The organism is Actinoplanes utahensis (genome assembly GCF_016862455.1).
GTDB classification, from domain to species: domain Bacteria; phylum Actinomycetota; class Actinomycetes; order Mycobacteriales; family Micromonosporaceae; genus Actinoplanes; species Actinoplanes utahensis.
Window position 1 is genome coordinate 1 of the sequence record NZ_BOMZ01000086.1, and the last position, 55,778, is coordinate 55,778.

At 71.2% G+C, this 55,778-nt stretch carries 55 protein-coding genes (1 of these 55 running past the window's edge); 25 read left to right on the top strand and 30 right to left on the bottom strand.

Translation table 11 applies throughout. From position 1 onward, the window contains the following. Positions 1-397: 397 nt before the first annotated feature. Positions 398-2,245, bottom strand: coding sequence for a capsular polysaccharide synthesis protein (locus Aut01nite_RS30005; protein WP_152628667.1), 1,848 nt, complete (start codon positions 2,243-2,245; stop codon positions 398-400). Between the two features lie 86 nt (positions 2,246-2,331). Continuing rightward, a complete protein-coding gene (locus tag Aut01nite_RS30010) occupies positions 2,332-3,936 on the bottom strand; it encodes a serine/threonine-protein kinase (RefSeq protein ID WP_052163651.1) in 1,605 nt (534 codons plus the stop codon). A gap of 110 nt (positions 3,937-4,046) precedes the next feature. Between Aut01nite_RS30010 and Aut01nite_RS30015 the strand changes: the two genes are divergently transcribed. The 3 genes from Aut01nite_RS30015 to Aut01nite_RS30025 all read left to right on the top strand — a co-directional run bounded on the left by Aut01nite_RS30015 (position 4,047) and on the right by Aut01nite_RS30025 (position 6,771). Next, positions 4,047-4,505 carry a hypothetical protein gene (locus Aut01nite_RS30015; RefSeq protein ID WP_043524701.1) on the top strand — a complete coding sequence of 153 codons (459 nt, stop codon included), beginning with the start codon at positions 4,047-4,049 and terminating at the stop codon, positions 4,503-4,505. A 40-nt stretch (positions 4,506-4,545) separates the two neighbouring features. Continuing rightward, positions 4,546-5,142: a TetR/AcrR family transcriptional regulator gene (locus tag Aut01nite_RS30020; RefSeq protein WP_052163650.1), complete on the top strand. Its 597-nt coding sequence runs from the start codon at positions 4,546-4,548 to the stop codon at positions 5,140-5,142. 72 nt (positions 5,143-5,214) lie between these two features. Beyond that, positions 5,215-6,771, top strand: a complete 1,557-nt coding sequence (locus Aut01nite_RS30025) for an MDR family MFS transporter (RefSeq protein ID WP_043524700.1) — start codon at positions 5,215-5,217, stop codon at positions 6,769-6,771. A gap of 76 nt (positions 6,772-6,847) precedes the next feature. On the opposite strand, the gene Aut01nite_RS30030 is transcribed toward Aut01nite_RS30025, so the two are convergent. After that, complete coding sequence (locus Aut01nite_RS30030) at positions 6,848-7,204, bottom strand: STAS domain-containing protein (RefSeq protein WP_052163649.1); 357 nt, start codon at positions 7,202-7,204, stop codon at positions 6,848-6,850. A 292-nt stretch (positions 7,205-7,496) separates the two neighbouring features. Between Aut01nite_RS30030 and Aut01nite_RS30035 the strand changes: the two genes are divergently transcribed. Beyond that, positions 7,497-8,456, top strand: coding sequence for a helix-turn-helix transcriptional regulator (locus tag Aut01nite_RS30035; RefSeq protein ID WP_043524699.1), 960 nt, complete (start codon positions 7,497-7,499; stop codon positions 8,454-8,456). A 28-nt stretch (positions 8,457-8,484) separates the two neighbouring features. Here the strand turns inward: Aut01nite_RS30035 and Aut01nite_RS30040 are convergent, their stop codons facing one another. Together Aut01nite_RS30040 and Aut01nite_RS30045 are read right to left on the bottom strand one after the other, a co-directional pair. Further along, complete coding sequence (locus tag Aut01nite_RS30040; protein WP_043524698.1) at positions 8,485-8,823, bottom strand: hypothetical protein; 339 nt, start codon at positions 8,821-8,823, stop codon at positions 8,485-8,487. 334 nt (positions 8,824-9,157) lie between these two features. Continuing rightward, positions 9,158-10,045 carry a Gfo/Idh/MocA family protein gene (locus tag Aut01nite_RS30045; RefSeq protein WP_173476670.1) on the bottom strand — a complete coding sequence of 296 codons (888 nt, stop codon included), beginning with the start codon at positions 10,043-10,045 and terminating at the stop codon, positions 9,158-9,160. Between the two features lie 77 nt (positions 10,046-10,122). Here Aut01nite_RS30045 and Aut01nite_RS30050 point away from each other — a divergent pair, with 77 nt between their 5' ends. After that, entirely contained in the window at positions 10,123-10,488 is a 366-nt protein-coding gene (locus tag Aut01nite_RS30050; RefSeq protein WP_043524696.1) for a hypothetical protein, read from the top strand. Then, positions 10,481-10,903 carry a hypothetical protein gene (locus Aut01nite_RS30055; protein ID WP_236642672.1) on the top strand — a complete coding sequence of 141 codons (423 nt, stop codon included), beginning with the start codon at positions 10,481-10,483 and terminating at the stop codon, positions 10,901-10,903. The genes Aut01nite_RS30050 and Aut01nite_RS30055 overlap by 8 nt, the downstream gene beginning before the upstream one ends. Before the next feature lie 136 nt (positions 10,904-11,039). On the opposite strand, the gene Aut01nite_RS30060 is transcribed toward Aut01nite_RS30055, so the two are convergent. The 7 genes from Aut01nite_RS30060 to Aut01nite_RS30090 form a co-directional block, all read right to left on the bottom strand. Then, on the bottom strand, positions 11,040-12,503 hold the full coding sequence (locus tag Aut01nite_RS30060; RefSeq protein WP_043524695.1) for a glutathionylspermidine synthase family protein: 1,464 nt from the start codon (positions 12,501-12,503) through the stop codon (positions 11,040-11,042). Positions 12,504-12,506: 3 nt separating this feature from the next. Next, complete coding sequence (locus tag Aut01nite_RS30065) at positions 12,507-12,902, bottom strand: hypothetical protein (protein WP_043524694.1); 396 nt, start codon at positions 12,900-12,902, stop codon at positions 12,507-12,509. A gap of 47 nt (positions 12,903-12,949) precedes the next feature. After that, complete coding sequence (gene fabG, locus Aut01nite_RS30070; RefSeq protein WP_043524693.1) at positions 12,950-13,711, bottom strand: 3-oxoacyl-ACP reductase FabG; 762 nt, start codon at positions 13,709-13,711, stop codon at positions 12,950-12,952. Between the two features lie 52 nt (positions 13,712-13,763). Next, a complete protein-coding gene (locus tag Aut01nite_RS30075; RefSeq protein WP_043524692.1) occupies positions 13,764-15,410 on the bottom strand; it encodes an alpha-amylase family protein in 1,647 nt (548 codons plus the stop codon). A gap of 6 nt (positions 15,411-15,416) precedes the next feature. Next, entirely contained in the window at positions 15,417-16,472 is a 1,056-nt protein-coding gene (locus Aut01nite_RS30080; protein WP_043524691.1) for a hypothetical protein, read from the bottom strand. Further along, entirely contained in the window at positions 16,469-17,494 is a 1,026-nt protein-coding gene (locus Aut01nite_RS30085; RefSeq protein WP_152628666.1) for a hypothetical protein, read from the bottom strand. The genes Aut01nite_RS30080 and Aut01nite_RS30085 overlap by 4 nt, the downstream gene beginning before the upstream one ends. A 74-nt stretch (positions 17,495-17,568) precedes the next feature. After that, entirely contained in the window at positions 17,569-17,916 is a 348-nt protein-coding gene (locus Aut01nite_RS30090; protein ID WP_083998893.1) for a PadR family transcriptional regulator, read from the bottom strand. A 131-nt stretch (positions 17,917-18,047) separates the two neighbouring features. On the opposite strand from Aut01nite_RS30090, the gene Aut01nite_RS30095 reads away from it, so the two are divergent. The 3 genes from Aut01nite_RS30095 (at position 18,048) to Aut01nite_RS30105 (ending at position 21,425) form a co-directional block, all read left to right on the top strand. Next, positions 18,048-18,698: a DedA family protein gene (locus Aut01nite_RS30095; RefSeq protein ID WP_043524687.1), complete on the top strand. Its 651-nt coding sequence runs from the start codon at positions 18,048-18,050 to the stop codon at positions 18,696-18,698. Positions 18,699-18,824: 126 nt separating this feature from the next. Continuing rightward, positions 18,825-19,982: a carboxylate-amine ligase gene (locus tag Aut01nite_RS30100; protein WP_043524686.1), complete on the top strand. Its 1,158-nt coding sequence runs from the start codon at positions 18,825-18,827 to the stop codon at positions 19,980-19,982. A 159-nt stretch (positions 19,983-20,141) separates the two neighbouring features. Then, positions 20,142-21,425, top strand: coding sequence for a polysaccharide deacetylase family protein (locus Aut01nite_RS30105; protein WP_063958760.1), 1,284 nt, complete (start codon positions 20,142-20,144; stop codon positions 21,423-21,425). Here the strand turns inward: Aut01nite_RS30105 and Aut01nite_RS30110 are convergent. Beyond that, a complete protein-coding gene (locus Aut01nite_RS30110) occupies positions 21,400-22,236 on the bottom strand; it encodes an Fpg/Nei family DNA glycosylase (RefSeq protein ID WP_043524684.1) in 837 nt (278 codons plus the stop codon). The two genes, Aut01nite_RS30105 and Aut01nite_RS30110, sit on opposite strands and share 26 nt — an antisense overlap. Before the next feature lie 91 nt (positions 22,237-22,327). Here Aut01nite_RS30110 and Aut01nite_RS30115 point away from each other — a divergent pair, with 91 nt between their 5' ends. The 4 genes from Aut01nite_RS30115 to rocD all read left to right on the top strand — a co-directional run bounded on the left by Aut01nite_RS30115 (position 22,328) and on the right by rocD (position 25,856). Beyond that, positions 22,328-22,933, top strand: a complete 606-nt coding sequence (locus tag Aut01nite_RS30115; RefSeq protein ID WP_043524682.1) for an ATP-dependent Clp protease proteolytic subunit — start codon at positions 22,328-22,330, stop codon at positions 22,931-22,933. 85 nt (positions 22,934-23,018) lie between these two features. Further along, positions 23,019-23,522, top strand: a complete 504-nt coding sequence (locus tag Aut01nite_RS30120; protein ID WP_152628665.1) for a hypothetical protein — start codon at positions 23,019-23,021, stop codon at positions 23,520-23,522. 266 nt (positions 23,523-23,788) lie between these two features. After that, positions 23,789-24,586 carry a dimethylargininase gene (gene ddaH, locus Aut01nite_RS30125; RefSeq protein ID WP_043524791.1) on the top strand — a complete coding sequence of 266 codons (798 nt, stop codon included), beginning with the start codon at positions 23,789-23,791 and terminating at the stop codon, positions 24,584-24,586. Positions 24,587-24,641: 55 nt separating this feature from the next. Beyond that, positions 24,642-25,856, top strand: a complete 1,215-nt coding sequence (gene rocD / locus Aut01nite_RS30130; RefSeq protein ID WP_043524681.1) for an ornithine--oxo-acid transaminase — start codon at positions 24,642-24,644, stop codon at positions 25,854-25,856. A gap of 66 nt (positions 25,857-25,922) precedes the next feature. Here rocD and Aut01nite_RS30135 read toward each other — a convergent pair whose 3' ends face one another. The 3 genes from Aut01nite_RS30135 to Aut01nite_RS30145 form a co-directional block, all read right to left on the bottom strand. Further along, a complete protein-coding gene (locus Aut01nite_RS30135) occupies positions 25,923-27,071 on the bottom strand; it encodes an FHA domain-containing protein (RefSeq protein WP_043524680.1) in 1,149 nt (382 codons plus the stop codon). A 152-nt stretch (positions 27,072-27,223) separates the two neighbouring features. Then, entirely contained in the window at positions 27,224-28,261 is a 1,038-nt protein-coding gene (locus Aut01nite_RS30140; protein ID WP_043524679.1) for a 1-acyl-sn-glycerol-3-phosphate acyltransferase, read from the bottom strand. Further along, positions 28,261-29,115 carry a patatin-like phospholipase family protein gene (locus Aut01nite_RS30145; protein WP_043524677.1) on the bottom strand — a complete coding sequence of 285 codons (855 nt, stop codon included), beginning with the start codon at positions 29,113-29,115 and terminating at the stop codon, positions 28,261-28,263. The genes Aut01nite_RS30140 and Aut01nite_RS30145 overlap by 1 nt, the downstream gene beginning before the upstream one ends. A 76-nt stretch (positions 29,116-29,191) precedes the next feature. Here Aut01nite_RS30145 and Aut01nite_RS30150 point away from each other — a divergent pair, with 76 nt between their 5' ends. Together Aut01nite_RS30150 and trxA are read left to right on the top strand one after the other, a co-directional pair. Continuing rightward, a complete protein-coding gene (locus Aut01nite_RS30150) occupies positions 29,192-29,554 on the top strand; it encodes a MerR family transcriptional regulator (RefSeq protein WP_043524676.1) in 363 nt (120 codons plus the stop codon). Continuing rightward, a complete protein-coding gene (trxA, locus tag Aut01nite_RS30155; RefSeq protein ID WP_043524675.1) occupies positions 29,536-29,883 on the top strand; it encodes a thioredoxin in 348 nt (115 codons plus the stop codon). The genes Aut01nite_RS30150 and trxA overlap by 19 nt, the downstream gene beginning before the upstream one ends. A 59-nt stretch (positions 29,884-29,942) precedes the next feature. Here the strand turns inward: trxA and Aut01nite_RS30160 are convergent, their stop codons facing one another. From Aut01nite_RS30160 to Aut01nite_RS30190, 7 genes are all read right to left on the bottom strand, one after another. Further along, the gene (locus Aut01nite_RS30160; protein ID WP_043524790.1) at positions 29,943-30,158 is read right to left on the bottom strand and encodes a hypothetical protein; all 216 of its coding nucleotides are present in this window, start codon (positions 30,156-30,158) and stop codon (positions 29,943-29,945) included. Between the two features lie 43 nt (positions 30,159-30,201). Further along, positions 30,202-33,393, bottom strand: a complete 3,192-nt coding sequence (locus Aut01nite_RS30165; protein ID WP_052163647.1) for a cyclic nucleotide-binding protein — start codon at positions 33,391-33,393, stop codon at positions 30,202-30,204. A 222-nt stretch (positions 33,394-33,615) separates the two neighbouring features. Then, positions 33,616-35,121 (bottom strand): trypsin-like peptidase domain-containing protein, encoded by a 1,506-nt coding sequence (locus Aut01nite_RS30170; RefSeq protein ID WP_043524674.1) that lies wholly within the window; start codon positions 35,119-35,121, stop codon positions 33,616-33,618. A gap of 39 nt (positions 35,122-35,160) precedes the next feature. Further along, positions 35,161-36,729, bottom strand: a complete 1,569-nt coding sequence (locus tag Aut01nite_RS30175) for a sensor histidine kinase (RefSeq protein ID WP_043524673.1) — start codon at positions 36,727-36,729, stop codon at positions 35,161-35,163. 25 nt (positions 36,730-36,754) lie between these two features. Beyond that, positions 36,755-37,468: a response regulator transcription factor gene (locus tag Aut01nite_RS30180; RefSeq protein ID WP_043524672.1), complete on the bottom strand. Its 714-nt coding sequence runs from the start codon at positions 37,466-37,468 to the stop codon at positions 36,755-36,757. 74 nt (positions 37,469-37,542) lie between these two features. Then, entirely contained in the window at positions 37,543-38,232 is a 690-nt protein-coding gene (locus tag Aut01nite_RS30185; protein ID WP_236642671.1) for a lysophospholipid acyltransferase family protein, read from the bottom strand. 77 nt (positions 38,233-38,309) lie between these two features. Beyond that, positions 38,310-39,071, bottom strand: a complete 762-nt coding sequence (locus tag Aut01nite_RS30190; protein WP_043524670.1) for a GNAT family N-acetyltransferase — start codon at positions 39,069-39,071, stop codon at positions 38,310-38,312. A gap of 93 nt (positions 39,072-39,164) precedes the next feature. On the opposite strand from Aut01nite_RS30190, the gene Aut01nite_RS30195 reads away from it, so the two are divergent. The 5 genes from Aut01nite_RS30195 (at position 39,165) to Aut01nite_RS30215 (ending at position 45,865) form a co-directional block, all read left to right on the top strand. After that, the gene (locus tag Aut01nite_RS30195) at positions 39,165-39,830 is read left to right on the top strand and encodes a hotdog family protein (RefSeq protein ID WP_043524669.1); all 666 of its coding nucleotides are present in this window, start codon (positions 39,165-39,167) and stop codon (positions 39,828-39,830) included. Positions 39,831-39,870: 40 nt separating this feature from the next. Then, a complete protein-coding gene (locus Aut01nite_RS30200) occupies positions 39,871-40,791 on the top strand; it encodes an ABC transporter ATP-binding protein (protein WP_043524667.1) in 921 nt (306 codons plus the stop codon). Continuing rightward, positions 40,788-41,594, top strand: coding sequence for an ABC transporter permease (locus tag Aut01nite_RS30205; protein ID WP_043524666.1), 807 nt, complete (start codon positions 40,788-40,790; stop codon positions 41,592-41,594). Before Aut01nite_RS30200 ends, Aut01nite_RS30205 begins: the two co-directional genes overlap by 4 nt. Positions 41,595-41,878: 284 nt before the next feature. Then, complete coding sequence (locus tag Aut01nite_RS30210) at positions 41,879-45,622, top strand: multifunctional oxoglutarate decarboxylase/oxoglutarate dehydrogenase thiamine pyrophosphate-binding subunit/dihydrolipoyllysine-residue succinyltransferase subunit (RefSeq protein ID WP_412768208.1); 3,744 nt, start codon at positions 41,879-41,881, stop codon at positions 45,620-45,622. A 66-nt stretch (positions 45,623-45,688) separates the two neighbouring features. Next, positions 45,689-45,865, top strand: coding sequence for a DUF6104 family protein (locus tag Aut01nite_RS30215; RefSeq protein WP_173476669.1), 177 nt, complete (start codon positions 45,689-45,691; stop codon positions 45,863-45,865). A 5-nt stretch (positions 45,866-45,870) separates the two neighbouring features. On the opposite strand, the gene Aut01nite_RS30220 is transcribed toward Aut01nite_RS30215, so the two are convergent. Next, positions 45,871-46,296, bottom strand: a complete 426-nt coding sequence (locus Aut01nite_RS30220) for a hypothetical protein (RefSeq protein ID WP_152628664.1) — start codon at positions 46,294-46,296, stop codon at positions 45,871-45,873. Between the two features lie 154 nt (positions 46,297-46,450). Between Aut01nite_RS30220 and pta the strand changes: the two genes are divergently transcribed. Beyond that, a complete protein-coding gene (gene pta / locus Aut01nite_RS30225) occupies positions 46,451-48,523 on the top strand; it encodes a phosphate acetyltransferase (protein ID WP_043524663.1) in 2,073 nt (690 codons plus the stop codon). Positions 48,524-48,614: 91 nt separating this feature from the next. Next, the gene (locus Aut01nite_RS30230) at positions 48,615-49,724 is read left to right on the top strand and encodes an acetate/propionate family kinase (RefSeq protein ID WP_043524662.1); all 1,110 of its coding nucleotides are present in this window, start codon (positions 48,615-48,617) and stop codon (positions 49,722-49,724) included. 40 nt (positions 49,725-49,764) lie between these two features. Here Aut01nite_RS30230 and Aut01nite_RS30235 read toward each other — a convergent pair whose 3' ends face one another. Next, a complete protein-coding gene (locus tag Aut01nite_RS30235; protein ID WP_173476668.1) occupies positions 49,765-49,932 on the bottom strand; it encodes a hypothetical protein in 168 nt (55 codons plus the stop codon). Between the two features lie 126 nt (positions 49,933-50,058). Here Aut01nite_RS30235 and Aut01nite_RS30240 point away from each other — a divergent pair, with 126 nt between their 5' ends. After that, positions 50,059-50,922 (top strand): alpha/beta hydrolase family protein, encoded by an 864-nt coding sequence (locus Aut01nite_RS30240; protein WP_043524787.1) that lies wholly within the window; start codon positions 50,059-50,061, stop codon positions 50,920-50,922. Positions 50,923-50,945: 23 nt separating this feature from the next. Here Aut01nite_RS30240 and Aut01nite_RS30245 read toward each other — a convergent pair whose 3' ends face one another. The 3 genes from Aut01nite_RS30245 to Aut01nite_RS30255 form a co-directional block, all read right to left on the bottom strand. After that, positions 50,946-51,884, bottom strand: a complete 939-nt coding sequence (locus tag Aut01nite_RS30245; RefSeq protein WP_043524661.1) for a zinc-binding dehydrogenase — start codon at positions 51,882-51,884, stop codon at positions 50,946-50,948. A gap of 72 nt (positions 51,885-51,956) precedes the next feature. Further along, positions 51,957-53,204, bottom strand: a complete 1,248-nt coding sequence (locus tag Aut01nite_RS30250; RefSeq protein WP_043524786.1) for an NAD(P)-dependent malic enzyme — start codon at positions 53,202-53,204, stop codon at positions 51,957-51,959. A 143-nt stretch (positions 53,205-53,347) separates the two neighbouring features. Next, the gene (locus Aut01nite_RS30255; RefSeq protein ID WP_268871701.1) at positions 53,348-53,659 is read right to left on the bottom strand and encodes a S26 family signal peptidase; all 312 of its coding nucleotides are present in this window, start codon (positions 53,657-53,659) and stop codon (positions 53,348-53,350) included. An 85-nt stretch (positions 53,660-53,744) separates the two neighbouring features. On the opposite strand from Aut01nite_RS30255, the gene sodN reads away from it, so the two are divergent. Both sodN and Aut01nite_RS30265 read left to right on the top strand, forming a co-directional pair. Beyond that, on the top strand, positions 53,745-54,149 hold the full coding sequence (gene sodN, locus Aut01nite_RS30260) for a superoxide dismutase, Ni (RefSeq protein ID WP_043524658.1): 405 nt from the start codon (positions 53,745-53,747) through the stop codon (positions 54,147-54,149). Positions 54,150-54,303: 154 nt separating this feature from the next. Beyond that, on the top strand, positions 54,304-54,702 hold the full coding sequence (locus Aut01nite_RS30265; protein ID WP_043524657.1) for an ATP-binding protein: 399 nt from the start codon (positions 54,304-54,306) through the stop codon (positions 54,700-54,702). A 45-nt stretch (positions 54,703-54,747) separates the two neighbouring features. Here Aut01nite_RS30265 and Aut01nite_RS30270 read toward each other — a convergent pair whose 3' ends face one another. Both Aut01nite_RS30270 and Aut01nite_RS30275 read right to left on the bottom strand, forming a co-directional pair. Beyond that, positions 54,748-55,440: a FadR/GntR family transcriptional regulator gene (locus Aut01nite_RS30270; RefSeq protein WP_043524656.1), complete on the bottom strand. Its 693-nt coding sequence runs from the start codon at positions 55,438-55,440 to the stop codon at positions 54,748-54,750. A 145-nt stretch (positions 55,441-55,585) separates the two neighbouring features. Continuing rightward, a protein-coding gene (locus Aut01nite_RS30275; RefSeq protein WP_043524655.1) for a hypothetical protein crosses the window boundary here: on the bottom strand, positions 55,586-55,778 show its 3' portion. Its footprint extends 182 nt past the window's final position; the window shows 193 of its 375 coding nt (coding positions 183-375); its start codon lies off the right edge, out of view — the gene reads right to left on this strand; it ends in the stop codon at positions 55,586-55,588.

A 55,778-nucleotide genomic window follows, 5' to 3' on the forward strand; every position in this document is an offset into this window, starting at 1 on the left:
CCACCGTGACACCGCCGGCCCACCGTCACCCCGCACGAGCCCACCGTGACACCGCCGGCCCACCGTCACCCCGCACAGGCCCACCGTGACACCGCACGGGCTCACCGCGACGCCGCCGGTTCACCGTCACCCGCACGGGCCCACCGTGACGCCGCCGGCCCACCGTCACCCCGCACGAGCCCACCGCGACACCGCCGGCCCACCGTGACAGTGGCGTCGCTGGCGCGCTGTGGCGCCTGCACCGTTCGCCGATGCTGCTGATCTGGGTGTCGGCGGATTCTGCGGTGGGCCGGGCATGGTGGTGTGGCGAATCATGCGCCCGGCGTCAGGAATTGCGGCTATGGGTTTTCTTGCCTGCTCGTAACGCATTCTGTGCGCACGATACGCCATATGGAAGTCACGCAACGTAAAGATGATCGCCGCGAATGATGCGGGACAGGTAGGACTCGCTGCTCATCGGCTCGGTGGGAATCCGCAGCTTGTGCACGAACGCGCCCTCCATGATCGTCTGGAACATCTCCGGCTCGTACGGACGCAGCATCACCGACTGCAACGCGTGCGGCGGCGTCGCGTTGAGCCGCAGCCCGTCGTCCCACTCCGCGCGGAACCGGTCGTCCAGCCGGTGCAGCATCTCGAAGATGTGGTGGTGCAGGAGCGGGTCGAGCCCTTCGCCGCGCTTCTCCCACCACAGGAACGACGCGGCTCGCCACAGGTGCATGACGTAGCTGTCCCGGCGGCTCGCCAGGAACCAGTTCGACAGGTACGGCCCGGTGTAGTTGAAGGCGAACATGCTGCTCTTCGCCAGCGCCCGGTCGACGTGCGGCCGCAACGGCTCGGAGACCAGGCAGGTCGCGTCCACCCAGATCCCGCCGAACTTCTCCAGCAGCGCCATCCGCAGCAGGCCGGAGAAGTGGATGTGGTCGCCGTCCAGCGCGGCGGCCAGGTCCTCGGGCACGTCGACGTAGGCGCCGATGTCGGCCCGGCTGAGCGCGTGCACCGGCCCGTTGCTCCGGCGCAGCGCGGCGAGACAGGCCCGCACCACCGGCGGCGCGGCCTCGAAACCCTGCGCCCAGTAGACGAAGATCGGCTGGTCGAAGGTGCTGTCCACGGGCCGGGCCAGCCGCTGGGCGGCCTGGGTGCGGATCTGGGCCAGGTGCTCGGCGAGGAAGACGCCGACCTCCCGCCGGGCGCCGAAGGACGTGACGTCCGAGTCGAGCAGGGCGGGACCGTCGAACGGCAGCTTGGTGTCGTACGCCAGGGCCGCGGCCGAGGCCCGGCGACTGTCGTCACGGCGTTTGAGCTTGTCGTAGGCGTGCGCCAGGGCGTACCCACGAACGTAGGCCTCCGGCCGTTTCGCCACCGCGCCGCGCAGCAGCTGCTCGGCCGCCGCCCAGCGCTGCTCCTCCAGGGCGATCCGGCCGAGCTCGTACGCGGCCTCGCCGTCCGGATCACCGGCCTTGACCACCCGGCGCAGCGCCGCGACCGCGGCCGCTCGATCGCCTTCGGCCAGCGCGATCCGTGCGATGGCCGGCGGATCGTCGCCGGCCGCCGCGCGCAGGGCCGCGGCTTCCTCCGCGGAGAGCGGGGACGGCATCACCGACGGGGACAGTCGCAGCGTGCGGCGTGACGGCGAGGCGTCCGGCTCACCGGTCCACTCGTAGACGTACGAGCCGTCGGGCGGTGTCGAGCCGTCGAAGTAGCCGACCGGCTCCCGGGTGGCGGTGACCGCCGGCTCGTACCAGATCACCGGGCCGTCGCCGGCCACCAGCCCGATCCGGCACTCCCGCACCCCGGCCGGAACCGTGAAGGTCACGCTGATCCGGTGATGCCCGTGCTCGTCGCGGGCCGGCGCCGACCGCACCGGCCCGCTGAACTCCGCGCCGTCCACGGTCCAGTCGGCCACCAGGCGGGGGACGGCCGGGCCCAGCGGCTCGGCCAGGAACAGCGACACGCTCGCCGAGTAGACCGCATCGGGCTCCGGGGTGAACCCGGCCACGAACCAGGTCTCCGCACCGCTCACCCGGACTCCGGTCACTCCCGGGCGGCCGGGCACGTCGACCTGCTCGGCCACCAGCGACTCGGGCAGCCGCATCGCGGAGGGCTCACCACGAAAGCCGGGGTCCGGCACCAGGTTCACCACCGACGGCGGGACCGGAGCGGGCGCGGGCTGCTGCGGCGGGGTACGGCGCATCGCCTCCCGGAACCGGCCGAACATGCTCTGGTCAGTGGATGCGGTCGCCGTCATCGATGTCCCTTCGCAGCGTGCCGCCGCAGTTTAGTCGGACATCGGGCGCTCCCCTGCGGCGAGCGGACTCCGCGGTACGGACGCCCTCACAGCGGCAGGACCACGGCGGACGGCCGGCCGCCCACACACGTCACGTTCATCCGGTGCCTCGTCAGGTCACCGGCGAACACCACCACCGCGGCCAGTCCCGGGCCCGGATCGGCGCGCTCCACGGTGAACCCGTCCGCCGGCTCCCAGGACAGCAGCTCAGCGCCCGCGGGCACGCACCGCGCCAGCACCGAGCCGCCCGCCGACTCCAGGCGGGTACCGACGGGCGCCGGAGGGTCGGACGGCCCGGGCTCACTCACGCTCGGTTCGGGAGCGGCCGCTGACGACGACGGTGGCGACGAGACCGGGACGAGGGGTGGGCCGGATCCGGCAGCAGCGGCGCTCGCGCTGGTCGCCGCTAGGCTTTCCGGACGGTCGGTGGTCCGGGAGGGCCGGGTCTGCACCGGTCCCCCGGAGGCGGTTCTGGTCACCTTCGGTGACGACGCGGGCGGTGCGGCCACTCCGGCGGCGCCGGGCGGGTCGTTCTCTCCCCCGCTCAGGGCCAGGACCAGCGGCACCGCGGCGATCGCGGCGATCGTGGCGGCCACGGCCGGCAGCCGCGCCTTCTTCCACCGATCCCTCGGTACGCCCCTCGCGCCCGCCGCCGCACCACCCGGCGCGGTCGCTCCCCCGGCCGCGGCGCGCGGCGGCGTCACCGGCTCGGTCTCGTGGACGCCGGTCGGTTCCTCCCAGGCGTCCAGCGGGCCGTCGGGACGGTCGTTTCCCCGTACCCCCAAGCTCTTGGTGGTGTTGGCGGCCTCGGCCGCGTCGCCCAGCAGACCCGCCAACTCCGCCGCGTCCGGCCGCCTGGCCGGGTCCTTCGACAGGCACCGGGTGACCAGCCCGGCGATCTCCGCGGGCACGCCGGGCAGTTCGGGGAGCGGCAGCGGCTCCTGGTAGACGTGCGCCTTGAGCATCTGGGTGGTGGTCTCCACGGTCCACGGCGCGGTGCCGGCGAGGAGGCGGTAGAGCAGCACGCCGAGCGCGTAGACGTCGGAGGCCGGCTCGATCGTGCCGCCGGTGAGCCGCTCCGGAGCGAGGTAGGCGGGCGTGCCGAGCAGCGCGTCCTCGGGCGAGGCGGGCCCGGCGACGGCCGCGATGCCGAAGTCCACCACCTTGGCCCCGGAGTGCGTGATCATGATGTTGGCCAGCTTGATGTCCCGGTGCACGAGCCCGTCGGCGTGCGCCACCGACAGCGCGGTGGCCACCTCACCGCAGATCCGGAAGACCGTGCGCGGCGGGATCCGGCCGCGGGACACCCGTTGTTGCAGCGTCGGGCCGTTGATCAGTTCCATCACCACGTACGGGACCTCGCCGGACTCGCCGAAGTCGTAGATCTGCGCGATGTTCGGATGCGAGAGAGTGGCCGCCGCCCGCGCCTCGTGCAGGATCCGCCGGGCGAACCGCGGATCGCCGGCGTAGCGGCCGGCCAGCACCTTCACCGCCACCGGGCGATCCAGCACCTCGTCCAGGGCGTGCCAGACAACGGCCATGCCACCGCGGCCCAGTTCGCTGATCAGCCGATAACGCCCGCCGAGTCTGCTGTCCACCTCCACCCGAGGCAGTCTGCCGAACCACCCCCGGATCACATAGTCGAGCGCCATTCGCCTTACGGCGCCCGGCAGCGCCCTGATCTGGTGATATCGGTCCCAGCGGGCGACCGGCGCCGATCCGATCCACCCGCACGGGTGACGCCGGTCGTAGGGTCGCGTCCATGACCGAGAACTGGCGGCATCTCCCCGCACCGGCCCGTCCCATCGCCGCCGCGGCGACCGCCGCCGTCGAGGCGGTCCGGGCCGCCGACCGCGAGGCTCTCGACGAGGCGGCGGCCGACCTGGCAGCGCTCGACCCGGCCCAGACCGGTCTCGTCCTCGGCACGGCCGTCCGGCTGCTGCTGGAGGACGGGCATCCCGACGGTCTCGCCGCCGAGGATGTGCGGGCCGCCCTGGCGAGCGCGGTCCGCTCGTGGCCGGAAGCGGATCCACAGGTGGTGCTCTGGCTGCTGGCCGGGTCGCTGGGGGTGCTGGAGGAGGACGGGACGCCGGGCCCGAAACCGGGCGCGCTGGCCCGGAACGCCGCGGTGCTCCTCGCCGACCTGCTGGCCGGCCGGCCGATCGGGCCCTGGTGGACGGCGGCGCTCGCCGAGATCGAGCGTGTTCAACTCAACGATTAATATTTTGCAGAAACTGCAAGTTTGGCTCTAAGGTCGCCGGGTGGACACATCACCCGGCGACCCTTCCGCCGGCACCCCTTCGCCCGGCCGCCGGGAGATCAAGCGCAGGCAGACCCGCGTCGCCCTGATCACCGCCGCGCTGCGGCTCGCCGACGAGCGCGGCGCCGACCGGGTGACGGTGGACGAGATCAGCGCGGCGGCCGAGGTGTCGCCGCGCACCTTCTTCAACTACTTCACCACCAAGGAGGACGCCCTCGTCGGCGACCCCTTGGAGGGCTGCGCCCCGCCGTCGATCGGGGACGGCCCCCTGCTGGACGCGATGCTGGAATCGCTCGCGCCGGCCCTCGACCAGATCCAGCAGGACCGCGATCTGTGGCTGCTGCGGATGCGGGTGATCGCCGCCAACCCGCAACTGCTGCCGCTGCTGATCGCCGCGGCGGCCTCCGCCGAGCAGCGCCTCGCCGGCGCGCTCGCGCAGCGCGGCGATCTCCCCACGGATCACGCGTTCCCGCAGGTCGTCGCGTCGGTGGCGAACGCCGCCGTCCGGGTCGCGGTGATGCGCTGGGCGAAGGACGGCGACACCCGCCCGCTCCTTCACCACGTCCGCGAGGCCTTCGCCATCCTCGCCTCGATCTAGACGGCCCGGCCCGCGGTCGCCACCACCGCCTCGATCCCCATCCACCACCCTCGCCTCGATGGAAAGAAGCCGATGACAGCAGTACAGCCCGAAACCACCGCCGAGAACTCCGGCCGGATGTCGCACCGGGAGGTGGTGCAGGCGCTCTCCGGCCTGATGCTCGGCATGTTCGTCAGCATCCTGGCCTCCACCATCGTCTCCAACGCCCTGCCGCGGATCATCGCCGATCTGAACGGCAGCCAGTCGGTCTACACCTGGATCGTCACCGCCGAGCTGCTCGCCATGACGGCCACCGTCCCGCTCTGGGGCAAGATGGCCGACCTCTACAGCAAGAAGCTGCTGATCCAGCTCTCCCTCGGCCTCTTCGTGGCCGGCTCGCTGGTCGCCGGCCTCACCCCGAACGTCGAGGTGCTACTGGTCAGCCGGGTGCTGCAGGGCATCGGCGCGGGCGGCATGAGCGCGCTCGCGATCATCGTGATGGCCGCGATGATCCCGCCGCGCGAGATGGGCCGCTACTCCGGCATGTTCGGCGCGGTCTTCGGCGTCGCCACCATCGCCGGCCCGCTGATCGGTGGCGTCCTGGTGGACACCTCCTGGCTGGGCTGGCGCTGGTGCTTCCTGATCGGCGTGCCGTTCTCGCTGATCGCGATCGCCCTGCTACAGAAGACCCTGCACCTGCCGGAGGCCCGCAAGGCCGAGGTCAGCATCGACTGGCTGGGCGCCCTGCTGATCACCGCCGGTGTCAGCACCCTGCTCATCTGGTCCACGCTGGCCGGTGACAAGTTCGACTGGGGCTCCTGGCAGACCGCCGCGATGGTCGCGGGCGGCCTGGCGCTCCTCGCCCTCGCGGTGCTCGTCGAGTCCCGGGCCAAGGAGCCGATCATCCCGCTCGGCATCTTCCGGCACCGCACGGTCACCCTGACGATCGTCGCCAGCGTGCTGGTCGGTGTGGCGATGTTCGGCGGCACGGTGTTCCTGTCGCAGTACTTCCAGGTGTCGCTCGGCAAGTCGCCGACCGTCGCCGGCCTGATGGGCCTGCCGATGGTCTTCGGCCTGCTGGTCTCCTCCACCGTGGCCGGCGGCCTGATCACCAAGTTCGGCAAGTGGAAGATCTACCTGGTCGTCGGCTCGATCGTGATGACCGTCGGCATGCTGCTGCTCAGCACCATCGACGCGCACACCAGCGTGCCGGTCATCTCCGTCTACATGGCCGTCCTCGGCGTCGGCGTCGGCCTGCTCATGCAGAACCTGGTGCTGGCCGCGCAGAACGACGTGCCCGCGGCCGAACTCGGCGCCACCACCTCGGCGCTGACGTTCTTCCGCAGCATGGGCGGCTCGATCGGGGTCAGCGCGCTCGGCGCGGTGCTGACCCACCGGGTCACCTCGCTCTTCAGCGAGAAGTTCGGCGCCACGGCCGCCGGTGGCGGCGAGGTGCCCGACCTGCAGACTCTGCCGCCCGAGGTGAAGGCCGTGGTCGCGGAGATCTACGGTACGGCCACCGCCGACCTGTTCCTGGTCGGCGCCCCGATCGCGTTCCTCGCGGTGATCGCGGTCGTCTTCGTCAAGGAGAAGCCCCTCTCCACCCTGTCCGGTGACGAGCGGCTGAAGCAGGAATCCGCCCTGCACTGACCCGTCAGAGGGAGGGCCGGACCGGTCGTTATCGGTCGGCCGGTCCTCCTCGGACGGGTGAAAAAGTCGGTCCCGGTCAGGACGGGCGCAGGCCGACCGAGGTGCGCGGGTTCGGCGGCTCGGCGCACCCGAGCAGGCCGACCAGGCCGGAGACCCAGAGCTGCCGGTAGACCGTGGCGCTGGGGTGGCTCACCACCAGCTTCACCCCGCTCGCGGCGGCGGTGTGGAAGCAGGCGACCAGAATGCCGATCCCGATGCTGTCGATGAGCATCACACGTTGCAGGTCCAGACAGATCCGAGTCGGCGTCATCGTGGTGAGGACGTCGTTGACCGCGTCCCTCATGACGTGAGCGTTGTCCAGATCGATCTCTCCGCTGGGAGCGATCTCGACAGTGCCGTCGGCCAGCTGGCGGGTCGTGATCGGCAGATACACAGCTGCCCTCTTCCTGGCGTCCAGCCGGGGCTGACGCCGACTTACCGCGGGACACGGTTGCGCCGGCCCGAGATGAGGGTCGTGCGCGTGCGGCGCTCGCTGGGGGACACCGACTTCCGAACCCGCGCTCCTACAACAATCCGCTGGTCTGCAAGTTACGCCACGTAGGCGCGGAACGCCAGAGTAGTTCATATGGCCGGAATGTGCTGGAACGGTCAGCGCGTGGCGGCCACGTTGACGGTCCATCGAGTCGGACCGAATACTCACCGTATGCGTTGGAGCGCCGGGCGGCATGACTGACGGCTCCCCGCGCGTCGCCGCGGCGCCGGGCATCGTCTCCTGCGACGGGATCGACCTCCTGAATCGTTTCTACCGCCCGCTGTCGGGGAACGGAAACCGCCAGCCCGCCACCGAGATGATCCAACTCGGACCTTTGACGGTCGGTCACCTCACGTTCGCCCGCAGCGGGACTCTGGACGTCGCCGAAGTCGACGCCTATCACGTGACGCTGCCGACAGCCGGGCTCGTCCGGGCCCGTTACGCCGGGCAGGAACTGACCGCCACCCCCGCCACCGCGCTGGCGTTCCGGCCCGGCGACCGGATCCAGTTGCGGCACGAACCGAACACCACCGAGTACGACGTACGGATCGAGAGCTGGGCCCTCGAAGCGGAACTCACCGCGCTCCTCGGCCACGCCATCGACGGGACCATCGACCTGCCACCCGCCTTCGACCTCACCGCCGGGCCCGCGCACAGCTGGAGCCGGCTCATCCAACTGCTCGGCAACGAACTCGACCACCCGTCCAGCCTGATTCGCGAGCCGCTCATCGCCGAACAGCTGTGCGGCAGCGTCCTCAGCGGGCTGCTGCTCAGCGTCCCGCACCGGTACCACGAGGAACTCGTCGCCCCGGCCGCCGTCGGACCGCCCCGGGCCATCCGGCGGGTCCTGGCGGCGATCAGCGACGAACCCGAGCACGCGTTCACCGTGAGCGAGATGGCGGCCATCGCCGGGATGAGCATCCGGTCGCTGCAGTCCGGGTTCCGGCGGCACGTCGGGGATGCGCCGATGGCCTACCTGCAGCAGGTCCGGCTCACCCGGGCCCACGAACAACTCCGGCACAGCGAACCGGCGGAGGCCACGGTCGCGACCGTGGCGCACCGGTGGGGGTTCACCCACCTGGGGCGGTTCGCGTCCGCTTACCGCAAACGCTTCGGCGAGTCACCGTCGGAGACTCTCCGGACCCTCAGCTGAGCGGGCGGGCAGATCACCTGATCGAGGGTCACTCGCCCGGGTCACAGCGGCGCGGTTGCGGCACACCACCGGTGTGGCGGGACGCGCCGGGCGTACCGAAAAGGTGTCCCCGGGACGGCGCCCAGTCGCGCCAGGCGGACAACCGCGGCGGCACCGTGGCCATCTCCCCGTCACCCGGCCGGCACTGCCGCCGGAGATAGGCGACCACGCGCTCAGCGGCCGCCCCGCCGTTCTCCGCCATGCTCAGCAGCAACCGGCGATCGTCGTCCAAGCCGTCCCGGCCGGCCTCCCTGAGCAGGGCGGCAAGCCCGGCCAGGGCCCGCGCTACCTCGGAGGCGTCCCGCTCGGCATCCCACAGGCCCGTCACTCCCGCGCTCCCCCGCGCGAGGCCGGCATCCCATCTGACATGGCTGTGCGGTCGGTCATGCAATGCATCCCCTCACCCGACACGCGCTCGGCGGCGGCCGGAACCGCCACCACCGGGCGATCCGGCCCCCGGTGCACGTGACAAGCCGAAAATGTATTCGGCTCGCTACTATGCGTCCATCCGTAACGCGCAGGTTCTGTCCAGTTAGCGCTCAGTTCGGCGAGGCGCGCTCGCCGAGCGATCACCGGGTGTGGATGATCGTCAAACGGATGCGGGCGAGATCCTCGTATTTTCCTCGTCGGCGTGTCCGGCGCCGCCGGACACGTTCGGGGCGTCAGAGGCGGATCGTGGCGCGGTCGTCGAGGGAACGCTCCGCGGCGGCCAGGATCGCGGTCACGCCCGCGCCGAAGCGGACGTCACAGGCGGGCGCCGGGCCACCGGAGGCGGCCGCGATCAGCTGGTCGAGGGCACGGCTGAACGCCTCCGGCGGGGCCCACTCACCCCGCGGAACCACCCGCACGCCCGCCTCCCCGCTGAAGGCGGCCTCCTCCCGGGCGGCGGCCGGCGGCGCGTCGACCGCCAGCGTGAGCCGGCTCACCGCCCCGCTCTCGTGCTTGAGCAGCAGGAATGTGAGGTCCCGGTCGCCGGCCACGGCGGTCACCTCGGCGACCGGGCCGAGGACCGGAAGGACCAGGGCCAGCGCGTGCGGGCCGACGTCCCACAGCCCGCCCCGCTCCCGGCGCCACGGCGAGGCGCCGAACGGATTCCCCGGCTGGAAGATCGAACCGAGATGGTCGACGCGGGCCTCGCTCCAGCCGCCGGTGGCCACCGCCTCGGTGATGAAAGCGTCCATCCCGGGCGTGAACCGGCGGGTGAAGAACACCACCGACGCGACATCCGCGGCGGCCGCCACCAGGGCTTCGGCGTCTTCGGTACGAGTCGCGACCGGCTTGTCCAGCAGCAGGTGCCGGCCCGCCCGGGCGGCGCGAACCGCGAGTGGCGCCTGCACGTCCGGCGGCAGGGCGACCGCCACCGCGTCCACGTCACCGATCAGGGCATCGACATCGGAGTACGCCGGCACACCGTGCCGCCCGGCGAGCTCCGCCGCCTTCTCCGGGTCGCGTCCCCAGACCCCGGCGAACTCCACACCGGGATGTGCGGCAAGCGCCGACGCGTGCGGATGACGGGCCCACGGCCCCGTACCGAAAAGTCCGAAGCGCACCGGATAGCCCACCTTCATCGTCGATGATCGCCAGGCCGGAAGTTACCAGGCCGAAGGCACCTCAGTAACCTGGCCGGGTGAACCGTCCCCTGTCCTCGGCGACGATCATCGCCGCGCTGCTGCTCGCGGCCTGGTATCTGGTGCGGGCGGCGCTCGACCGTGCCCCGAACCGGGCCGACCTGATCGCCGTCGCCGCCCTCGGCGCCCTCGTCACCGTCCTGGCCCTGGTCGCCGTGGCCGGCCTCTTCGACGGCAGCCGCCCCTCCGACACGGCCACCTTCGCCGGGTACCTGTTCACGACGGTCGCCTTCGCCCCCGCCGCCGCCTGGCTCGCCCGCATGGAACCGACCCGCTGGGGCAGCCTCATCCTCGGCGTCGGCTGCCTCGTCCTGCCCGTCCTCGTGCTGCGCCTGCAGCAGATCGCGTCGGTGACCGGTGCCTGACAACGAACGTACCGACATCGCCACCCGGCCCCGCGACGCCGCCCTCGGCTCCGGGCTCGGCCGGGTCCTGCTGCTGGTCTACGGCACGTTCGCCCTCTCGGCGAGCGCCCGCGCCCTGGTGCAGATCACCACCCACTTCAGCGAGGCGCCGCTGGCCTACCTGCTCTCCGCCTTCGCCGGCCTGGTCTACATCGCCGCGACCGTGGGCCTGGCCCGCGGCGGCCCGCGGGGCCGGATGATCGCCCTGGTCAGCTGCACCATCGAGCTGGTCGGCGTCCTGGTGATCGGCACCCTGAGCATCGTGGACGGCGTCGCCTTCCCGGACGCCACGGTCTGGTCCGACTTCGGCGCGGGGTACGGCTACGTCCCGCTGGTGCTGCCCTTCATCGGCCTCTGGTGGATCTGGAAGCGCTGAGCTGAGCTGAGCCAACCGGCTCCGCTTCGCTCCGCGGCAAAATGCCTGATAACCGGTGTCGAGGCAACCGGCGGCATTTCGCGGGACTCCCGCGGCCAGAGGACACACGGGAAACCACGGGCCACAGGCGAGGGGGTCAGGCTCCGCTCTCGATGACGTGCGGGATGAAGTTGCAGGTGTCCGTGGTCACCAGGCCGGCGGTGCCGATGCCCTCCCGGATGCCCATGCCGGCCGGCTCGCCGTCGATCAGCCAGGAGCCGATCACCGGGTGGACGGTGCCCTCCAGACTCTCGAAGGACGGCAGTTCGCACAGCTCCTGGACGACGTAGCGGCCGTCCGAGCCGTACTCGGAGGAGACCGCCGTGACCGGGACGCCGTCCCGGACCAGGGTGACCGAGCCGCCCTCCCGGCCCCAGACGGGCTTCTTCGCGTACGACTTCAGCGACGCCGCCGCGGAGGACTCGGCGAAGTAGGACGGGAGAAGGTACCTCGACCGCTCCGGATCGTCGCCGAACAGCTTCCACAGGACCGGGAGCAGCGCCTTGTTGCCGAGCAGCGCGGCCTTGTAGGGCGGCTCCATCCACACCGTGCCACGTTTCTCGGGGTCGGCCATGTTGCGGAAGAACGCCTTGCCGCCCTCCTCGTGCCAGAACCACTCCCACGGGTACAGCATGAAGATGATGTCGATCGGCTCGGCCCGGTGCTCCTGCCCGGGGCCGGGGACGAACAGCACCCGATCACCGGCGACGTCCCAGCCGATCTGGCTCATCGCGATGAGCTCCACCGGGTAACCGGCTTCCTCCGCGGTCGCCATCAGGTACGCGACGTTCATCCGGTCCTCGCCGGAACGCTCGCTCGTCTCGTACGCGAAATAGATCTTGGGTTTCTCCGGCAGCCAGGGCCGGGCCTCCCGCAACTTGTCGATGTTGCGCCGCCAGGCGCCGGGGTCGCCCGGCTCGCCGGGCTCACCCTCCCACCCGGTCAGGGCCTCGTGGATGGAGTTCCACTGGCGCCAGGGGTGCTGGGTGACACCGGTCTGGTCCATCCAGTGCCACTGGATGACCGCGGCCTCGACCAGCGACGTCGGCGTCTGCGCGTTGAACTCCAGCAGCTTGGGCACGCTGCCGGCGCCGTTGTACCAGAAGTCGAAACGGCCGTAGACGGTCGGCGAGTAGTCCGGCGTCTGCATCGGCAGGCGACCGTCCGGGTCCTTGTCGCGGTGCGTCCACGTCTCCGCGTCACCGTCGAACCAGGTCCGGATGATCTGCTCGTGGGTGTACTCGGGGATCCCTATCCGGGCCAGGAAACACGACTCGGCGTTGCACACCGAGTTGAAGAAGCCCTGCCTGCGGCCCTCGGCGGTGTGCCGCGGGCACTGCGCGACCATCCAGTCGCCGGCTTCCAGGCACATCGCGTAGAGGGTCGAGGTGGCCGTCTCCAGCTCCTCGATCTCGGCGGCGGTGAAGTCGTAGTACGACCCCTCCTGCCAGTACGAGTACTCCGAGCCGTCGGGCAGGACGTCGTCGTTGTACGTCAGCCCGAGGCTGAAGTTGGTGAGCCGCCATCCGTCGCGAATCGGCCCGTTCGAGATCCGCCGCACTGCTCAGCCTCCCGAGGAAGAGCCGCTGCCGCCCTTGCCGACGACGCTGGTCTTGACCGTGCCGTTGGAGATCTTGCCCGAGGAGGGCAGACCGAAACGGGACCGGGAGGCCGCATCGTTGTACGCGAACCGGCTGCCACCGGCCGGCAGCCTCGAGCCGACCGGGTAACCCGACCGATAGCTCGAGGAATGCCAGATGAAGAAACCGCCGCCGCCACCGCCGCTGCGGCCACCGTCGTCGTCGCAGTAGTCCTCGTCGACGATCACGCCGTTCTCGTCGGCGCAGTAGAAACCCTCGTCGACGTACTCATCGTTGTCGCACGCCGCAGTACCACCCGCGGCCAGCAGGAGGAAGGTGCTGGTCAACGACACGGCCCGGGAACTGATGCGTCGATTCATGATTTCTTTGTAACTCTTCTCAGCAAGTTGCCAGTAACCATGAGTCCTCAGTCCTGCGGTCCGCCGGCCACGTACACCACCTGGCCGGAGACGAACCCGGCCCCCTCACTCACCAGGAACGACACCGTGTTCGCCACGTCCTCGGGCCGGCCGGCACGGGCCACCGGGATCTGGCTGACGGTCGCCTTCTCGAAGTCGGCGAAGTCGACGCCGATCCGGGCCGCGGTGGCCCTCGTCATATCGGTCACGATGAAACCGGGCGCGACCGCGTTCGCCGTGATGCCGAACTTGCCGAGCTCGATCGCCAGGGTCTTGGTGAAGCCCTGCAGACCGGCCTTGGCGGCGGCGTAGTTGGCCTGCCCTCGGTTACCGAGAGCGGACGTGCTGGAGAGGCTGACGATCCGGCCGAAGCCCGCGTCCACCATGTGCTTCTGGACGGCCTTGCTGAACAGGAAGGCGCCCCGCAGGTGCACGGCCATCACCGTGTCCCAGTCGTCCTCGCTCATCTTGAAGAGCAGGTTGTCGCGCAGCACACCGGCGTTGTTGACCAGCACGGTCGGCGCGCCGAGCTCGGCCACCACCCGCTCCACGGCGGCCGTCACCTGATCCTTGTCGGCCACGTCCGCGCCGATGGCGATCGCCTTGCCGCCGGCTGCCACGATGGCGTCCACGGTCTCGGCGCCGGACTTCTCGTCGAGGTCGACGACGGCGACGGCCAGGCCGTCGGCGGCGAGCTTGCGGGCGATCGCCGCGCCGATGCCGCGGGCGGCTCCGGTGACGACAGCGACACGAGGTACGGACTGCGACATTGCGGCCTCCAGCAGTGATCGCGGCTCTACTGGAGGCCGATGCTAGACCGGGTCAGGCGGTTCTGCGCATCCGGATCCACCGGTATCCGTATCCGCCGACCTTGATCTTGTCGAGTTCGCCCGGCTCCGGGTACTCCTGGTCGGCCAGCACATCGTTCGGGAAGTCCGCTTCGGCGGCGAGACTGCTCAGATCGACGATGGCGTCCTCGGTGCCCAGATTGTGCACGAACAGCATGGTTCCGGTGTCGGCGTCGGCCCGGTGCACCAGGACACCGGGAGGCACGGTCACGTCCACGTGGTCGCAGGTGCCCCCGCCGATCTCGGGAGCTTCCCGGAGGGTACGGGTCATCCGCTCGAACCATGACAACAGCGACGACGAATCGTGCCGCTGCAAGGTCACGTTGACCTTCTCGAACCCGAACTCGCCGCCCGAGATCACCGGCCGGACCAGGTCCTTCGGATCGGCCGTCGAGAACCCGCCGTTGGGCTGCAGAGACCACTGCATCGGGGTACGGATGGCGTTGCGGCCGTCCAGTGCGAGATCGTCACCCATGCCGATCTCCTCGCCGTACCGCAGCACCGGCGTCCCGCGCAGGCTGAACTGCAGCGAGTAGGCCAATTCGACCCGGCGCCGATCGTTGCCCAGCATCGGCGCCAGCCTCCGGCGGATGCCCCTGCCGTACAACTGCATGCTCTCGTCCGGACCGAACTGCTCGAACACCTCACGGCGCTGGTCGGCGGTGAGCCGGGACAGGTCGATCTCGTCGTGGTTGCGCAGGAAGGTGGCCCACTGCCCGCCGTCCGGCAGCTTCGGCGAGTCCCGCAGCGCGTCGATGATCGACTCGGGGTCCTGCCGGGCCAGCGCGAGCACCAGCTTGGCGTTGAGCATGAAGTCGAACAGCATGTGGATGCGGTTGCTGGAGCCGCCGTCGTCACCGAAGAACGGGATCAGGTTCTCCGGCTCCACATTGGCCTCGGCGAGCAGGACCGCGTCGCCGCGCCGCCACTGCACGTGCTGCCGCAGGTCGGAGAGGAACGCGAAGTCCATCGGCGACTTCGGGTTGCCCGGCTCGGTCTCCTCGATGATGAACGGCACCGCGTCCATCCGGAACCCGGCCACCCCGAGCTGCAGCCAGAACGCGCAGATCTTCTTGACCTCCTCGCGGACCTGCGGGTTCTTGAAGTTCAGATCCGGCTGGAAGTCGTAGAACCGGTGGTAGTACCAGAGTTTCGCCTTACGGTCGTAGGTCCACGTCTCCGCCTGCTCGCCCGGGAAGACCATGCCCTGGTTGCGGTCCGCCGGAGCGCTTTCGCTCCAGACATACCAGTCCCGGTACGGCGAATCAGGCGACGACCGGGCCGACTGGAACCACGGGTGCTGGTCGGACGTGTGGTTGACCACCAGGTCGATGATGACCTTGATGCCCCGGTTGGCCGCCTGGTGCAGCAGTTCGGCGAAGTCGCCGAGGCTCCCGAACCGCGGGTCCACATTGTAGAAGTCGGACACGTCGTAACCGTCGTCCCGGCCCGGGGACGGGTGGATCGGGTTGAGCCACAGACACGTGATCCCGAGCCGGGCGAGATAGTCGAGCCGCCCGATCAGACCGCGGATGTCTCCGCAGCCGTCACCGTCGGAATCGGCGAAGGAGTCGATGTCGAGGCAGTAGACGACGGCCTTGGAGTACCACCGGTCACTCATGACCGCTTACCTATCCTCAGCGCCCTCACTCGAAACCGCGTTCACCCCACCCCGGCCCCGGCCGCCGCCGCTCCCAGCCAGCGGCGGCCCGCCTCCCAGCCAGCGGCGGCCCGCCTCCCAGCGCCGGGTGATCTCCGCCGTCACGGCGAAGGTGGCCACCGGGATCAGGACCAGCGCCGCCCACTGCCCCGGCCCGAGCAGCCGCTCCGCGCCCGGGTTACGCATGTTGAACTCGACGAGATCACCGAACCCGGTGATGATCAGCGGGAGGGTGACCAGCACCGGAGTGGACCAGACCACGAGTCGGCGCCGCACCGCCGGAGCCTGCCGGGCCACCCCGACGACGACCAGCACGGCCGACGCACCGGTCAACAGGAGGATCGAACCTACCGACGCGGCCGTCCATGGCTGAAACGAGATCATCCACGGCCAATACCTCAGGAAGGACCCCTGGGCGATCAGCGCCAGACCGGCCAGGACGACCGGAAGCCAGCCACGGATCCGTCCCGGCGAGGCCCACATCCGCCCCGGCGCCGGGCCCGCCAGCGGAACCGCGATGAGCACCAGCACCGCCGCGACGATCACCCAGTAGACGTTGAGCAGCATCGCCGGAGTGTCGAGGTAGAGCCGGGCCGGCGCGATGATCTCTCCGGCCAGCCCGGCGACCGCGCCGAGGAGACCGACGGAACGCCTGCCGGCGACCGCCCCGCCGAGCGCCACCGCCCACCCGGCGAGCCGGAGGAACTCCACCGGGTCGGCCGGGAACACCCGCGCCGAGAAACCCTCGGCCCAGGCCGTCACCATGCCGAACCGGCGGGCCGTCAGCGCGAACAGCAGGATCGCCCCGAAGAACCAGACGACCCGGGCCGCCTCACGCCAGGCGCCGCCCGGAGCGGCCAGCGCCCGCAGGTGGGCCGTCAGCGCCGCCCGAACCAGGTCGAACACCTGAGCCGGTCCGGTCCGGGCCTCGGCGAGCAGGACCGTGATCATCTCCTCCTCGTACTCCCGGCGGAAGGCACGGGGGTAGAGGGCGAGCAGCTGACGACATCGTGCCTCGGTCACTCCGTGGCCCCCAGTCGCCGGAGGCTCCGCGAGGCGGTCCAGCGCTCCCACACGAGCAGCCCGGTGACACCGGCGGCGAGCACCATGACGGGCAGCAGCGCCGTCAGGACGATCTGGCCCAGAATCGACATGTCGAACCCGGAGTGGATCCCGACGGTCACCGACCCCGCCACCTCGACGACGGCGGCCAGGATGATGTAGAGAACGGCGGACAGGACGACGATCCGGCCGCGCACTCCCCGGCCCGTGACCCACACTCCGGCGGCCACGACCAGCCCCGGCAGCCAGAAGCCCATCATCTCCGTCAGCATCGGATGGGGTAGATAGGGCGAGGTGATGAGCGGCTCGGGAGCGATCGCATTCCAGTCGAAGGCGCGGGTCAGGGCCGCGAGGACCGTGGCGGCGGCGAGCAGCATCAGGCCGCGGGCGCCCAGCACCGCGCGAGCGGTCCGGCCGGAGGCGGCAGCGGACAGACCGGTCACGATGGCCGCGAGCACGATGCCCTGGGCCGCGAACAACGCGGGTCCCGGCAACAGCCCGGACCAGAATCCGGCCACCCCCGCCTGAACCAGCACCCCGACGGCGGCGAGCACCATCGTCATCCGCCGCAGGCCCAGCACCGCCGCGGTCACGACCAGCAGCCAGATCACCGCACGGGCCGTCGGGTCGGCCAGCATCAGGCCGTCCACACCGTAGGCGCTCATCCGGTCGCCCCGCGCCCACACCACCAGGCCGGAGGTCAACGTGGTGACGGCGGCGCCGGCCAGGGCGATCGCGGCGAGCAGGGCGGTCACCGCGGCGGCGTCGCGCCACCCCATACCCCTCTGGGTGAGGGAGGCGCGACCCAGACGGGCCGTGAGGCCCGCGCGGACCAGATCGAGCACATCGGCCAGGGCCGGCAACCGGCGACCGGGCTCCGCACCGGACATCAGCACGCCGAGCATCTCCTCCTCGTAGGCAGCCCGATGACCGGCCGGATAGACCCGCAGCAACCTGCGGTAACGCCTCTCGAGAACGGTCATGCCGACACCCCCGCCGCTCTCCGGCGCCGCCACAGCCCTCCGGACGGCACCTATCGATCCGCTCGTCAGCTCGGTCATGCGGGCGCGCCTCCGATCTCGGGCCGGCGGGCGCGCAGGCGGCGCTCGGCGATCGCGGCCTGGGTGCGCAGGCGGTCGGTCTCGGCGGCCAGGCTCCGCTCGCCGGCGCCGGTGAGCCGGTAATAGCGGCGCAGGCGGGACTGCACGACCTCCTCCCGGTCGACCTCGATCAGGCCCTCGACGCGGAGCCGGTCGAGAGCGGCATAGAGGGTGCCGGCCCGGAGGCGCACCCGCCCGCCGGTCATGGCGGAAACGTCCTCGATCACGGCATAACCGTGTCGTGGCTCCTCGGCCAGGGCGGTGAGCACGAGGAACGTCGGCTCCCGCATCGGAGTGTCGCTCATGGAGGAAAGCATATACCGATGACAGGTATATACGGGAGTCGGTTCATGTGGCGGTTCTCGGGTAACTCTCAGCAACCGGCTGCACTGTTGTAGGGGATCGGGCTGGACTCACCACTCATGGAGGCGCGCACATGGCGGACGGCGGACTCGAGAACCTCGGCGGACTGACCGGTTGGGTCGCTTCGGTGATCGATTCGCTCGGGGAGATCGGCGTCGGCCTGCTGGTCGCCCTGGAGAACCTGATCCCCCCGATCCCGAGCGAGATCGTGCTGTCGATGGCCGGCTACCTCGCCAGCGAGGGCCGGGTCAACGTGGTGCTGGTCTGGTTCACCGCGACGCTCGGCGCGCTGGGCGGAGCGGTGGCGCTCTACTGGCTGGGCCGAGGGCTCGGCGAGGAGCGGCTCAAGCACTGGCTGGACCGGATTCCGCTGGTCGATTCGGACGACCTGAACCAGGCGGACCGGTGGTTCGAGCGGCACGAGCGAGCGGCGGTGCTGTTCGGGCGCTGCGCTCCGGTCGTACGCAGTCTGGTCTCGATCCCGGCGGGCGCCAACCGGATGCCGATGGGCCAGTTCATGCTCTTCACCGCGATCGGCAGCGGCGTGTGGAACGCCCTGTTCGTCGGCGCCGGTTACGCGCTCGGTTCCCGCTGGGAGGACGTCGAGAAGTACGCCCAGTGGTTCGACTACGCGATCTGGGCGTTCTTCGCGATCGCCATCGGCTCGTGGGTCGTGAAGAAGGTGCGCAAGCGGCGCGCTCGCGCCGCCGCCCGCGCCCGCTGACTCAGAACTCGGCTCGCCGCCGGCCGGAGCGGCGAAGCCGGTGCGGCGGGTCTTGACCCGAGGGCCTGTAGATATGGAATTCCGTCGATCGTTTCCGGGGAGATCGCGCCGGGTATCCCGACGCCCATGGAGACCGCGACTTCCGGTACCGAGATCTCCTCGGAGCTCGCCGCCGAGGCCGAAGAGCACGATCTGCTCACCCTCGGCGTCGAGGAGGAGTACCTACTCGTCGACGCGACCGAACCCCGCGCCGCCGAACTCGTCGAGGAGGTCTTCGCCGAGCTGCCGGGGAACCTGCGGGACGTGGTGCAGCACGAGTACTACCGCACCCAGATCGAGGTGGCCAGCCCTCCGCACCTGGAGCTCGGCGCGCTCACCGAGGCCCTGCGCGGTCTGCGCTCCGGTGTCGCGGCAGCGGCCGAGCGGGCCGGCGCCCGGCTCGTCGCGGTCGGCACCGGACCGGCCGCCGGGCACAACGCGCGGATCGTCGACAACGAGCGCTACCACCGGATGCGCGAGCGATTCGGCGACCTCTCCCCCGGCCAGGGCATGTGCGGCACCCACGTGCACGTCAGCATCCCCGACCCGGAGACCGGCGTGCAGGTGCTCAACCACCTGCGCCCGTGGCTGCCGGTGCTCCAGGCGGCCACCGCCAACTCCCCGCTGTTCGCCGGGCACGACACCGGGTACGCCAGCTGGCGCTCGGTGATGTGGGAGCGCTGGCCCACCGTCGGCCCGACGCCCTACCTGCGGTCCCACGAGCACTATCTGACGCTGGTCGAGGACCTGGTCGCCAGTGGCGCGATGCTGGACGACGGGATGCTCTACTGGTACGCCCGCCTCTCCGCGCACTACCCCACCGTGGAGATCCGGATGGGCGACGTGATGCCCACCGCCGACGACGCCGTGCTGCTCGCCGCGCTGACCCGGGCCCTGGTCGCCACCCTGCTGCGCGAGGTCCGGGCCGGGACGCCCGCCCCGGACGTGGCGCACCCGCTGCTGATGGCGGCGCACTGGCGGGCCGCGCACGACGGCCTGGAAGGGCTCAACATCGACATGGCCACCCGGCAGCCGCGGCCGGCCTGGCGGCTGCTGCGCCAGCTGTTCGACTACGTCCGGCCGGAGCTGGAGCGACACGGCGACCTGGCCACCGTCACCCGCCTGCTGGGGCGACTGCGGGAGCATGGCAGCGGCGCGGCACGCCAGCGGGCTCTGCTGGCCCGTGGCGGCTCGGTCGCCGAGGTGGTCGACTGGCTGGCGAACACGACCCGGGGAGACCGTTAGGGATAGGATCCTCACAGATTGCGCTCAGCTTCGTCACCTCAGGTGACCAGCTAAGACGCCGCAGGGTGACGATGCGATGACCGATTCGGTATCGCGCTCGATCATCTTGCACGGTAGGCATGACGGATGCCGCCGCACACCCCGCTTTCACCTGCGTCGATGTCACGTGCGGACAGCCGGCCGACCGGTCGGCACCGGGCCCCCGACGAGGCGGCCCCCCAGGTTCCCGCACAGCGTGTGGCGTCCGGGATCAAGGGGTTGCGCACCGCGATCGTCGAGGCCTCCGGCGCGGTCGTTCCGGCCCCACGGTCGGCGCGGCACCGCGCGGGGTCGTACCGATCGGATGGCGCCGCCCGCAAGCGGAGCGGCGCCCACCGCGCCCCCGCGGCGAACCAGCCGGTGGAGACCCTGCTGCGTGCCGCCCGAAGCCGCCCGCAGGTGCTGCTCGGCGCCCTGGTCGCCGCCGGCCTGCTGCTCACCGCCGTGCCGATCCCGCAGGACAGCGGCGAGTCCACCAGCGTGATGACCGCCGCCGCCGAGGCGGTCGGTGTGATCGACAAGCCGGTGGAGAAGAAACCGGCCGAGTCGAAACCCGAGCCGGAGGCGGTGCAGGCACTCCCGGCGGCCAGGCCCAGCCCGGCGGCCACGCCGGCCCCGGCACGGTCCACACCGGACGCCCGGCGGACCGAGAGCAAGCCGGAGAAGGTCACCGTGCCGGCCGGCGACGGGCCGTTCAACTCGCTGCGCACCACCGGTTCACGGGTGGTGATGCTGAGCTTCGACGACGGGCCGGACCCGCAGGAGACCCCGAAAATTCTGGACCTGCTCGAGAAGCACCAGGTGAAAGCGGTGTTCTGCCTGGTCGGCACGCAGGCACGGCGGCACCCGGACCTGGTTCGCAGGATCGCCGAGGCCGGGCACGTGCTCTGCAACCACACCTGGAGCCACGATCTCAAGATCGGCACCAAGAAGCCCGACCAGATCCGGGCCGATCTGGGGCGGACCAACGCGGCGATCCGGGCGGCGGCACCGGGTGTCGCCATCCCGTACTTCCGGGCGCCCGGCGGCAACTTCACCGACCGCCTGGTCACCACGGCGTACGGCGACGGCATGACCTCCCTCTACTGGGAGGTGGACCCGCGTGACTGGGAGCACCCCGAGGGGGAGACCTCCGAGCAGCACGTGAAGCGGATCGTCGCCCAGGTGAAGAAGGAGACCCGGCCGGGCGCGATCGTGCTGTCGCACGACTTCAACCAGCCGGACACCACGACGGCGTACACGGAACTGCTCCCGTGGCTGGTGAGCAACTTCGAGATCGGCGTCCCCGGCGCCGAGCCCGCTCCCGCGACCCCGTCGCCCAGCACCCCCGCCCCGGAGACCCCGGAGACCCCGGAGGCCCCGGAGGCGACGCCCTCGCTCAGCCCGAGCGTCTCCGCGACATGACGACCGGCGGCTGGCAGGCCGGGCACCAGTAGGTGTTCCGGCCGGCCATCCCGCCCATCGAGATCGGGGTCTCGCAGACCAGGCACGGCTGGCCGGAACGGCGGTAGACGTACACCTCGCCGCCGTGCCGGTCGACTCGCGGCGCCCGCCGCATCGCCTCCGGGGTGTGCCGGGTGTGCACGGTGTCGATCCGGCCCCGCAGCACACCCTCCTTCATCAGCGCCCGCAGATCGTCCCAGATCGCCGTCCAGGCGGCCTCGTCCAGCGCGGCGCCCGGCGTCTGCGGGGACAGGCCGGCGCGGAACAGCACCTCGTTGGCGTAGATGAGGCCGCAGCCGGCCACGATGGACTGATCCATCAGCAGGGCGAGCAGCGGTTTCGTGCTGCTGCGGATCCGGGCCCCGGCGGCGGCCGGATCGGAGTCGTCGCGCAGCGGATCGGCGCCGAGCCGGGCGCGCAGCAGGTCCACCGCGGGCGGCTCGAGGATCTCGCAGGCGGTCGGACCGCGCAGCTCCAGCCAGTGCCGGCCCCCGGTCAGCGCCATCCGGACCTGGCCCAGCGGCGCCGGGGCGGGCAGCTCGCCGTCGGCGAACTTGCCGTAGAGGCCCAGGTGCACATGCAGCACCCGGTCGCCCTCGTAGTGGTGGAGCAGGTGCTTGCCGACCGCTTCGGTGTCGAGCAGCCGCCGCCCGTCGATCAGCGCGGCGCCCGCGGCGAACCGCCCCTGCGGGCTGCTCGCGCCGACCGGGTGCCCGGCGAAGAGCTCTCGATGACGGGCGGCGAGGCGGTGAATGGTATGTCCCTCCGGCACGCACCAAAGGTAGCCGGGCATTATGCCCTCAGCGGATTCGCCCTGAGGCGAATCGCTGGGATCCGGGCCACGGCTGGGAGAGAGTGAGTTCATGAGCATTGAGACGACAATGCGCGGTGGCGGCGCATCCTTCGACGACCAGGTGTTCGAGCGCCTCCTCCGGGAACGGATCATCTTTCTCGGCAGTGAGGTCAACGACGAGGTGACCAACCGCATCTGCGCCCAGATGCTCCTGCTCGCCTCCGAGGACGCGGAGCGTGACATCGCGCTCTACATCAACTCGCCTGGTGGCTCGATCAGCGCCGGCATGGCCGTCTACGACACCATGCAGTACATCAAGAACGACGTGGCCACCATCGCGATGGGCATGGCCGCCTCGATGGGGCAGTTCCTGCTCTGCGCCGGCACCCCCGGCAAGCGTTACGCGCTGCCTCACGCCCGCGTGATGATGCACCAGCTCTCCGGCGGCATCGGCGGCACCGCGGCCGACATCGCCATCCAGGCCGAGAGCATGCTGCACATCAAGCAGGTGATGAACGAGCGGATCGCCTTCCACAGCGGGCACACCCCGGAGGAGATCGAGCGCGACTCGGACCGCGACCGCTGGTTCACCGCGCAGCAGGCCAAGGACTACGGCCTGGTCGACCACGTGATCGCCAAGGCGGCCGACGTGCACACCGGCACCGCGCTGGTCTGACCCACCGCTTCGCCCGCGCCGCCCGTGTCGAATCCGGGCGGTGCGGGTAAGCAATCACGTCAGAACCCGCCAAGGAGGTACTGACGTGAGGATCCCTACGTTCCCTCGCCAGTCCACGGCCGATAACGCGGACACCGAGCGCACGCCGGTGATCCCCCGCCGGGACGACGGCGCATCCACGACCACGACTCTTCCGCCCGTCTCGGAAACGGATCGCGCGAAGTCCATCTCGGAGCCGGTCCCGGTCCCGGCGGCGCCCGCGCCACGGGCGCGGGCCAGCTTCATCGCCACGCTCGGCCTGATCCTCGCGGTCGCCGGCGCGTTGCTGGTGCTCTCCGGACCCCTTCTGGGGTACGGCGTCGGCGTCGCCGCCCTCGCCCTGGTCCTCTCCTTCGCCGGCATCTTCGCCACCCGCAAGCGCCACGTGGCCGGCAAGACCGACGCCGTGATCGGCCTGCTGCTGTCGATCGGCGCCCTGGTCGTCGGCGTGCTGGCGCTGGCCGGGCAGCTCTGGTGGCTGGGCACCGACACCAACTCGGTGAGCGATTTCCGGACTTGGCTGGATGGTCAGTTTGAAACCCGCTTCTGACGGGTAAGTGACAGATACCGGCGCTGGTGGTTCACCGGCGGCCCCTCCCCTCGGAACCGGGACGGCGTCACACCCGTCCCGCCCCGAAACCCTCCGGCGGTTCGCCGGAGACTGCTCAGGCCCTGGCAACGGGTGGCGGTTCGCCCCCGGCGCTAGGGCCTTTGCAATGTTTCGCCACCGGCACCCGCGATCACGCAACGATCAGCCGGATCACGCATGGTTGATCCGGGGTGTCCGTCGGTGCCGGGCGCATACCGTTTCTCTTCATGAGCCTCAAGCGCCGCTACCTGATGTGCCGGCCCACCCATTTCGCCGTCACGTACCGGATCAATCCGTGGATGGACCCGACGGCGCCGTACGACAACGCCCTGGCCGTCAGCCAGTGGGAGAACCTGCGGCAGACGTTCCTCGGACTCGGCCACACCGTCGAGCTGATCGACCCGCTGCCCGGCCTGCCCGACATGGTCTTCGCCGCGAACGGCGCCACCGTGGTCGGCGGCCGGGTGCTGGGCGTGCAGTTCCGGGACGCCGAGCGGGCCGACGAGGCCCCGGCGTACGCGGCCTGGTTCCGCGAGCACGGCTTCGAGGTGCACGAGCCCAAGCACACCAACGAGGGTGAGGGCGACATCCTGCTCGCCGGGGACGTGCTGCTGGCCGGCACCGGGTTCCGGACCGCGCACGCCTCGCACGCCGAGACCCAGGAGGTCCTGCAGCGGCCGGTCGTCACGCTGCAGCTGGTCGACCCGGCGTACTACCACCTGGACACCGCGCTCTGCGTACTGGACGAGCGGAACATCGCGTACCTGCCGCAGGCCTTCTCGCCGGGCTCGCAGGCCGTGCTCCGGCAGCTCTTCCCCGATGCGATCATCGCCACGCCGGAGGACGCGGCCGTGCTGGGCCTCAACGCGGTCAGCGACGGCGAGACCGTGGTGCTCGCCGAGCAGGCCACCCACCTGGCCGGCGCGCTGCGCGCGGCCGGTTACCGGACCGTCGGGGTCGACCTCTCCGAGCTGCGCAAGGCAGGCGGCGGCCCGAAGTGCTGCACGCTTGAGGTCCGCCAATGATGGGGTGCACCGAGAGCAGCGAGGCCCGGGAAAGCATGGCAGGGAGGAACTTCTCGTGACGACTGTGGAATTCCGTACGGGTGAGGCCCTCGCCGACGCGGAACGGTGGACCGCCCACAACTACCACCCGCTGCCGGTGGTCGTCGCCGAGGCCGACGGCGCCTGGGTGACCGACGTCGACGGCCGCCGCTACCTCGACTTCCTCGCCGGGTACTCCGCCCTCAACTTCGGGCACCGGCACCCCGATCTGATCGCCGCCGCGCACGCCCAGCTCGACCGGCTCACCCTGACCAGCCGGGCCTTCGTGCACGACCGGTTCGCCGAGTTCTGCCGCGGGCTCGCCGAGCTGTGCGGCAAGGATCTGGTCCTGCCGATGAACACCGGCGCCGAGGCGGTGGAGACCGCGATCAAGGTGGCCCGCAAGTGGGGCTACCGGGTCAAGGGTGTGGCCGACGAGCGGGCCGAGATCATCGTGGCGTCCGGGAACTTCCACGGGCGTACCACCACGATCGTCAGCTTCTCCACCGACCCGGAGGCCCGGGCCGACTTCGGGCCGTACACCCCCGGCTTCGTCGTGGTGCCGTACGGGGACGTGGCCGCGGTCCGGGACGCGATCACGCCGAACACGGTGGCCGTGCTGATGGAGCCGATCCAGGGCGAGGCCGGTGTGCTGGTGCCGCCGGCCGGGTTCTTCGCCGGCGTCCGTGAGCTGTGCACCGAGCACAACGTGCTGATGATCGCCGACGAGATCCAGTCCGGCCTGGGGCGTACCGGGAAGACCTTCGCCATCGAGCACGACGACGTCGTCCCGGACATGTACGTGCTCGGCAAGGCCCTCGGTGGCGGCATCGTGCCGGTCTCCGCGGTCGCCGCCGACCGGAACGTGCTCGGCGTGCTGCGGCCCGGTGAGCACGGCTCCACCTTCGGCGGCAACCCGCTGGCCTGCGCGGTCGGCGCGGAAGTGGTCAGGCTGCTGGCCGGCGGCGAGTTCCAGGAACGGTCGGCCCGGCTCGGCGCCCGGCTGCACGACGGCCTGAACGCGCTGATCGGCAAGGGCGTGGTGGCGGTCCGCGGGCGCGGCCTGTGGGCCGGCGTGGACATCGACCCGGCGCTGATGACGGGGCGGCAGGCGTGCGAACGTCTCGCCGAGCGCGGCGTGCTCGCCAAGGACACGCACGGCTCCACCATCCGGCTCGCGCCGCCACTGGTGGTCACCGAGGAGGACATCGATCTCGCGCTGACGCACCTGGCGGCCGTCGTCCAGGGATGACCGGGAGACCAGCGCCGCCGCCGTGGACCCTCGCCGGGTCGGCGGCGGCGCCTCTCGTTCTCCCGGTTACCGGCCCACCGGCCGGAACGCCATGGTCGGGGCCTCGCCCATCACCGACTCCGGCTGCACCACACCGCCGCTCGCCCACAGCTTGGAGCGGCCCACGTACACCCCGGCGTAGAGCTCGACGACGTCGTCCGGGCCCAGCAGCAGGCTCTGCTCCCGGCGCAGCGGGATCCGGGCGTCGTCGTCCATCGAGCCGCCGGGGCGGACCCCGGAGCCGTTCATGCTGATGTCGGTCACGGTGATCTCGCCGCCGCGCAGCGACAGCTGGACGTGCCCGCGGCTGATCCACTTGCGGGCCTCGTCGGTGAGCCACTGGCCCAGCATGACGCCGGAACCGCCCTCCGGCGCCCGGCCGATCACCACCGCCTGGTCCTCGGACACCGCGAACCGCTGACGGATCACGCCGTCGATGCGGACCGAGAAGACCTCGGTGGCCGGGCGGGCCCCGGCGTCCCGGAGCCGATCGCCGTGCCGGGGGCAGGTCGGCACGCCCGCCCGCAACGCCGGCGGCGGCTGCGACACCGGGCTGGTGTAGACGCGCATGTCGGCGAACGGGCTGTCCGAGTCGCCACCGCTGCCGTAGGCGTTGCAGTTCGGCGCGGGGCAGCTCCACACCCGGGCGAGCAGCCGCTCACCCAGCGGCGACCGCGGCGCCGGCGGGGTCACCTCGCCCCGGCCGACCCGGGCCACCAGCGTCGGCCCGGCCTGGCTGGACACCAGGGCGAGCAGCCGGCCCGGCTCGGTCACCCAGGGACGGCTGGCCCGGAAACGGTCCTCCCGGTCCCGGGTGAGCACCGGCAGGCCGAGCATCTCGGCCACCTCCAGGGCCCGGTCGTCGAGCTGCGGGACGACCTCGACCTTGCCGTCGTCGGCCCAACGGCGCACCACCATGCGCTCGTTGGAGGTCAGGTCGGTGTCGGAGAGCAGGGCCCGGGGCGTGATCGCGTAGACCGGCACGTTCTCCTCGGACATGTGCCTGCCGAGCGCGTCGACCAGGAGGCCCAGACGGACCAGGCTGGCCGGGCGGCCCCCGTCGAGGTCGGCGTAACGGACGACCTCCGACAGATCCACCACGGCCCGGGCGAGTGCCGGATCAGTGGTGAGCCGGGTCTCGATGGCGTCGAGGACCTTGCTGACCTCGAATCTCACGAGTCCTCCCCCTGTGCGTACGCGAACTGACGCTCTGACCCATCATGCCCGCCCCTTGATCCCGCGGAAAAATCGGGCCGGACCCGAACCCTGATCATGTGCGGATTCCGGGCGGGTACGACGGCCGGACTCCACACCCGGGAACGCACCGATCACCGGCGCAGACGGGGCGACCACAGCGGGCGGGGCGCGGGCTGGTTCTCCTCGACCCACGCGTCGATGCGGGCCCACCACTCGTAGAGCCAGGCCACCCGTTCCTCCTCGCCGGCGGGCACCTCTTCCGGCGGCACGCTCCAGAACCGCATCACCAGCCGCTTGTCCATCGGCAGCTCACGCCACACGTCGGCGACGCTCAGCATCCGGTCCAGCCCGGTGTGCGCCACGAAGATCACCCCGGCGTCGGGGGCGGCCTCGATCGCGGCGAGCAGTCCGCCCGGCTTCGGCGGCAGCAGATGACGCAGGTTCTCCGCCTTGACCGCCATGTCGTGCAGGCCGCGGGCCCGCAACCGGGCGATCGCGTTGACCTTGCGGCGCGGGGTGAAGTTGCCGCCCTCCGGGAAGATCACGAAGGCGTCGTTGTCGTCCAGGCCGGTGGCCAGGTCGCCGATCTGCTCCTCGAGCGTCGCCGTCCCGGTGCGCCCGGGCGAGATGAAGCGGTTGGGCAGGCGGTTGAGCAGCACGTCCACCGCCGGATCCCACTGCAGGGCCGCTTTCAGCACGATCCGCGGCTCCCGCGCGAACCAGTTGACCAGCGCGTGGATCAGGGTGAACGAGTCGCCCGGCCCGGCATGCCGGCTCACCACGATCTCCGGCCGGCCCGGCTGGGCGGTGTCCGGGTCGGTGCCCACCACGTCGATCTCCAGGTGCAGCGACCACCGCGCGAACCAGAAGAGCAGGCCGAGGAACCGCCCGGTGAGCACGTAGTGCGCCCGCTGGAAGACCGGGCCACGGATCCGCCAGCCGCAGCCCGAGGCCAGCCAGAGCACACCGAGGGCGATCAGCGCCGCCGCGTCCCACACCAGGTAGACGATCAGCAGGAAGACCAGGCGTGGCACCCGCAGCCGGCCCGGGACCAGCGGGGAGAAGGCGAGCCCGAGCAGCAGCCAGAACGGCAGGGTGGTGAGCAGGGTGACGGCGAGCACCACGACGGCCGGCGCGATCACCACCCGGCGGACCCAGACCGGCGGCATCAGTGCCCGCCCGGCTCCGGCAGCGGGTGCACGTTGGCCGTCAGGTAACGCCGGGAGGCGGTGTAGGCCCGGCTGATCCGGCGGCCCACGGCGGCCATGTCCCGGTACGCCCACGGCGAGTCGTCACGGCGCTCGCCACCGCCGCTGGGAAGGACATGCACCCGTACATCGTCCGGCAGGGACGCAAGCTCCCGGGCGAACCGGTGCCGACGGGCGATCTCGAAAGCCACCTGAGCCACCTCCCACGGCCGTTTCGGCACGCTGAGCTGACGCTCCACCCGGCCCACCTGAAGCACGAAGATCATCTTCGCGCCGAGCCGGACCGCTTCGCCGATCGGGATCGAATTGACGATGCCACCGTCCACATAGTGCTCACCGGCGATCTCCATCGGCGGCAGCAGGCCCGGCACCGCCGACGACGCCAGCACCGCGTCGACGAGCGGCCCACTGTCGAACCAGTGCTCGGCGGCCCGCTCGATGCTCGCCGCGCAGCAGTGGAACGGCACCTTGAGCCCGGCGAACGTGGCCGCCTCCCCCAGCTCGCTCTCCAGCAGCCGGCGCAGCGGGCGCGGCGAGTGCAGATGGGTGCGGGCCGCGAACCGGCGCATCTGGCGGCCGATCGAATCGCCGTACACCGCCGCCGCCTCCGGCGAGGTCCAGAGCCGGAGCAGCCGGTCGGTGACCGCCTCGCACGGGTCGGAGGCGACAAGCGCGCCGTTGACCGCGCCGATCGACGTGCCGACCACGACGTCCGGGCGGAACCCGGCCCGGAACAGCGCCCGCAGCATGCCCACCTCAACCGCGCCGAGGACTCCCCCGCCACCGAGCACGAACGCCACCGGACCCTCGATCATGCACCCATCCTCGCATGCAGTCCCGCTGCTCACGGCCTTGCCTTGACGCCGACGTCAGGGCCTAACGTCTCTTCCCATGCTGATCGGAGAGCTGGCAGAGCGGGCCGGCACCAGCCCCCGGACGCTGCGCTATTACGAGGAGCACGGGCTGATCCACCCGAGCCGGGACGCCAACGGCTACCGGCAGTACGACGACGGTGAGCTGCGGGTGGTGCACGAGATCCGCACCCTGCTCGCCGACGGCTTCGGGGTGGACGACATCAAGCCCTTCGTCGCCTGCCTGCGGGCCGGCAACAGCGCCGGCCACGTGTGCCCGGACTCGGCCATGGTGCTACGCCGGCGCCTGGCCGAAGTGGACGGATACCTCGCCCGGCTGACCGAGGTCCAGCAGCGGTTGCGGGACCAGTTGAAGGAGATCAAATGCCAGATGACGCCCTGATCACCGTCACCGACGCCACCTTCGCCGAGACCGTGCTGGCCTCGGACGTGCCGGTGCTCGTCGACTTCTGGGCGCAGTGGTGCCCGCCGTGCAGGCCGCTGGCCGGCGTCCTGGCCGAACTGGCCGGAGAGTTCCACGGGCGGCTGCTGGTCGCCTCGCTGGACGTGGACGCGAACCCGTCGACGACCATCACCTACCGGGTGCACTCGATGCCCACGCTGCTGTTCTTCCGCGACGGCACGGTCACCTCGACGATCGTCGGCGCCCGGCCGAAGTCGATGCTCCGCCAGGCGATGACGAACGCCCTGACGCCGTACGCCAACGTCTGAAGCCCTTCCCGTGCGGATCTCGGCCGCGTAGCGCGCCCGAATACACACGCCGGACTTCGCTAGTCGAGTTCCGGCATCGCGACCGGCTGGGGCCGGGGATGGCAGGCGCCGCACTGCGCCGCGTCCTCGACCACCAGCGCCTCGGCCCGGTCGCGCCGCTCCGACCGGATCACCTCCAGCAGGTACGGCCCGAACCGCGCATGCTCGGCGCACACCCCACGGCCACAGAACCGGCACGTCGCACGTGCCCCTTCGGCACAGAACCAGCACAGCATGGGCGGCCTCTCCTCACTCGTCTCCGGTGGGGCCGCCCGGCCGTCAACTGCCGGACGGCACCGCCGGCGTCTCCGTCTCCCCTTCGGTGGGATCCGGGGTCGGCGGGTCCGTGGTCGGCTTCGTCGTGGGCGGGTCCGTGGTCGGCTTCGTCGGCGGCGGGTCCGTGGTCGGCTTCGTCGTCGGCGGCGGGTCCGTGGTCGGGTTCGTCGTCGGCGTGGTGGCCGGCGGCTTCGTCGTCGGCGCCTTCGTGGTCGGCCGCGTCGTCGCCTGGCCCGTCGGGTCCGGGGTCGGTTCGTCGGTCACGTCGATCGCCTGATCGTCGCTGTCCTCCTCCGGCGCGGTCGTGCTCACCGACGGCTCCGGCGTGGTCGTGACCGCGGACTCCTCCGGCACCGCCTCCTCGGTCGGGTCCTCGGTCGGCTCGACCTCGGTCGGCGGCGCGATCGCCACACCGTCACCGCAGTTCAGCGGCTCCTTGTTCGCCGGGTTACCGGCGCCGCCGACGTGCACCGAACCGGACGAGACCGTGACCTTGCCGGGATCGACCGCGTACCAGGCCCGGCCGGCGCTGACGACGTCGCCGCTAGCCCGCTGCACGGTCAGAGACAACGGCCGGTACGCCCCGCTCGGGCTGCTCGTGTCGGCCAGCACCCGCCCGTTCTCCAGGGTCAGCCGTCCGGACGGAGTGGACTGTCGCCCGTTCTCGACCCCGACGGCACCGATCCGGGTACGCGACCCGCCGCACAGGACCACTGCCGCGCCACCCGGGAAGGTCAGCAGGGCCACCCCGCGGCCGGGGACCTCGATCTCGGCGCCCGCGGCCAGATAACGCTTGTCGCCGGGCGTCAGCGACGTCGACTCCCGGTCCGCGACCGCGGTGGCGCCGCCCCGCTGCACGCTGAGCAGGACCCGTTCGGTGGGCATCTCCGCCCACGCGGGGCCGGACCGCAGGTTCACGAGCATGCTGCCGAGGGCGAACACCAGCATGAGGCTGACGAACCCCCACATCCGGCGCTCGAAGTGACGGTCCACGTCGTACTGCTCGTCGGTGTCCGGCGGTCCCGGCGGCACAGCCAGCGGCGGATGTGCGGAACCGGGACGGGCCACCGCCGGGGTGCTCGGGCGCAGCGCGGGCATCGGGACGCCGGGGCCGTACGAGCCGATCAGCGGGGGCAGGTGGGAGGCGTCCGGGATGACCCAGAGCCGCACCGGGGTGCGTGCCTGCGCCACCATGCCGGGGCTGCCGTCACCGACCGGGCCGACCAGGGTGCCGCGGCGCAGCTCCACACCGTCGGGCATGGCGATCACCCCGGACTCGACCACCACCGCATGGGTCGGGCCGGGCAGGATGACCGGGGCGCCCGGGTCCAGATCGGCCGGGTGCGCCGCGTTGATCAGCGCGAGCCGCTGGTCCTCCTCCAGCGCGGCGAGCGCCGGGGTGTCGGCGAAGAGGGCCTCCGCCTCGGCACGTTCGTGCGGCGGCGGGCCGGGCATCGGCCCGATCACGGCGGCGGCCGTGGCGGCCGGCATGGACAGCATGGTGACGCCCGCGGTGTGCCAGTCGAGCCGGGCCGGCCGGCCGGTCAGCGCGGTGGCCAGGCCGACCACACCGCCGGGACCGACGTGGTGCCGGATGGTGCCGCCCGGGTCGCCGGGACGGCGGCCGTGCAGGGCGCCCTCGACCACCACGTACACCGCGCTCTGCTCGGCGCCGGCCAGCACCAGCTGACGGCCGGTCGGCGGGCGCATCCAGCGGGCCCGGGCGGCCAGCGCCTGCAGCGACGTGTCGGGCAGACCGCCGAGCTCGGAGGCGCGCAGGGCGGCCACCCGGCGCGGCAGGTCCGCCTCGCGGTCGCGTTCGGCGAGCCGCTGCCGCAGCCGGCGACCGGCGCGGACCAGGCGGCCGAGCAGGAAGTAGACCGGCGGCGAGACGACGCCCAGGATGATCACGAGCAGCAGCAGACGGCCGGTGAGACCCTCGTGCCAGAGGCCGACGGCCAGGCCGCGGATCCGGTCGGTCCACAGGCGGTACGCGAGGCCGGCGGCGCCGGCCAGCCAGAGCAGGGCGAGCACACCGTAGAGCGCGACGAGGCGGCCCTCCTGGTCCAGCCGCTTCCAGCGGGGGCCGCGGCGGCGCAGGCGCCCGCCCATCCAGGACAGACTCCGGGCGCGGACGTCCGGAATCTCCAGCCAGTCCATCAGCAGGTACTTGCCGTCGAGCGGCAACAGCGGGCTGAGGTTGAAGAACGTGTGCAGGTAGAACAGGAAGGCCAGCTTGAACGTGACATCGGCGATCGCGGGCACCGCGAACCCGGCCAGCTGGAACACACCGGCCAGGCCCAGCGCGGCGGCCGGCCCGGCCGCGGTGACCGCGATCCGAGCCCGTCGCCCGGCCATCCACACGTCGCTGGTGTCGACGAAGACCGACGGGATGCCGAAGTGCAGCATCATCCCGGCCGCCGGGACCTCCCGGCCGACCCGTTTCGCGGCGAGCGCGTGACCGAACTCGTGCGCCGCCAGCACGAACACGTTCAGTAACACCAGAACGAGCGCCCCGAACAGGTACGAGTCACCCACCAGGAAGAGGGAACGGCTGCCGCGCTGCCAGGTGCCCGCGAAGAGCAGCAGCCCGGCCACCGCCACCAGACCGCCGAGCCACACCGCGGGCCGGGTGAAGAGCAGCTTGCCGACCGTCCGGTAGAGCGCGCTGACCACGCCGTCCACCGGGACCGACAGGACCACCCGGGCGCGCGCCGCGGCGGCCAGCGAGTCGGCGGCCCGGCGGGGCAGCGGCTCGCGGCGCATCTCGCGCAGCGGGCGGAAGGCGTCCATCGGCAGCTCTTCGAGCATCCGGTTGGCGGCCAGGTCGGCGACGACCCGGCGGACCTGGTCGGGCGCGAGCCGGCCGGCGATCCGGGCGAACTCGGCGACCAGCCGGGCCACCGTGCTGTCGCCGTCCATCATCAGGGCGAGCTGGTACTCCTCGGGGGTAAGCCGAAGGTACGAGCTGCGGCCGCCGTCCTCGGGCGAGCGCAGCATCACGTAACGGCCGCCACGCACCGCGGTCCGGTGCCGGACCTCGATGCCGGGGCGCAGGACCGGGCGGGCGCCGGCCGGATTGAGCCGGTCCGCGACGGTGTGCCAGAGCCCGGTGTCGGCCGGCCCCGACGGGACCCCGGGAGCCCTGCCCGCCAGGGCTTCCCAGACGTTGGTCCGGGTCTCGACGTACGTCACCTAAGGGGGCCTTTCGCTCCGCCGTACCGCTGCCGTCTTCGCCTGTGCGGTCCTCTCGTGGCGAATGGAGATTAGGCAATCACCTGCTCGAACGCGAGTCCCCCGTGAGGAAAACTTCCTGTTGGCGGGAAACGTCCGCAAAAACTCGGCATAGACGGGAATACGGCGGGTGATGTGCCCACCCCCTGGGCACATCACCCGCCGTAGCGGAAGGTCGATCGGTTACTGGGCCTCCTGCAGCGTGACGGTCACCGTCTGCTTGCTGCCGTTCCGGGTGAAGGTGAGCGTCATCTGCTTGCCGACGGCGCTGCCCTGGACCGCCGCGATCAGGTCGTCGGCGTTCTCGATGGGCTTGCCGTCCGCCTCGGTGACCACGTCGCCGCGCTGGAGCCCGGCCTTGGCGGCCGCGCTGTTCTCGGTCACCGCGCTGATCCCCGCGCCGCCACCCTCGGCAGCCGCGACGCTCACCCCGAGCGCCGGGTGGCTGACCTTCTTACCCTGCATCAGGGCGTCGGCGACCTGCTTGGCCTTGTTGCTCGGGATGGCGAAACCGAGGCCGATGTTGCCGGTGCCCGACCCGGAGGTGGCGATCGCCGAGTTGATGCCGATCACCTCGCCGTTGGTGTTGACCAGGGCGCCACCGGAGTTGCCCGGGTTGATCGGGGCGTCGGTCTGCAGCAGGCCGGTCATCGTGGTGGGGGCCTGCTGTTGTGGCTGGCCGAACGGGTTCTGCTGCTCCTGCTCGCTGCCGGACTTGATGGCCCGGTCCTTGGCGCTGATGATGCCGGCGGTGACCGATCCCTCCAGGCCGAGCGGGCTGCCCAGCGCCAGCACGGTGTCGCCGACCTGGCTCTGCGCGCTGTCACCGAACGTGGCGGGCTTGAGGTCGGAGACGCCCGTCGTCTTGATCACGGCGAGGTCGGTCCGCTCGTCGGTGCCGACGATGGTGGCGTTGGCCTTGGTGCCGTCGGCGAAGATCACCGTCACGGTGTCGCCCTGTGCGGTCGAGATCACGTGATTGTTGGTCACGATGTAACCGTCGGCGGTGAGCACCACACCGGAGCCCTCGCCCGACCCGGTGGTGATCGAGACGACGCTGTCCTGCACGGCGGCGGCGATCTGCGCCAGCGACGAGCGGTCCACCACCCGGGTCACCTCGGTGTTGCCGCTCTGCAGGGTGGACGGCGCGCTGTCCGGGCTCAGGGCCAACGCGGTGGCGGCGCCGACCCCGCCCGAGGCGAGCGCGATCAGCACGGCCGCCGCTCCGGCCAGGAAGATCTTCCGGCCGCGGCCGGGGCGGCGCTGGTCGCCGCCGGGCTGCGGCGGGCCCCAGCCGGGCGGAACGCTGCCGCCGCCGGCGGCCTGCGCCGCGGCGGCGGCGTGCCAGGCCTCGTAGGCCGACGAGGGCTGCTGGCCCGGCGCGTAGCCCTGGGGGGACTGGTACGCGTAGTGCGGGTGACCGTAGGGAACTCCGCTGACCGGTTGGCCGGTGACCGGCTGGGCGGAGACGGGCTGCGCGGCAGCGGGCTGCTGCCAGGGCGACTGCTGCCCGGGCGGCTGCTGCACCCATGCGCTCTGCTGCTGCTGAGGCGCCGCGGACTGGGGAGCACCCGACTGCGGGGCAACCGGCGGCTGCGCAAGCGTCGGCTGCTCAGACTCCACCCGCTCCGTGCTGCTGTGGTCAGCAACGGCGTCCGCGGGCCGCGGGCTGGTCTCGTTCTCTTTCATGCTGCCTACTCTGCCCTGTCGTACTCGTACCGAACTGTGTTAGCCCTGGACGTTTTCTGTGAAGCTTTTATCCACTTTTATGGTAGGCAGCGTCACGCGGAAGGTAGCGCCCCGGCCCGTTTCCGACAGCACGTCCACGGTTCCCTGGTGGGCGCGCACGATCGCCGCCACGATGGCCAGTCCGAGACCGGTCCCGGTGGCCGCGCGATCGGTCTTGCGGGTCCGCGCCTCATCCACCCGATAGAAACGCTCGAACACCCGCTCCACCTGCTCCGGGCTCAGCCCCGGGCCGGTGTCCGACACCTCCACCACCGCGTGGTCGCCGTCGCCGGCGTACAGCCGCAGCGTCACGGAGGCGCCCGGCGGCGTGTGCACCAGCGCATTGGTCATCAGGTTGCCGATCACCTGGCGCAGGCGGGCGTCGTCCCCGTTCGCCACCAGCCGCTCCGGGGAGTCCCGGACCTCCAGCTCGATCTCCCGGTCCGGCGCGGTCGCCTGCGCGGCCTCGACGGCGTCCATGGCCAGCACCGGCAGCTCCACCGGCGCGAGGGTCAGCGGCCGCTCCCGGTCCAGCCGGGCGAGCAACAGCAGGTCCTCGACCAGCAGGCCCATCCGGGCGGCCTCGTCCTCGATCCGTTTGACCAGGCTCGCGACCTGCTCCGGTTCGGAGACGGCGCCCTGCCGGTAGAGCTCGGCGAACCCGCGGATGGTGGTCAGCGGCGTGCGCAACTCGTGTGAGGCGTCCGCGACGAACTGGCGCATCTTCGCCTCCGACTCCAGCGCGCGTGCCTCGGAGCGGTGAGCGGCGTCGGCGTTGTCCCGGGCGATCTGCTCGGCGGCCCGCGCGGCCTGCTCGGACAGCGCCCGGGCGATGAACGCCGACTCGATCTGGGCCAGCATCGTGTTCAGCGCGTTGGAGAGCCGGCCCAGCTCGGTGGTCGCCTCGCCGCCGTCCTCCTCCGGGTCCGGCACCCGCTGGCTCAGGTCACCGGCCGCGATCCGGGCCGCGGTGCGCTCGATCTGCATCAACGGGATCAGGCTCTGCCGCACCAGCGCGGCGCCGACCGTGGCGAGCGCCATCAGCACACCGACGCCGACCAGGAAGTCCACCCAGATCAGCCGGCCGATGGCGGCGTCCACACCCGTCATCATCTGAGCGACATGCAGCACCTCGCCGTGTTTCAGCCGGGTGATGGTGACCCGCCAGATGTAGTGCCCGTCCTGTGACCGGACCGTGCTGGGCGCGTCGTCGTGCGCCTCGACCTGCTCGATGCCGGTGAAGAGCGGCGGCACCTCGGCCTCGTCCAGCTCCGTACGGTCGTAGGAGCCGGGTTCCCCGACACCGCTGACCGAGGTCACCCGGACGAAGTAGTCGGGCGGCACGAAGACGGGAACGGTCTCGTACTTGTTCAGCTCGCGGGCCAGGCCCGAGGCGTACGACTCGAGCTGCCGGTCCATCCGCTCGATCATGAACTCGTGCAGGGCGTACGTGCTGGTCGCGCTGATCAGGGCGAGAGCCGCGAAGACCAGGGTCAACACTGAGGCGACCAACTTGGTCCGCAGGGAGATCTTGCGCAGGCTGGGCTGCCGCGGAAGCGAGGAGCGCATCCGCTCGGCGAGACTCACGGCCGGCCTAGACGGCCGGCTTGCGCAGCACGTAACCCACGCCGCGCAGGGTGTGGATCAGCCGGGGCTGCACGTTGTCCACCTTGCGGCGCAGGTACGAGATGTACGACTCGACGATGTTGTCGTCGCCGCGGAAGTCGTATTTCCACACGTGGTCGAGGATCTGCGCCTTGGACAGCACCCGGTTGGCGTTGAGCATCAGGTAACGCAGCAGCTTGAACTCGGTCGGCGAGAGCTGCACCCGGGAACCCGCCCGGTAGACCTCATGGGTCTCCTCGTCCAGCTCGAGGTCGGCGAAGACCAGCCGGGACGGCTGCTCGTCGCCGGCGTTGGTGCGGCGCAGCACCGCCCGGATCCGGGCGGTGAGCTCCTCGAGACTGAACGGCTTGGTCACATAGTCGTCGCCGCCCAGGGTGAGGCCGCGGATCTTGTCGTCGGTGCCGTCCCGCGCGGTCAGGAAGACCACCGGGGTCCGCTGCCCGCCCTCCCGCATCAGCCGGATCACCTCGAAGCCGTCGAGGTCGGGCAGCATCACGTCGAGGACGACCAGATCGGGGGTGGCGTTGCGGGCGGCGCTGACGGCGGCGCTGCCGCTCATCGCGGTGGTCACCTCGAACCCGGCGAATCGCAGGCTGGCGGAGAGCAGCTCCAGGATGTTCGCGTCGTCCTCGACGACGAGCAGCTTGGCCTCGCTCTGCTTGGGCTGGGTCTGGGTAGCCATGGGGGCCATTCTTCTCTCCACCGCTGCACCATGGCTGCACGCCGGCTGAAAAATTTCTGTGAGCCGCCCGGTGATCACGCGGCCAGGTGATAACCCCCGCACCCGAGGCTGGACTGTGCCGCCCGGGCCAGCACCCGCCGGTCAGCACCGGTATCGGGCCGCAGCGCGGGGGCCGCCACCAGGGTCAGCGTCAGCCCACGGATCCGGGCCACCCGGACCACCGAGGCCCCGAGGGTGTCCTCGCCCACGAAACAGGCCTCGGTCGAGTCGTAGGACACCGAGACCGGGACCACCGGGGCGCCCGCGTCGATCGCCGCCTGGAACAGGGCGGGACGGAACCGGCCGGATTCGGGGCCGCAGAAGGTCGTACCCTCCGGAAAGACCGCGACCGAACGCCCGGCCCGCAGCGCCGCGGCGACCTCGCGCACCGTCCCCGGCAGCGTGCTGGGCCTGGTCCGGTCGATGAAGATGGTGCCGGCCCGCCGCGCCGCGCCACCGAGGGCGGGCCAGGCCCGGACGTCGTGCTTGGCCACCAGCCGCACCGGCGTGACGGCGGCCAGCGCGACCACGTCCAGCCAGGAGACGTGGTTGGCGACCAGCAGGCTGCCGGGACGCGGCGCGGGACCGCGCCACACCACCTTCACCCCCAGGACCGCGATGATCGCCCGGGCCATCACCCGCAGCGCGCCGCTGTGCAGCACCGCCGCCAGAAGACCGAGGAGGAGCACACCGGCCAGCGCCGTCATCCGCGTCAGGGACGTCATCGTCGCGGTCCGCCGGGATCCGCCCGCCCGGCATCGGTCCCCGCACGCCGAGGCGGGCTGCCAGAACGTGGCCGCCCTCATCGCGACGCGCCCAGGAAGTGCCGGCGGTACCGCGGGTCCAGCCGGTCCATCGAGAACAACACATAGAAGTCGGCACAGTCGAAGTCGGCGTCGTACGCCGGCTCCCCGCACACCCAGCTGCCCAGGCGCAGGTAGCCGCGCAGCAGCGGCGGCACCGCCGCCTTCGGGTCGGCCGGCACACCCGCCGCGGGCGTCCACGGGGTGCGCGGCCGCACCCGCAGCGCGGGCGGGGACAGGTGTTTCGCGGTGATCCGGGCGCGTACCCCGGCCGCGGTCGCGCCGCCGTCGGCGAGCGGCACCGACGCGCAGCCGCCGAGCCAGCGCAGGTTGTTGAGGTGCAGGTACCGGGCGATGCCGGCCCACATCAGGTTGACCACGGCGCCGGAGCGGTGGTCCGGGTGCACGCAGGAACGGCCGATCTCGACCAGGTGGTCGCGCAGCGGCCGCAGCGCGCTCAGGTCGAACTCGCTGTCGGCGTACCGGCGGCCGGCCAGTTCGGCCGCCCGCGGCGGCAGCATTCGGTAGGTACCGACCACCTCGCCGGACGCGTCGTCGCGGACGATCAGGTGGTCGCAGTGGGCGTCGAACTCGTCGGTGTCGACGCCCTCGGCGGAGCCGTTCAGCCGGGCGCCGAGCTCCCCGGCGAAGACGTCGTGGCGCAGGCGCTGCGCGGCCTCGACGAGACCGGGGTCGTCGGCGAGGAGAAGGGTATAGCCGCTGGTACCGGTAGGTGCGGCGGCGGTCATCAGAACTGCCATGTGATCTGTTTAAGGCTGATGTCTGCCGATGGCGTGTCCCTTCAGGTGGCTATGTGTGACCGATTGATGAACGGCGTGTGCGAAGGTCTGGGGATGCTCATCCCGGCTCGATTCAACGGCCCGCCCGGCTCCGGAAACGGTGGCTGGTGCGCGGGCGTCTTCGCCACCGCCGCGGGCGCCGTGATCGGCGGCCCGGCCCATCAGGTCACGCTGCGGCTGCCGCCGCCGCTGGACACCCCGCTGGCGTTGCGGGACGGCTCGATCCTGGCCGGCGACGCCTTGGTGGCCGAGGTGACGGCCGGCGCGGACGCGGGCGACGGGGCGCCGCCGGTCCCGTTCGCCGAGGCGTCGGCCGCCTCGCGGAACTATCCCGGTCTCACCGCCCACCCGTTCCCGGGCTGCTTCGTCTGCGGGCCGGACCGGGCCCCCGGCGACGGGCTGCGGATCTTCCCCGGGCCGCTGGCCGGGGACCGGACCGCGGCCCCGTGGACGGTTCCGGACGACGTCCGCGCCGAGACGATGTGGGCCGCGCTGGACTGCCCCGGCGGCTGGGCCGCGATCGGCCCGGCCGGGCGCGCGTTCGTGCTCGGCCGGATCGCCGCCCGGATCGGCGAACTGCCCGCGCCGGGCGCGGAATGCGTGGTCACCGGGTCGCTGTCGGCGGTCAGCGGACGGAAGGCGACAGTCGATTCCGCGGTGTACGGGCCGGACGGCCGCCGCCTCGCCTCGGCACGGGCCACCTGGCTGGCAGTGATCTAGTACGTTGAGCGCTTCGTCACCCACGGGAGGGGAGCCGACGTTGAGCCGGCCCGACTACGCGGAGATCAGCGTCGAGCATCTCACCAAGCAGTACGCGAAGGTGCGTGCCGTCGACGATCTCTCCTTCACGGTGCGCTCCGGGCGGGTCACCGGCTTCCTCGGCCCGAACGGCGCCGGCAAGACCACCGCCCTGCGCATGATCCTCGGGCTGGTCACGCCCACGGCCGGCACCGCCACCATCGGCGGCGTGCGGTACGTGGACCTGACCGACCCGATCCGCCACGTCGGGGCGGTCCTGGAGGCGTCCAGCGCGCACCGCGGCCGCAGCGCGCGCAACCACCTGCGGGTGATCTGCCGCGCGGCCGGCCTGCCGGACCAGCGCGCCGACGAGGTCCTGCACATGGTCGGGCTGAACACCGTGGGGACGCGCAAGTTCAAGGGCTACTCGCTGGGCATGAAACAGCGGCTCGGGATCGCCGCGGCGATGCTCGGCGACCCGCGGGTGCTGATCCTGGACGAGCCGACCAACGGCCTCGACCCGGAGGGCATCCGGTGGATGCGGGACCTACTCAAGGCGCTGGCCGCCGAGGGGCGCACGGTCCTGGTCTCCAGCCACCTGCTGGGCGAGATGCAGTTGCTCGCCGACGACGTGGTGATCATCGCGGCCGGCCGGCTGATCCGGCAGGGCCCGGTCGACGAGGTGCTCGGCGCCACCGCCGGCGCAGCCCGGGTCCGGGTCCGGGCCCCCGAGGCCGACCGGCTGGCCACCGCCCTGCGAGACGCGCACCTCGAGGTCGCCGTCTCGCCGGACGGCTCGTTGCAGGTCACCGGGGCGGAGCCGGCCCGGGTCGGCCACCTCGCGTTCGCGGCCGGGATCGAGCTGCACGAGCTGACCGGGGAGAGCGCCGACCTGGAGCGCGCCTTCCTGGAGCTGACGGCCGGGAAGGCGGGCGCCCGATGAACCTGTTCCGTGCCGAGTTGCTGAAACTGCGTACCACCTCGTTGTGGTGGATCTTCGCGATCATCCTGGTGCCGCTGTGGGGTGTCGCCCTGGCCTACAACTGGCTCGCCGTCGAGGTGTCCTTCTCGTCGCCCGAGGCGAACATGGAGAACGTCGGTTTCGGCAGCCTGGAGACCGTGGTCTCGGGGCTCTACACCTGTGGGCAGTTCGGCGGGGTGCTGCTGGTGGTGCTGCTCAGCGCCATCCTGATCACCAGCGAGTTCTTCCACCTCACCGCGACCTCGACGTTCCTCACCACGCCGCGCCGCGAGCTGGTCGTGATCGCCAAGATGGCCACCGCCGTGGTGATCGCCCTGACCGTCTGGCTGTTCACCACCCTGCTCAACCTGGCCGCCGCCCCGCTGGTGCTGAGCACCGTCGACAAGCCGTCCTACCTCGGCGAGACCTTCGTCTGGCAGGCGATCGGGCTGAACGCGCTGGCCTTCGTGCTGTGGGCGCTGCTCGGGGTCGGCGCCGGCGTGCTGATCCGCAGTCAGATCGGCGCGACGATCACCCTCTCGGTGCTGTACGTGGTCGGCACCCAGATCCTCACCATCGTCTTCACGGTGCTGAGCCAGACCGTCTGGGAGCCCTTGATGGGACTCCGGGTGCTGGTCCCGACCCTCGCCTCGGAGCTGCTGATCACCGGGCCGATGCTGCCGGACGACCCGCCTCGCTGGGTCGGTGGCCTGATCCTGCTCGGCTACGCCGCCGTCACGGCCGTGCTCGGCACCCTCATCACCAGACGGAGGGACGTGTCCTGACCCCGGAGTGGGACCGACGGCCCCGAGCCGCGCCCGAGGAGAAAACCGCGCTTTCCGCACCGACCTGCCGAAACAGTATTCGGTACGAGTTTCGGCGCGCCTGCGGCCGAAAATCCCAAGGGTGTAATGTCGCCCCGTCGCGACGGGGCGGCGAGGCCGGAGTCGTCGGTCGCGAGGGTTAGTTAGATTGACCACCGCGTGGACGTCCGCACCGACAGTGCCTGTGCACGGCGTAGCCTGGACACCGAATCCTACCCGTCCCGCGTGACGTGATCAGTCACGTGATGACAAAAACGGTGAAAGAGGCGAACGCGGCAGTGTCGACGCAGCAGACTTCGCAGGACAATCCACTCGCGGATTTCGGTCCCAACGAGTGGATCGTCGATGAGATGTACCAGCGATACCTGGCCGACCCGACCAGTGTCGACCCTGCCTGGCACGACTTCTTCGCCGACTACAAGCCGGCGACGTCCCAGGACTCGATCGCGACCCCGGCCGAGGCCACCGCGGCCAACGCCACCGCGACCGCCGCCAAGGCGGGCACGGACGCACCGGCCGCCGCCACGGTCGCCAAGCCGAAGCCGGTGACCCCGGCTCCCGCTCCCGCCCCCGCGGCGAAGGCGGCCCCCAAGCCGGCGGCCAAGCCCGCCGCCGCTGCCGAGTCCGCACCGACCGGCGCCAAGACCACTCCCCTCCGCGGTGTGGCCGGCAAGATCGTGCAGAACATGGAGGCCTCGCTGCAGGTCCCCACCGCCACCTCGGTGCGCGCGGTCCCGGCGAAGCTGATGGTCGACAACCGCATCGTCATCAACAACCACCTCTCCCGCGGCCGGGGCGGCAAGGTCAGCTTCACCCACCTCATCGGCTGGGCGCTGGTGCAGGCGGTCGTCGCGCACCCGGAGATGAACAACACCTACGCCGAGATCGACGGCAAGCCCACCCTGGTCCAGCCGGAGCACGTCAACCTCGGCATCGCGATCGACCTGGTCAAGAAGGACGGCTCCCGCACGCTCGTCGTCCCGTCGGTCAAGAAGTGCGAGACCCTCGACTTCCGCGGCTTCTGGCAGGCCTATGAGGACATCGTCCGCCGTGCCCGCCGCAACGAGCTGACCATGGAGGACTACGCCGGGACCACGATCTCGCTGACCAACCCGGGCGGCATCGGCACGGTGCACTCCATCCCCCGCCTGATGAACGGGCAGAGCGCGATCATCGGCGTCGGCGCCATGGAGTACCCCGCCCCCTACTCCGGGATGAGCGACGAGACCCTCGCCGATCACGGCGTGAGCAAGGTCACGACGCTGACCAGCACCTACGACCACCGGGTCATCCAGGGCGCGCAGTCCGGCGAGTTCCTCAAGGTCATGCACGAGCTGCTGCTAGGCCAGCACGGGTTCTACGACGACATCTTCACGTCGCTGCGGATTCCGTACGAGCCGGTCCGCTGGGTGCGTGACGTGGCACGGACCTCCGAGGGCCAGATCGGCAAGGCCGCCCGGGTGGTCGAGCTGATCCACGCGTACCGGGTGCGCGGTCACCTGATGGCCGACACCGACCCGCTCGAGTTCACCATCCGCAAGCACCCCGACCTCGACGTCCTCCAGCACGGTCTGACCCTCTGGGATCTGGACCGCACCTTCCCGGTCGGCGGTTTCGCCGGCAAGGAGAAGATGAAGCTGCGCGACGTGCTCGGCGTGCTGCGCGACAGCTACTGCCGCCGCATCGGCATCGAGTACATGCACATCCAGGACCCCGAGGAGCGCCGCTGGGTCCAGGAGCGCATCGAGGTCAAGTACGCCAAGCCGGACACCGACGAGCAGAAGCACATCCTGCACCGGCTGAACGCCGGCGAGGCGTTCGAGACCTTCCTGCAGACCAAGTTCGTCGGCCAGAAGCGGTTCTCGCTGGAGGGTGGCGAGTCGCTGATCCCGCTGCTCGACGCGGTCCTCCAGTCGTCCGCCGAGGCGGGGCTGGACGAGATGGTGATCGGCATGGCCCACCGCGGCCGGCTGAACGTGCTCACCAACATCGTCGGCAAGCCGTACGAGAAGATCTTCAACGAGTTCGAGGGTCAGATGGACCCGAAGAGCGCGCACGGCTCCGGCGACGTGAAGTACCACCTCGGCCAGACCGGCAAGTACACGACGCCGGACGGGGAGTACTCGACCACCGTCAGCGTGGTCGCCAACCCGTCCCACCTGGAGGCCGTCGACCCGGTCCTGGAGGGCATCGTCCGGGCCAAGCAGGACCGCCTGGACCTGGGCCTGCACGGCTACACGGTGCTGCCGGTGCTGGTGCACGGCGACGCCGCGTTCGCCGGTCAGGGTGTGGTCGCCGAGACGCTGAACCTGTCGCAGCTGCGCGGTTACCGTACCGGCGGCACGGTCCACGTCATCGTGAACAACCAGGTCGGCTTCACCACCGCCCCGGAGTACAGCCGCTCCAGCATGTACTCGACCGACGTCGCCCGGATGATCCAGGCGCCGATCTTCCACGTGAACGGGGACGACCCCGAGGCCGTGGTCCGGGTCGCGAAGCTGGCCTTCGAGTACCGGCAGGCGTTCAACAAGGACGTCGTGATCGACATGATCTGCTACCGCCGCCGCGGTCACAACGAGGGCGACGACCCGTCGATGACCAACCCGCGGATGTACCAGATCATCGACACCAAGCGCAGCGTGCGGAAGCTCTACACCGAGGAGCTCATCGGGCGGGGTGACATCACCGTGCAGGAGGCCGAGGAGCAGCTGCGCGACTACCAGGGCCGGCTCGAGGAGGTCTTCAAGGCCACCCGTGACTCGGCCGGCTCGCCGCCGCGGCCGCGGATCATCGCCGAGGAGCCGGAGCCGGAGGTGCAGACCGCCGTCGACCCGGGCGTGGTCCGCGCGGTCGGCCAGGCCCACGTCGAACTGCCCGAGGGCTTCACCCCGCACAAGCGGGTCCAGCAGCTGCTCGACCGGCGCGCCAAGATGTCCACCGACGGCGGCATCGACTGGGGCTTCGGTGAGCTGATCGCCTTCGGCTCGCTGCTCCACCAGGGCGTCACCGTCCGCCTCGCCGGTCAGGACTCGCGGCGTGGCACGTTCACCTCGCGGCACGCCGCCATCGTCGACTCGAAGACCGGCAAGGACTTCCTGCCGCTCGGCTCGCTCGCCACCGGCAGCGCCCGGTTCTTCGTGCACGACTCGCTGCTGTCGGAGTACGCGGCGATGGGCTTCGAGTACGGCTACTCGGTGGAGAACCCGGACGCGCTGGTCCTCTGGGAGGCCCAGTTCGGTGACTTCGTCAACGGCGCCCAGTCGATCGTCGACGAGTTCCTCTCCTCCGGCGAGGTGAAGTGGGGCCAGCAGTCGTCGCTGGTGCTGCTCCTGCCGCACGGCATGGAGGGCCAGGGCCCGGACCACTCGTCCGGCCGCCCGGAGCGCTTCCTGCAGCTCTGCGCGCAGGACAACATGCGGGTGGCGAACCCGACCACTCCGGCGAACTACTTCCACCTGCTGCGCCGTCAGGCCCTGTCCACCAAGCGCAAGCCGCTGGTGGTCTTCTCGCCGAAGTCGCTGCTGCGGCACAAGCTGGCGGTCTCCTCGGTGAACGACTTCACCCAGGGCACCTTCCAGCCGATCATCGGGGACGCCGGCAACAACGGCCAGCCGCTGGACGCCGGCTCGGTCAAGCGGGTGCTGCTCTGCTCCGGCAAGGTCTACTACGACCTGCTGCAGGCACGGGGCGACCGCGGCATCACCGACACCGCGATCATCCGGATGGAGCAGATCTACCCGCTGCCCGTCGAGGAGCTCAAGGCCGTCCTCAACCAGTACCCGAACGCCGAGGACTTCGCCTGGGTCCAGGAGGAGCCGGCCAACCAGGGCGCCTGGTCGTTCGTGGCGCTCAACCTGCTGGAGCACCTGGAGGGTGTCCGGCTGCGCCGGATCTCCCGCCCCGCTGCGGCCGCCCCCGCGGTCGGCTCGGCGAAGATGCACGACGCCGAGCAGCAGGCGCTGATCGAGGCCTCGCTGCCGCGGCCGTGACCGTCTGACCGACACGTATGAGGGGCCGCTCCGGGAAACCGGGGCGGCCCCTCATACGATGCGGGCATGTACTTCACGGATCGTGGCATCGAGGAACTGGTCCAGCGGCGTGGCGAGGAGACCGTCACGCTGGAGTGGCTCGGTGAGCAGCTGCGCACCTTCGTCGACATGAACCCCGAGTTCGAGACCCCGATCGAGCGTCTCGCCACCTGGCTGGCCCGCGACGACGAGGACGACGAGTAACCGCGTTATGCGGCCGGTTTCAGCCGCATCATGTCCACCAGCAGATCCAGCTTGTTATCGAACGAGTCGAACCGCTGGTCCATGCGGTCAAGGCGCTGATCGATGCCGTCGAACCTCCGGTCGACTGCCGCGAACCGCCGGTCCACGGCATCGAACCTCAAGTCGATCTCCGCGAACCGCCGGTCCACGGCATCGAACCTCGAGTCGATCTCCGTGAACCGCCGGTCGTGCTCCTGAAGTTGCGCGCCGAACCCGTCGACCGTCTGCTTCAACTCGCCGGTCACGCGCTCGAAGTCCGCGATGCTTTGGCTATGGCGCTCCACGTTGTCGCTGAGCCTCTGCAGCTCTTTCATCATCCTGTCCCGGATCTTGTCCTCCTCATCGATCCACTCTCCGACCGCAGCCATACGCTCTTTCATAGTCTCCGGCATCAGGCCCTCCCCCATGTTCAGTCGACCGAGCCGAGCACCGTCTCCCTTGCTCGGTATCAGGTGTTCGAGAGACTAGTGTGCATGTGACGGGCGCCATCGGCAAGAGGGGACCTTCGGCCCGACTCGGAGGCCCACGGGTGGGTAGGTTGAGGGCGTGGCACGCAGCGTGTACGTAGCGGGTTTGGGCCCGTCCGTCGGTAAGGGGACCGTGGCGCTCGGCATCGTCGAGCTGCTGTCCCGGCAGGTGGCGAAGGTGGCCGTCTTCCGGCCGCTGGTCTCCGGGAGCGGGCGGGATCCCCTGCTCGCCGTCCTGCGCGAGCGCTATCCCGGCCCGGTCGGCATCGAGGACTCGTTCGGCGTCACCTACGCCGAGGCGACAGCCCTGGTCGCCGACGGGCGCTGGGAGGAGCTGATCGGCCGGATCGTCGAGCGCTATCGGGAGGTCGAGCGGCGCAGCAGCGCGGTCGTGGTGGTCGGCAGCGACTTCGCCGACAAACCCGGCGAGGGCCAGGACGAGTTGCCCCGGGAGTTCGCCTTCAACGCCCGCCTGGCGAACGAGTTCGGCAGTGTGGTGGTGCCGGTGGTCAGCGGCGAGGGGCGGACCCCGGAGTCGCTCGCGGCGGCCGCCCGAGGGGCGTACCACTCACTCTCGGACCTGGGCACGACGGTCCTGGCGGTGATCGCGAACCGGGCGCCGCAAGCGGCTCTCGGCGGCACGCCCGAAGGGTTGCCGGTGCCGTTCTGGACCGTCCCGGAGGTGGCGGCGATCGCCGCGCCGACCGTCGGCGAGGTGGCCACGGCGCTGGACGCCACAGTGGTCGCCGGATCGCCGGGCTCGCTGGAGCGGGACGTGCTGGACTACGTGGTCGGCGCCGCCCAGGTGCCGAACGTTCTCGGCGCGCTGACCGACGGGGCGCTGCTGATCACCCCGGGCGACCGCGCCGACCTCCTGGTGGCGGCGAGCGCGGCGCACGCGGCCGGCAACGTCACGCTGGCCGGTCTGGTGCTCACCCTCGGCGAGCGGGCCGACGAGCGGGCGATCCGGGTGATCGAGCGCCTCAACACCGGGCTGGCCATGCTGGTCACCAAGGCCGGCAGCTATCAGACGATCGCCGCGGCCAGCCGGATCACGGCGCAGCTCAGGACGCCGCGCAAGATCGACGCGGCGCTCGGGGCCTTCGAGGAGAACGTGGACACCGCCGAGCTGTCCCGGCTGCTCGACGTGACGCGGTCCAGCCGGGTGACCCCGCTGATGTTCGAGAACGACCTGATCGAGAAGGCTCGCGGCGACCGGCGGCACCTGGTGCTGCCGGAGGGGACCGAGGAGCGGATCCTGCGGGCCACCGAGACCCTGTTGCGGCGGGGCGTGGCCGACCTGACCCTGCTCGGCGACCCGGACGAGATCAACCGCCGGGCCCGGGAGATCGGCGTGGAGATCGGCGGGGCGCACCTGGTGGACCCGGCGACCTCGCCGCTGCGCGACGACTTCGCCGAGCGCTACGCGGAGATCCGCAAGCACCGGGCGGTGACCCTGGATCTGGCGTACGACGTGGTTCGCGACGTCAACTACTTCGGCACCATGATGGTCGCCGCCGGGCTGGCCGACGGCATGGTCTCCGGCTCGGTGCACACCACGGCCGCGACGATCCGCCCGGCCTTCGAGATCATCAAGACGGTGCCGGGCCTGACCGTGGCCTCCAGCGTCTTCTTCATGCTGCTGGCCGACCGGGTGCTGGTCTACGGCGACTGCGCGGTCAATCCGGACCCGGACGCCGAGCAGCTCGCCGACATCGCGCTCTCCTCGGCGCGCACCGCCGCCGCGTTCGGCATCGAGCCGCGGGTCGCGATGCTGTCCTACTCCACCGGCAGCTCCGGCTCCGGCGCCGACGTGGACAAGGTCGCCGCTGCCACCGCGCTGGTCCGCGAGCGGCGCCCGGACCTGCCGGTGGAGGGCCCGATCCAGTACGACGCGGCGATCGACCCGGCCGTCGCGGCCGCGAAACTGCCCGGCAGCGCGGTCGCCGGCAAGGCCACCGTCTTCGTGTTCCCCGACCTGAACACGGGGAACAACACCTACAAGGCCGTCCAGCGGTCGGCGAACGCGGTCGCGGTCGGCCCGGTGATGCAGGGTCTCCGGCGGCCGGTCAACGACCTGTCCCGTGGCGCGACGGTCAAGGACATCGTGAACACGGTCGCCATCACGGCGATCCAGGCGGGAGCGCTGTGAACCATCGGCGATCTGACATCGAGCCCGCCGCGTACGGCGTGCGACCCGTTGCCCGGCGGTCCTGGCCGCATCACGTCGAGAGGGGTTCACGATGACCCGGGTACTCGTGCTCAACAGCGGCTCGTCGTCGCTGCGTTACCGGCTCTTCGACGGTTCCGAGGTGCTGGCCAAGGGGCTGGTCCAGCGGATCGGCGAGCCCGGTGGCGACGCCGCCGACCACGGCGCGGCCCTGCGGAGGCTGATGGACGAGCTGGACCTGGCCGGCCTGGCCGCGGTCGGGCACCGGGTGGTGCACGGCGGGGAGCGGTTCACCGCCTCGACGGTGGTCGACGACGACGTGCTGGCCGCGATCGAGGAGCTGATCCCGCTCGCGCCGCTGCACAATCCGGCGGCCCTGACCGGGCTGCGGGTGGCCCGCGACCTGCTGCCGGACATCCCGCAGGTGGCGGTCTTCGACACCGCGTTCCACGCGACGATCCCGCCGGAGGGCGCGCTCTGGGCCATCGACCGGGAGGTCGCCGGCAAGTGGGGTCTCCGGCGGTACGGGTTCCACGGGACCTCGCATGCGTACGTCTCCCGCGAGACCGCCCGGCTGCTCGGCAGACCGCCCGCCGAGACCAATGTGATCACCCTGCACCTGGGGAACGGGGCGAGCGCCACCGCCGTCCGGGGCGGCGCGAGCGTGGCCACCTCGATGGGCTTGACGCCGCTGCCGGGCCTGGTGATGGGCACCCGGTCGGGTGACATCGACCCGAGCCTGATCTTCCATCTGCACCGGGTCGCCGGTCTGTCACTGGACGAGATCGAGGACATGCTGACCCGCCGTTCCGGCCTGCTGGGGCTGGCCGGCGACAACGATCTGCGGACGGTGCAGGAGCGGTACCTGGCCGGCGATCCGGACGCCACGCTGGCGTTCGACGTCTACTGCCGGCGGATCCGGGAGTACACCGGCTCGTACCTCGCGGTGCTGGGCCGGGTGGACGCGATCACCTTCACCGGCGGTGTCGGGGAGAACTCCCGGCTGGTCCGGGCGAGGACGCTGGCCGGCCTGGAGGCGCTGGGCATCAGCGTCGACCCGGAGCGCAACGAGCGCAACGCCACGGTCATCTCGCCGGACGGCTCACCGATCACGGTCTGCGTGGTGCCGACCGAGGAGGAGCTGGAGATCGCCTCGGAGGCACGGAAGGCCGTGGCCGCCTAGCCCCTCGCTCCAGCGAGGGGCTAGCTCGCTCCCGCGGCGCCTAGAGGGCGAGCCAGGCGAGCAGCGCGATCACGACGACCACGACCGCGACCACTCCGCCGATGACGAACGGAGTCTTGGACGGCGCCTCCGCCTCGGGGGGCGTCGTCCGGGTGAAGGCCCGGAACGCCTCGGTGTTGCCGCTCGGATCGACCTGGTTGTCAGCCATGTCGCCGACCCTAACGAAGCCGGTCAAGGATGGCTAAATACGGCACCTGATCGGCGGAACCGGGTGTGATGTCGGCTACCATCCGTTGCCAGCATTCTTTGATCTTGAGACGGCAGAATGGTGCGGATGTTGCGCCGTTCCGTCCTCACCCTCGCCCTGGTCACCGGCCTGAGCGCCTGCTCGAAGGCGCCGGAGCCGTCGACGTCGAAGGCTCCGGAGGCGTCGACGCCCAAGGCCGCCGGTTCGACCACGCCGGCACCGGCGCCCGCCGGCGGCACGCAGGAGTTCGCGTTCGACCGGGACGGCCGCCGCCCGCTGCCCACGAAGGTCTGGCTGCCGGCCGGGACAGACCCGGCCCCGATGATCTATTTCAGTCATGGGCTCACTTCACAGCCCGACGACTACACGGAGCTGCTGAGCGCCTGGTCGGCCGCCGGGTTCGTGGTGGCCGCCCCGAAGTACCCGCACACCTGGTATCAGGCGGCCACGTTCGACGCCGACGACGTGGTCAACCAGCCGGCCGACGCACGATTCGTGATCACCGAGGTGCTGAAGGCGCTGCCCGGCCGGATCGACACCGGCCGGATCGCGGCGGCCGGGCACTCGGCGGGCGCGATCACCACGGTCGGGCTGTTCAGCGGCAGCCGGGACGAGCGGCTCAGGGCGGGTCTGCTGATCGCCGGCCGGCAGATGGCGAAACCGGCCCCGTTCGCGGGCAGTCCGGCGCCGCTGCTGTTCGTGCAGGGCAAGCGGGACGAGACGGTCACCTACGAGCAGGCGTACGGGGCGTACAACGAGGTGACCTGGCCCAAGGGCTTCCTGGAGATCCCGAAGGGCGGCCACCTGCCACACCGGGACCAGCCGGCCCTGGTGGCCGCCACCACCACCGATTTCTGGCTCTGGACGCTCCGCGGCGACGAGGCCGCCGGGGCCCGCCTGCCGCAGGACGCCGCAGCGGGTGGGGTGGCCGCCTTGACCAGCACTTTCTGACCCCAGCGTGGATTTCGGGGGTGTCAGGGTTCGATGACGATCTTGCCGAAGACGTCGCCGGCGGCCAGGCGGGCGAACGCCTCGTCCGCCCGACCCAAGCCGAAGGTCGAGTCGATCACCGGGCGCACCGTGCCGGCGGCGACCAGCTCCAGCAGGGCCGCCAACTCGTCCGGGGTGCCCATGCTGCTGCCCAGGATCTCCAGCTGCATGGCGAACACCCGGCGCAGGTCGACCTCGGGGCGGTGACCCGCGGTGGTGCCGCAGACGACGATCCGGGCACCGGGGGCGGCGCACTTCAGCGAGTGATCGAAAGTGGCCGCGCCGACCGACTCGATCACCAGGTCGACGCGCTCGGGCAGGCGGGCGCCCGGTTCCACGGCGGTGACGCCGAGCGCGGCGATCCGCTCGCGTTTGCCGGGGTCGCGGCTGGTCGCGTACACCCTCTTGCCGAGGGAGACCGCAAGCGCCGCCGCAGCCGTCGCGACACCGCCGCCCGCACCCTGGACCAGCACCGCCGAGGCGTCCGCGACGCGGCCGCGGCTGAGCATGTGGTACGCCGTGAGCCAGGCCGTGGGCAGGCAGGCCGCCTCGGCGAAGGACACGCCTGCCGGTTTCGGGATCAGGTTCTCCCGGGGCGCGGCGAGGCGCTCGGCGAGCGTGCCCGGGTGCCGCTCGGAGAAGAGCGAGAAACCACGCGGGTCGGCCTCGTCCTCCACCACCGGATAGACCACGACCTCGTTGCCGTCGGGGTCCACCCCGGCCGCGTCGCAGCCGAGGATCATCGGGAGCCGGTCGGCGGGCAGGCCCACGCCGCGCAGCGACCAGATGTCGTGGTGGTTGAGGGAGGCGGCCCGCACGTCGACGGGCACCCAGCCGTCCGGGGAAGTGAACGGCAGATCACCGACGGTCAGGCCGCTGAGCGGCTCTTCGGGACTGAGTGCTGAGGCGTAGGCAGCGCGCATCTCCCGACCTTAGCGACCGTTAACGCATCACGCCGCCCTCGAGGAACGCGGGGCGGCGTGACGACGCGTCGATCAGGCGTGCTGCGCCTCGACCACGACGGCCGGAGCCGGGGCGGGGACCGGGGCGGGGCGGCGCGCGACGCCGTCCGCGATGGCCGCCGCGGCGACGGCGGCGGCGACCGCCGGGGCGACCCGCGGGTCCAGCGGTGACGGGACGATGGCCTCCGGGCGCAGGTCGTCGGCGACGATAGCGGCGATCGCGTCGGCCGCCGCCACCTTCATCCGGTCGGTGATCGTGCTCGCCCGGACGTCCAGAGCCCCGCGGAAGATGCCGGGGAACGCCAGGACGTTGTTGATCTGGTTGGGGAAGTCGCTGCGGCCGGTGGCGACGATCGCGGCGTACTTGTGGGCGATCGCCGGCGGGACCTCGGGGGTCGGGTTGGCCAGCGCGAAGATGATCGCGCCGGGCGCCATGCCGGCCAGCGCCTCCTCTCCGATGTTGCCGCCGGAGACGCCGACGAGCACGTCCGCGCCGATCAGTGCCTCGGTGATGCCGCCGCTGCGACCGGAGAGGTTGGTGGTCGCCGCGATCTTCGCCTTCATCCCGCTGAGGTCGGTGCGCTCGTCGTGAATGATGCCGCGCGAGTCGACGACGATCATGTTGGCGCCCTCCACACCCGCCGCGATCAGCGTCTGGGTGATCGCGACCCCGGCGGCGCCGGCGCCGCTGATCACCACGCGCAGGTCGCCGAAGGAGCGGCCGAGCAGCTTGGCGGCGTTGCGCAGCGCGGCGAGCGTGACGACCGCGGTGCCGTGCTGGTCGTCGTGGAAGACCGGGATGTCGAGCTCGGCGTCGAGGCGGCGCTCGATCTCGAAGCAGCGCGGGGCGCTGATGTCCTCGAGGTTGATGCCGCCGAACGACGGGGCCATCGCCTTGACCGTGGCGATGATCCCCTCGACGTCCTGGGTGTCCAGGACGATCGGGATCGAGTCGACGCCGCCGAACTGCTTGAACAGGACCGACTTGCCCTCCATGACCGGCATGGCGGCCTTGGGTCCGATGTTGCCGAGCCCGAGGACGGCCGATCCGTCGGTGATCACGGCGACCGTGTTCGACGTCCAGGTGTAGTCGGGGTAGAGGGCCTCGTCCTCGGCGATCGCCTCACAGACCCGCGCGACGCCCGGCGTGTACGCCAGCGAGAGGTCGTCACGGCTGGCCAGCGGGACGGTCGCGCTCATCGTCATCTTGCCCCGGCGGTGCAGGTCGAAGACGGGGTCGGCGGCGAGGGCGGGATCGAGTTCGAAACTGAAGAAAGACACGGTGAAACTCCACAATGCATCGACATTGATACGTGGCACCTGCTGAATCCCGGTCGCGAGTATGCGCCGGAACCGCGGTGCGATGCGGGGATCACCCGGTACAACCACCTCCAGCGCGGGTGTGCGCTGGGGATCAGAGGACACTAACTTAACCGGAACGGTCTCGGGTAGTAGCGAAATATCACACGCCCGATGACGTCGGCGACGCCGTGAGCACGGGAATCGTCCGTGACGAACTCGTTGTCCCCGATCAGCCACCACCCTCCGTCCCGTTCCTCGACGGCTCGCTTGACCACCAGCAGGCCGGGCCGGGACCGGAACTCGGCCACCACCACGTCCCCGGCCCTTACCCGACGTGCTCCGCGCCGCACGATCAGGGCGTCGCCCGCCCGCAGTGTGGGCGCCATCGAGGGACCGTGCACGAGCACGGCGAACAGTGGTAATTGCCACCTCAAGGCATCAAGCCTCCGTCGCGTTACCCCAGCGATGTAAGGGGTAGGGTCAACCTCGGATCATCGCAAACTCTATGGAGGAGTCCTGATGCGACTTCCGCGTTTCCTCACCCCGCGCACTGTGGTCAGCGCCCACTGCGACCTGCCGTGCGGCGTCTACGACCCGGCCCAGGCCCGGATCGAGGCCGAGTCGATCAAGGCGATCGCCGAGAAGTACCAGGCGAACACCGACCCCGAGTTCCGCACCCGGGCCATCCTCATCAAGGAGCAGCGCGCCGAACTGGTCAAGCACCACCTCTGGGTCCTGTGGACGGACTACTTCAAGGCCCCGCACTTCGAGAAGTACCCGAACCTGCACCAGCTCTTCAACGAGGCCACCAAGCTCGCCGGCGCCGCGGGCGCCAAGGGCCAGGTCGACCCGGCCGTCGCCGAGCAGCTGCTGGGCAAGATCGAGGAGATCTCCAAGATCTTCTGGGAGACCAAGCAGGCCTGAGCCCGCGCGGTCCATCGAACGGCCGGCCCGCCCTGCGGCGCCGGCCGTCGCTGTTTCACCCTGTCCACGGAAAACAGGCGGTGACCGGGTGGTCCCGCAGCGTCTTGCAGCCGCTACAGTCTCTCCATCGGGAGGAGGGGACCGAGTGACTCAGATGACGGAGTTCGAGCCGGATGTCGGAGACGACGTCGTGCTACTGACGGTGCCCGCCGACGGGGGCTACCTGGGTGTCCTCCGGACGGCCACCGCGGGTCTCGCCGCCCGCCTGCACTTCGCCCTCGACGAGATCGAGGATCTGCGCATCGCCGTGGACGAGGCCTGCGCCATGCTGCTGGCCATCGCGACCCGCAACGCGGAGCTGGAGTGCCGCTTCGCGGTGACCGACGACGCGCTCACGGTCGAGGTCACCGTGGCCACCGTCCGTGGCGCCCGGCTGCCGTCCGAGTCCTCTTTCGCGTGGAAGGTGCTGACCGCCCTCACCACGTCCGCCGAGGCCTCGGCGACGGGCCGGCACGCCACGATCCGGCTGCTGACCCGCCGGACCGAGTTCTAGATCCACGTGCGGCGCCGCCCTGCGCCGGATCCGCCGCACCGGGGCCTAGCGGACGGTCCGGGCGATGAAATCGAGGTGCGCCGCCGCGCACCTCGTCGCGCCCTCGGGATCCCGCGCGGCCAGGGCGTCCAGGAGCGACCGGTGGTCGATGTCGATCTGCCTCCAGTAACCCTCGGGCAGATCACCGATCACCTCCTCGCCGTAACTGGCCTGGTACAACGGCCGCCCCACCAGCTCGAACAAGGGATTGCCGGTGGCTTTGGCGACCGTGCGGTGAAAGGCCGAGTGCGCGGCCAGCATCGTGTCGACGTCATCGGCCCCCGGGTCGAACAGGGCCCCGCGCAACTCGGTCAGATGCGCCTCCTCCCGACGGATCGCGGCCATGCCCGCGGCCGGGACCTCCAGGGCACGGCGTAACTCCAGCAGGTCGGCGAGACCCACCGCGGCGGAGTGGGTGAGCAGGGCGAACCCGGTGGACAACCCGTCACCGAGCTGGCGTGCGTCCGGATGGGCGACGAAGCTGCCGCCGGTGACACCCCGCGTCGTGACGATGAGGTGCTGGCTGGCGAGCAGGCGCAGGGCCTCGCGGACCGTGCTGCGGCTGACGCCGATCTTGACGCACAGTTCGGGTTCGGGCGGAAGGCGCTCACCGGGTTGCAGACGTCCGGATGTGATCTCCGCGCGTAACTCGTCGGCGAGCTGCTGATAGGCGGGTGGGCGCACCGTGGAGCCGGTCACCCGTCCAGGTTAGGCCCTGATCCGCCTGCGCAGACCCGCTAATCGACGGCCAGCGATCGACTACCGGGCAAAACGCGGCCGCTTCGTCGACGGCCGGGCGGGATGCGACCGCCCAGCGCCCCGAGTGTCGGCGAATCGCGACCGCTCAGTCGACGCCCAGCGCTCGGCTACTGGGCGGAACCAGGATCAGGGCGGCGGTCAGGGCGCCCAGGAGCAGCAGCCCGATCCCGGCCCAGAGCGTGCCGTACTGAACCAGGAAACCGCCGGTGGCCAGCAGGAACAACTGCACGACGACGGCCGGGCCGCGGGCTCGCACCTTGCGGCGCCCGAGGGCGCGG

What these genes read in the sequence shown, in the direction of transcription:
- Aut01nite_RS30005 (WP_152628667.1), bottom strand. Translation starts at nt 2,245, where the DNA reads ATGACGGCGACCGCATCCACTGACCAGAGCATGTTCGGCCGGTTCCGG.
- Aut01nite_RS30010 (WP_052163651.1), bottom strand. Translation starts at nt 3,936, where the DNA reads ATGGCGCTCGACTATGTGATCCGGGGGTGGTTCGGCAGACTGCCTCGG.
- Aut01nite_RS30015 (WP_043524701.1), top strand. Translation starts at nt 4,047, where the DNA reads ATGACCGAGAACTGGCGGCATCTCCCCGCACCGGCCCGTCCCATCGCC.
- Aut01nite_RS30025 (WP_043524700.1), top strand. Translation starts at nt 5,215, where the DNA reads ATGACAGCAGTACAGCCCGAAACCACCGCCGAGAACTCCGGCCGGATG.
- Aut01nite_RS30035 (WP_043524699.1), top strand. Translation starts at nt 7,497, where the DNA reads ATGACTGACGGCTCCCCGCGCGTCGCCGCGGCGCCGGGCATCGTCTCC.
- Aut01nite_RS30065 (WP_043524694.1), bottom strand. Translation starts at nt 12,902, where the DNA reads ATGAATCGACGCATCAGTTCCCGGGCCGTGTCGTTGACCAGCACCTTC.
- fabG (WP_043524693.1), bottom strand. Translation starts at nt 13,711, where the DNA reads ATGTCGCAGTCCGTACCTCGTGTCGCTGTCGTCACCGGAGCCGCCCGC.
- Aut01nite_RS30075 (WP_043524692.1), bottom strand. Translation starts at nt 15,410, where the DNA reads ATGAGTGACCGGTGGTACTCCAAGGCCGTCGTCTACTGCCTCGACATC.
- Aut01nite_RS30085 (WP_152628666.1), bottom strand. Translation starts at nt 17,494, where the DNA reads ATGACCGTTCTCGAGAGGCGTTACCGCAGGTTGCTGCGGGTCTATCCG.
- Aut01nite_RS30090 (WP_083998893.1), bottom strand. Translation starts at nt 17,916, where the DNA reads ATGAGCGACACTCCGATGCGGGAGCCGACGTTCCTCGTGCTCACCGCC.
- Aut01nite_RS30095 (WP_043524687.1), top strand. Translation starts at nt 18,048, where the DNA reads ATGGCGGACGGCGGACTCGAGAACCTCGGCGGACTGACCGGTTGGGTC.
- Aut01nite_RS30100 (WP_043524686.1), top strand. Translation starts at nt 18,825, where the DNA reads ATGGAGACCGCGACTTCCGGTACCGAGATCTCCTCGGAGCTCGCCGCC.
- Aut01nite_RS30105 (WP_063958760.1), top strand. Translation starts at nt 20,142, where the DNA reads ATGTCACGTGCGGACAGCCGGCCGACCGGTCGGCACCGGGCCCCCGAC.
- Aut01nite_RS30115 (WP_043524682.1), top strand. Translation starts at nt 22,328, where the DNA reads ATGAGCATTGAGACGACAATGCGCGGTGGCGGCGCATCCTTCGACGAC.
- ddaH (WP_043524791.1), top strand. Translation starts at nt 23,789, where the DNA reads ATGAGCCTCAAGCGCCGCTACCTGATGTGCCGGCCCACCCATTTCGCC.
- Aut01nite_RS30140 (WP_043524679.1), bottom strand. Translation starts at nt 28,261, where the DNA reads ATGCCGCCGGTCTGGGTCCGCCGGGTGGTGATCGCGCCGGCCGTCGTG.
- Aut01nite_RS30145 (WP_043524677.1), bottom strand. Translation starts at nt 29,115, where the DNA reads ATGATCGAGGGTCCGGTGGCGTTCGTGCTCGGTGGCGGGGGAGTCCTC.
- Aut01nite_RS30150 (WP_043524676.1), top strand. Translation starts at nt 29,192, where the DNA reads ATGCTGATCGGAGAGCTGGCAGAGCGGGCCGGCACCAGCCCCCGGACG.
- trxA (WP_043524675.1), top strand. Translation starts at nt 29,536, where the DNA reads ATGCCAGATGACGCCCTGATCACCGTCACCGACGCCACCTTCGCCGAG.
- Aut01nite_RS30160 (WP_043524790.1), bottom strand. Translation starts at nt 30,158, where the DNA reads ATGCTGTGCTGGTTCTGTGCCGAAGGGGCACGTGCGACGTGCCGGTTC.
- Aut01nite_RS30170 (WP_043524674.1), bottom strand. Translation starts at nt 35,121, where the DNA reads ATGAAAGAGAACGAGACCAGCCCGCGGCCCGCGGACGCCGTTGCTGAC.
- Aut01nite_RS30175 (WP_043524673.1), bottom strand. Translation starts at nt 36,729, where the DNA reads ATGCGCTCCTCGCTTCCGCGGCAGCCCAGCCTGCGCAAGATCTCCCTG.
- Aut01nite_RS30180 (WP_043524672.1), bottom strand. Translation starts at nt 37,468, where the DNA reads ATGGCTACCCAGACCCAGCCCAAGCAGAGCGAGGCCAAGCTGCTCGTC.
- Aut01nite_RS30185 (WP_236642671.1), bottom strand. Translation starts at nt 38,232, where the DNA reads ATGACGTCCCTGACGCGGATGACGGCGCTGGCCGGTGTGCTCCTCCTC.
- Aut01nite_RS30190 (WP_043524670.1), bottom strand. Translation starts at nt 39,071, where the DNA reads ATGGCAGTTCTGATGACCGCCGCCGCACCTACCGGTACCAGCGGCTAT.
- Aut01nite_RS30195 (WP_043524669.1), top strand. Translation starts at nt 39,165, where the DNA reads ATGCTCATCCCGGCTCGATTCAACGGCCCGCCCGGCTCCGGAAACGGT.
- Aut01nite_RS30205 (WP_043524666.1), top strand. Translation starts at nt 40,788, where the DNA reads ATGAACCTGTTCCGTGCCGAGTTGCTGAAACTGCGTACCACCTCGTTG.
- Aut01nite_RS30210 (WP_412768208.1), top strand. Translation starts at nt 41,879, where the DNA reads ATGACAAAAACGGTGAAAGAGGCGAACGCGGCAGTGTCGACGCAGCAG.
- Aut01nite_RS30215 (WP_173476669.1), top strand. Translation starts at nt 45,689, where the DNA reads ATGTACTTCACGGATCGTGGCATCGAGGAACTGGTCCAGCGGCGTGGC.
- Aut01nite_RS30220 (WP_152628664.1), bottom strand. Translation starts at nt 46,296, where the DNA reads ATGCCGGAGACTATGAAAGAGCGTATGGCTGCGGTCGGAGAGTGGATC.
- Aut01nite_RS30230 (WP_043524662.1), top strand. Translation starts at nt 48,615, where the DNA reads ATGACCCGGGTACTCGTGCTCAACAGCGGCTCGTCGTCGCTGCGTTAC.
- Aut01nite_RS30235 (WP_173476668.1), bottom strand. Translation starts at nt 49,932, where the DNA reads ATGGCTGACAACCAGGTCGATCCGAGCGGCAACACCGAGGCGTTCCGG.
- Aut01nite_RS30240 (WP_043524787.1), top strand. Translation starts at nt 50,059, where the DNA reads ATGTTGCGCCGTTCCGTCCTCACCCTCGCCCTGGTCACCGGCCTGAGC.
- Aut01nite_RS30245 (WP_043524661.1), bottom strand. Translation starts at nt 51,884, where the DNA reads ATGCGCGCTGCCTACGCCTCAGCACTCAGTCCCGAAGAGCCGCTCAGC.
- sodN (WP_043524658.1), top strand. Translation starts at nt 53,745, where the DNA reads ATGCGACTTCCGCGTTTCCTCACCCCGCGCACTGTGGTCAGCGCCCAC.
- Aut01nite_RS30265 (WP_043524657.1), top strand. Translation starts at nt 54,304, where the DNA reads ATGACGGAGTTCGAGCCGGATGTCGGAGACGACGTCGTGCTACTGACG.